This is a genomic window from Nostoc linckia z4, assembly GCF_002608075.1.
Taxonomy (GTDB): domain Bacteria; phylum Cyanobacteriota; class Cyanobacteriia; order Cyanobacteriales; family Nostocaceae; genus Nostoc; species Nostoc linckia.
In genome coordinates, this window is the sequence record NZ_LAHA01000041.1 from 57,672 (window position 1) to 115,342 (window position 57,671).

A 57,671-nucleotide genomic window follows, 5' to 3' on the forward strand; every position below is an offset into this window, starting at 1 on the left:
TGCTAGAGTTGCTATTTCTATGGGTTTTTCTCGACTTAGTAGCAACAAACTGCTTTGGTGGTGTTCCTGTCCCACTCGTTTGAGCAATTCACCATAAAGTTCATAGCCCTGACGATAATAACCAGCTATATCTGCATCTCGGAGAATTGTCTCCCAATCATCAAGTATCAGCAAACAGCGATGAGTTCGTAACGTTTGCAACAAGTGAGATAGTTGAGCATCTATTGTTGCTGGTATCTCTGTTTTTCGTTCACTCTCGATAAATTCATTGACATCAGTTAGTGCTGTTAATAGAGGTGGTGCATGGCGGAGACTGCGCCAAATCAAATATTCAAATTCACCTTGAATTTGCTCTGCCAGTTTAGCAGCAAGGCTTGTTTTACCAATACCTCCCATACCCAATAATGCCACTAATCGACAGCCATCTTGAACTATCCATTGGCTAAGGACATCTAGTTCATCAACACGACCAAAGAATACAGATACATCCATAAATTCAGACAAATTTGTATGCTTTGGGATTTGTAAATGGCTTGCTTTTGAATTAGTTTTGTTTGTGTGTTTTTCTGGAATTTTTACATTTTGTTTATAGCGTCGTAATACCGCTCTAAAATTACTTTTTGTCACTTTTTCACCAAAAGCATTTGTGAGCGATCGCCACAATTGAAATCCAACATATTTAATGTATTCCGGCTGATAATCTAAATCTTCTGCAATTTGTTCGTAAGTTCGTCCTTCCCATATTTTGGAAAACATATCTTGCTGAACATTACTTAAAGATTCTGGTTTCAGAGCAGCTTCTATAATTTCTATAGCTTCGTTAATTGTTAGAAATGCGTCTTCAGAATTCATGTTTATAAATACATCTTTAGTAGTAACTAACTTTTTATAACTTTGGAAATTTGATTACAAAAAATTATAACTTGAAACATTATAACTTTGTATAAATTTTTATCACCGACAATTCAAAAATACTTCCGTATCTTGAATACATAAGTTGAATTCAGGGAAATAACCCAATGAAAAAAATTACAGTTTCTACTTTGAGTGCATTGTTGATGACTTCTTCAGCCCTGTATTTCTCATTACCATCATTAGCTAACACCGCGTCAAGTCTTTCCGATTCTTTAAAAACACCAACAGTTAGCCAAAAACTAATCATTAGTGTTGCACCCAATTGGAAAGATAAGTTTCCAAAAGTAAAAAATGCCATGATTGCTGAGTTGGAAGGGCATCTCCAAAAATTAGCTCGTGGTAACCGAGGAAAAGCTTCTGTTGATGTCCTAGAAGTGCGTGGAGCCAAATTATATATAAAGGCAACAATCAGACATCATCATGTTTGGAAAAAGCCTTGGCCTGCGAGTGGATATGTAACTGTCTACAGTCTCACAAATACAATTGAAACCTCATTCGATCCACTCAATCCAACTGCAACTCTTGACAAAACCCGCCTTTGCTTTAATTTAGCTCCAAAAATTGGTGGTGGAAAAGTTTGTGTTTCCGCAGGTGACATTGTGAGGATTGTTGCATTGCTTTAATAGTAAAACTGTAGATTAAGTCCTCAAAAATTTAATCTACAGTAGCTAAATTCAAAAACTAGAAAGGAAACAGAAAAACCTTATCTTGCATAGTAGTCTGCCAACCCAAAAATGCGCTTGTGACGGCTGGGGAAAGGGGAAAGGGAAAAGGGTAAGGGATTTAAACTCTTTCCCCCTTCCTTCTTAACCTTTACCCCGCCAAGCGAACGAAGGCGAACTAATAGGTTCTTTTTTCTCAATCCAACATATTCAAGACTTTGTTGGGTTTTGCGATCGCTCAATCCAACATACTTTTCTACTCAGTTCAATTATTTCCAAAATTCAGGTATACCACATTTATGTCTAGATTCAGAAAAATAATTCCTGTATTCAGTTTAGTTACAATAGGTTTTCTCTCGGTACAGATTCCGGTTCAAGCTGAAGTACAAACATTAATCACTACAGACAAAAGCAGTTGTTCAGCTATCTCACATCAGAAAATTCAAAAAACTGGAAATAGCTTCACAAACAGTCTGTATTCAAGACAAATTCAGAGTAACGCTAATAATCCTGAACAGAAAACACAAGAAATCCGTTTTCCAATTAAACAAATTTGGTGGTGTGTTAAATGCCAATCAGGTATCAAAAGAAGCGTAAAAGCATACACAGAAGTAGATGCAGGATTTAAAGCATGTGGTGTTCAAAGTTTTAGTGTAAGGAGAGGTAAATGCCCAGAACAATAAAGCTGCAAGATATCAGGTCATCTAGAACACCGATTCATTAATAAGTAGGTCAACTTAATTAAACATAAAACAATGGTAGTGGACTGACACAGCTAAAATAGTGCATTAATAAACTCTTGTGGGGTGGGCATCTTGCCCGCCCGGACGGGTGAGGACACCCATCCCACAATAAAATCTATTGCAACATTTAAGGCTTGCCACGCCACTACAATCTGAATATTGAATCGGTGTTCTAGTTGCTATGTTGCTGGGAGATTGCGCGGCTTGATTAACTGTCCCATTGCTACTGTATCTACTCAAACTGAAAAAGTTTTATGCGATCGCCACAGCTATTCAACAAGCGTATTCCCAACTGAGAACAGCAAAAACATAAACTTCATCATCATAAATCTAAAAGCAGGCTCAGGAGCATCAATAACCACTTAGTTATCGAAGAAACTCTAGCTAAAATAAAATTACTTTGTATGAAAAATTACTTTTATAAAATTTCAATAGTCCTGCTAATCTGTAGTTGTGACAGTGTTATAATTTAAAATCAATAAAATATTGTACTAATTAATACTTTTGTTGTCTTGGCAAGTAGTCAATAATACCATTGAACATCAGCAGCATTTTTTAAAATTCATCCCTGAGATTCTTTGCTCCCCCCTTACCAGCTGCAACATACAGTCCTAAACTGAAAATGAGAGTTGAAAGGCAGCTGGGAGAAATTTTGTGAAAAAAGTTTTATCAATCATCCTTGGTGGTGGCGCGGGGACTCGGCTTTATCCCCTAACCAAACTCCGTGCTAAACCAGCAGTACCAGTGGCGGGGAAATACCGCTTAATCGATATCCCTGTCAGTAACTGCATAAATTCCGAAATATTCAAAATTTATGTTCTGACACAATTTAACTCAGCTTCCCTGAATCGTCACATTGCGCGTACCTACAACTTTACTGGCTTCAATGAAGGGTTTGTGGAAGTGCTAGCCGCACAACAAACACCAGAAAACCCTAATTGGTTCCAAGGTACAGCAGATGCGGTGCGTCAGTACCTATGGTTAATGGAAGAATGGGATGTAGACGAATATCTAATTCTCTCAGGCGATCACCTCTACCGTATGGATTATCGCCAGTTTATCCAACGCCATAGAGAAACAGGGGCTGATATTACTCTCTCAGTCATTCCCATTGATGAGCGTCGCGCCTCAGATTTTGGCTTGATGAAAATTGACAACTCTGGTAGAATAATAGACTTTAGTGAAAAACCGAAAGGTGAAGCGTTAATCAAAATGCGTGTTGATACAAGCGTTCTGGGATTAACAAAAGAACAAGCCCAAGAACAGCCTTATATCGCTTCGATGGGGATTTATGTCTTTAAAAAAGAAGTTTTGTTCAAGTTATTGAGAGAGAGTACTGAAAGAACTGATTTTGGCAAAGAAATTATTCCTGATGCCTCAAAAGATTACAACGTTCAAGCTTACCTTTTTGATGACTACTGGGAAGATATTGGAACAATCGAGGCATTTTATCACGCAAATTTAGCCCTGACTCAGCAGCCCCAGCCACCTTTTAGTTTTTACGACGAAGAAGCACCAATTTATACCCGCGCTCGTTACTTACCTCCGACCAAACTATTAGATTGCCAAATCACAGAATCAATTATTGGCGAAGGTTGCATTTTAAAAAATTGCCGCATTCAACATTCAGTTTTAGGAGTGCGATCGCGTATTGAATCTGGCTGCGTCATCGAAGAATCTTTGCTCATGGGTGCAGACTTCTACCAACCTTCTGTAGAACGCCAATGTAGTTTAGTCAAAGGTGAAATTCCCGTAGGTATTGGTACCGACACCATCATTCGTGGTGCCATCATCGATAAAAATGCCCGCATCGGTCATGATGTGAAAATTATCAACAAAGATAACGTCCAAGAAGCTGACCGCGAAAATCAAGGTTTCTATATCCGTAGTGGGATTGTAGTTGTGCTAAAAAATGCCGTAATTCCTGATGGAACTATCATTTAATAGTTAAAAGTTAGGAGTTAGAAGTTAGGAGTTAAAAGTTAGGAGTTATGAGTTATGAGTTAGGAATTATAAATCAAAATTCTGAATGCTCATCACTTTTAACTCTCAACTCCTCACTCCTCACTCCTCACTCTCAACTCCTCACTCCCCACTCTTCACTTTTATTGCTGATTGGTCTTCCAGGTAGTGGTAAATCAACTCTGGCAAAACAATTAGTGGCACAATGCCCCCAGGTGCAACTGATTTCTACAGATGCTATCCGGGGGCAATTATTTGGTTCCGAAGCTATTCAAGGATCGTGGCTATTAATTTGGCGAGAAGTGGAACGGCAATTTCAACAAGCTATTTCCACCGGTAATACAGCAATTTTTGACGCTACCAACGCCCAACGACGCAATCGCCGTGAGGTCATTACCTTAGCGCGTAACCTTGGCTTTGGTCACATTACAGGAATTTGGCTCAATGTGCCAGTTTGGCTGTGTTTAGCACGTAATAAAAAGCGATCGCGCCAAGTTCCCGAAGAAATTATCTTGCGGATGCACCGTCAACTCCGGGATGCGCCCCCAAGTCTAGAAGAAGGATTAGACAAGCTGATTCGCTTTCTTTGAAATTGGGGGCATTGGGCATTGGTAAGAGGGGGGAGACAAGGGAGAAATATTGCTACCTTGTCCCCCTTGTCCCCCTTGTCTCCACACCTCCCCACACTCCCCATCTCCCCACTCCCCACTTTTTCAAAGTACGGAAATTGCGATCGCCCGGTGAGCAAGAACCACACTTGATTTTGTATATTGTTTGTTAATTTAAAGTCAGATTCTTTTTGCTTGGCAATTATACCTGGCAAACTAAATATCTCTTATCTTAAAAAAATAACGGAAAGTTTTATAGGAGGCTGGTATGGCTGCAACGGACTTCAAAGACTATTACGCAATTTTGGGAGTTAGTAAGACTGCCAGTCAAGAGGAAATTAAACAAGCTTTTCGCAAACTAGCCCGCAAATATCATCCTGATGTTAATCCAGGCAACAAACAGGCAGAGGCACGCTTTAAAGAAATTAATGAAGCCTACGAAGTTGTCTCAGACCCAGATAAACGCAAAAAATACGACCAATTCGGTCAATATTGGAGACAAGCTGGTCAAGGTTTCCCGTCTGGCGGCGCTGGTGTCGATATGGGCGGTTTTGATTTTAGCCAATACGGCAATTTTGATGAGTTTATCAATGAGTTACTAGGACGCTTTGGTGGTGGTAGTCCTCGTGGTGGGCGACAAACCTATTCTTACCGCACTTCCACAGGTGCCCCAAGTGGTTTTGGTGGCTTTAATGATTTTGGATTTCAAGATGCAGGCGCTGGTACTAGCCAAGATAGTGAAGCTGCTATCACTTTAACTTTTGGTGAAGCATTTCATGGGGTGCAAAAGCGCTTTAGTTTGGGCAATGAAACAATTGATGTTCGCATCCCCGCTGGGGCTAAAACTGGTACTCGCCTACGCGTGCGGGGTAAAGGGCAAATCAACCCCATGACTCAACAACGGGGGGATTTATACTTAAAAGTCGAACTTCAGCCGCACTCGTTTTTCCAAATGGAAGGTGATAATTTGGTTTGCGAAGTGGCTATTACACCAGATGAAGCAACCTTGGGAGCATCAATTGATGTACCCACACCGGATGGTATGGTTAATGTCAAGTTACCAGCAGGTGTGCGTTCTGGTCAATCATTGCGGTTACGTGGCAAAGGCTGGCCTCTAGCCAAGGGTGGACGGGGCGATCAGTTGGTGAAGGTGGCGATCGCACCACCAAAAGACCTCAGCCAACAGGAACGGGAGTATTATGAAAAAATCCGCGCTATACGTACTTATAATCCCCGCAGTCATTTGTCTCAAGTCAAGCTGTAAGAAAGTTATTATCAAGCACCTATCTAAACAAAGCCTGCCTATAGGCGTAACATCAGCGCTATAGGCAGGTTTTTAACTAGCATTCTGCTGTGCCATTCTTGCTACCACAACAGACTTGAAGGCTTGAATTACCTCCGGAGTAGCCTCAGTAGCTTGCCATGCCGGACGTGCTATCAAGCGATCGCACCAAGCATTGAGTTTCGGATAGTCATTTAAGAAAATGCCTACTCTTGGTAACCAATTTACTACGGTTCCAGCCACAACTTCAGCTAAAGTTAGGTGTTCGCTGCCAAAATAAGGGCGATCGTCAAGTAAGCTTTCCAAAAACTTCAGCACTGTTGAAATTTTCTGCTTTGCTTGCTCAATTTTTTTTGGTTCCGCTTCAGGTAAGCCTAATATCTGAGGTAAAAATGTGGTGGTTGCTGGCAAAAGCTGATTCACAGTTATCAGTTGTACCATACGTGCGATGGCCAAATCCTTTGCATTTTGAGGCAGCATCACAGGTGTCGGATATTTTGCTTCTAAATAGTCCAGAATTGCCAAGGATTCTACGACCTTCAAATCGTCATCTACCAAAACTGGAATCTGATGAAAAGGATTAATCGCTAAAAATTCTGGTTTCAACTGCTCCCCATCCAGTTTTATTTCTACCAATTCAAACTGAATTTCTTTTTCTAGCAGAGTAATCCAAACGCGCCGCGAATTGGGAGAAATCGGCGAGTGATAAAGGGTCAGCATCAGAAAACCTCATACTTTATACTATTTTACTTCCAAGGTATCTGAATACCTAGTACTAAAAAGTTAACTTATACCAATTTGAAAAAATAATGCAACACATAGACAAGACCCCTCCCCAACCCTCCCCTTGGCAAGGGGAGGGTGCCGTCAGGCGGGTGGGGTATCTGTCGCAAACATTTTTTGAATCGGTATTATAGGGGTTCCCTATCAATTAAAGTATAGAAATTTGTAGGTAGTGGAAAGCTTTGCGCCCCTACGTTGTACCTCACTAGAACAGGAAACGCTATATTCAACAAGTGTGGTTGCAGATATAAAGTATGGTACTAGCTAATCAGAGGAAAAATCAGTGATAAATTCAGCGATATATCTGGAAATTCTGGAATATTGACAATTGTATTTGGTAAATATATTTGCTTATTTGCATAATTAAAATTACCTTGCAAATCCTGAAACGGTTGAGTGTAAACTTCTAAACAATTCGCTACTAAATTAAATATCCAATAATTAGCAATTTGAGATTCAGCGTAAAGGGTTAATTTTTCTTGTGTATCGTATTTCAGAGTACTATCAGATACTTCAGCTACTAATATAATATCTTCAACAGAAGGATGCTTTGACGAATAACGATCTGCACGATAACGTGCAATAACTACATCAGGCTCAGGTTCGCTATTTGGAGGTAATGAAATTGGTTCTTGTCCTCTAATTATCGCCTGATTGTAAAGTAAAACTACTAATTCATTGACTACAGAAGAAGTACAACTACTGTGTGGTGTTCCTTTAGCAGCCATTTGGATTAATTCTCCACGAATTAATTCGATCCTTTCGTTTTCTGTAAGGAAACCTAATTCAATTAAGCGGTGATATTCTTGAATATTGAATAGTTTACGGGTGACATTTGTTGAAGTAATCATCACTAGGGAGAATCAATCTCAGGTTTTATTTTTAATTATAAAAATAAACAATTCAGGAGCCAGCGATCGCATTGATTCTGATTCCTGAATTCACCAGATTTTTGCAAACAATCAAACAGGCAAATCAGCAGCAATACTGATGTTTTTGAGGATTAAATCAGGACTTGTACGTTTAATTAAGCCAGTTAGAACTTTACCAGGGCCAATTTCTATTACTTGCTCAATGCCGTTGGCTGGCAATTGCAGAGAAATTTCTCGCCAACGTACCGAACCTGTCATTTGTTCGTTGAGACGCTGTTTCAAAATTTCGGCATCAATAGAGGGAATTGGTTCTATATTCGATAAAACTGGGACAACAGCTGGCTGAAATTCCACAGATTGCAAAACGTCTTGAAATTCAGTCGCCGCCGCCGCAATTAAATGTGAATGAAATGCCCCAGAAACTTTTAAAGGAATAGCACGTTTGGCTTTTACTTGAGACATCACCGCTTGTACAGCATCGGCTGTGCCTGAAATTACTACTTGAGCAGGACTATTGTCATTTGCCAGTACGACATCAGGGGTTTCGGCAATGACTTTTGCCAACTGTTCGCGGTCAAAGTTCATCAAGGCTGCCATCATACCACCAGAGATACTATCCATGAGTTCTGCACGACGCTTCACCAGACATAAACCAGCCGACCACTCAAAGACACCGGCAACATAAAGGGCGACATATTCTCCTAAACTGTGTCCAGCAACTAAATCTGGTTGGTGTCCTCGTTCTCGAAGAAGGTCAGCAAGAATGCTTTCTACCACGTAAAGACTCGGCTGAGTGTATAGCGTCTGTGATAATTTTTCTTCTTGTGTTTGACATATTTCCGTCACAGACCAGCCTAAAATTGCCTCAGCTTGGGCAAATTTGTCTTTAGCGGCAGGTATATCTAATAAATCCATTCCCATTCCCAGTGCTTGGGAACCTTGTCCGGGAAACACCCATGCAGTTTTAGTCATTGGTCAAAAAATTGAGGAGTGAGAAGTTGGGAGTGAAAAGTGAGGAGTGAGGAGTGAGGAGTTGGGAGTGAGGAGTGAGAAGTGAGGAGTTGGGAGTGAGGAGTGAAGAGTTGGGAGTGAAGAGTTGGGAGTGAGGAGTGAGGAGTGAGGAGTTAATATTCATAACTCCTAACTCATACCTGCTAACTCATAACTCCTAACTCATAACTCATAACTCATACCTGCTAACTCATAACTCCTAACTCATAACTCCTAACTCATAACTCCTAACTATTTACCTTCCCCATTCAAAAATTGCTGCGCCCCATGTCAAACCGGCACCAAAGCCGGATGTAGCAACGATGTGATTTGGTTTAATTTTGCCTTGGCGCACTGCTTCATCTAAAGCTAGGGGAATGGAAGCAGCGGAGGTATTGCCATACTGAGCGAGATTACTGATAACTTTTTGTTCTGGGATATTCAGGCGTTGGGCAACGGCATCAATAATCCGCTGATTGGCTTGATGTAGAATTAGCCAATCTATGCGGTCAACAGTAAGGTTGGCTTGAAACAAGGCTTTGTCAATGATTTCTGGCACTTTTTGGACGGCGAAGCGGTAAACTTCTTTACCGTTCATCGTAATGGGTTGGTAAGCGCCTTTGGTAACTTTTATATCAGGGAGTAGCTCTTGGGATGAGCCTGTGCAACTAAGATTGAGGTAATGGTTTTGAGTACCATCACTTTTGAGGGCAAAACCTAGTAAGCGATCGCTTTTCGCTGCCTGCAATACCACTGCCCCTGCACCGTCCCCGAATAGTACACATGTACGTCGGTCTTGCCAATCTACCCAACGAGAGAGGATATCTGCTCCTATCAACAGTACATTTTTATAGACACCAGTTCTGATGTATTGGGCTGCTGTGACCAGTCCGAATACAAAGCCCGAACAGGCTGCTGTTAAGTCAAAGGCTACTGCTTTGGTCGCTCCTAATTGAGCTTGTACTTGACAAGCACTACCAAACAAATCGTCAGGGGTAGAAGTTGCCAGCAAAATCAGATCCAGGTCTTCTGGTTTAATTCCCGCAGCTGCGATCGCCTGATTGCTGGCCGCTGTAGCGAGTACACTCAATGACTCTGATGGTAGTGCTAATCGCCGTTGACTAATTCCAGTTCTTGTGGTAATCCATTCGTCGGATGTTTCAACCAATTCACTCAATCTTTGGTTGTGTAGGGAAGTTGCCGGTACTGCTGAGCCACTTCCTGTAATTGCTATGCCTAAGTTATGCACACCTAATCTCCCCAGCTATCAGCTTTTTGTCACTTGTTGTTGGTTATTTGTCTTGGTCATTTGTCTAATGTGACTTTGCCTTTTGTCATTTGCCATTTGTTCTGTGTTGCTCTTAACCAATGACTAATGACTAATGACCGATGACTAATGACTAATAACTAATGACTAACCGCTCTCCCGCTCTAGGGTATATTGGGACTGGATTCGTTGCAGTACCTGGTTGTCAACAGCTTCTTTTGCCATGCGAATTGCATTAAAAATTGAAGGTGCTTGTGAGCTACCGTGACCGATCAAACAAACTCCTGCCACGCCTAAGAGCAAAGCGCCGCCGTGTTCTGCGTGATCCATACGCTGCTTGATCCGCTTCAGGTTTGGTTTTAAGAGTGCTGAGCCGATTTGACCGTGTAATCCTTGGGGTAATTCTTCCCTTAGGATTTGCAGAATTACTTCTCCCACAGCTTCGGCAAATTTTAATAAGACATTGCCAACAAAGCCATCACAGACTATCACATCAAAACGACCGGAAAGCACGTCGCGCCCTTCAGCATTGCCAATAAAATTAATTTGGGAATTTTCCCGTAGCAATTGGTGGGCGCGCACAGCTGCATCATTGCCCTTGGAGTCTTCTTCACCGATATTCAACAAACCCACCTTAGGTTCAGCCGTACCTAAGACATATTGACTGTAAGCTGACCCCATGACAGCAAACTGCTCTAAAAACTTTGGACGGCAATCTACATTTGCGCCGACATCAAGTACTAGAACTGGCTTACCAGCCACAATGGTCGGGAAAACAGTCCCAATGGCCGGGCGGTCAACTCCTGGTAATCGTCCTAAGCGGAGCAAAGCCGATGCCATAGCTGCGCCAGAGTGACCTGCTGAAAATACTGCATCTGCCTGTTGCTGCTTGACCAAATCCATCGCCACATTGATAGAAGCGTTGCGTTTGCGTCTCACTGCGTTTAAAGGCTCTTCATCCATCGCGATCGCTTCCTGTGCGGTCACGATCTCCACCTGACCTAAACTTGTTTTTGGAGGTAAGGCAGCTTCAATTTGTTGGGGATCGCCGACCAACAATACATCTACACCCAATTCTTCCCTTGCTCGCAATGCGCCAGCAACAATTTCACCGGGTGCGTGATCCCCTCCCATTGCGTCAATTGCGATCCGTACACGAGTCGATCCCATTGCTTAGAGCTTCTAGAAACCTTACAAATTTTACCAGATGGCTTTGCCCAAAAAGCTTAACTTTCGAGATAGCCTAATACTTTTGTTAATATTGCAACATTTTTAGTGGCTAGCCCAAGATAGCACGAAATTGGGGGATGGGGCATGGGGAAAGGGAAGGGGGAAAGGGGAAGGGGGAAAGGGGAAGGGGGAAAGGGGAAAGGGGAAGGGGGAAAGGGGAAGGGGGAAAGATTAAATTTATTCCTTTTCCCTTTAACCTTTTCCCTTTAACCTTTTCCCTTTAACCTTTTCCCCTGCTCAATGCCCCATGCCCCATGCCCTATTCCCCAGCGTTCAATACCCAGTTAACCAGAGTCCGAACGCCGTAACCAGTTGCCCCGGAACCGTTGTAGCCGTTTTCTTTATCTGTCCATACTGGGCCGGCTATGTCTAAGTGCGCCCAAGGGGTTTCTTTGACGAATTCTTTGAGGAAAAGGGCGGCGGTAATGGCACCACCTGGACGGGGCCCTGTGTTTTTCATGTCGGCTATGCCAGATTTTAGCCCTTCAAAATATTTTTCTTCCATTGGCATCCGCCAAATTTTTTCTCCTGATGTTTGGGCGGCTTTTTCCAATTGGGAAGCGACTGCATCATCGGGAGTATATAAGCCAGCAATATCGTCACCCAAGGCGATGACGTTGGCACCTGTGAGGGTGGCTAAATCAACGATGGCATCTAATCCCAATTTATCGGCATACACTAGGGCATCTGCTAGGGTCAAACGTCCTTCAGCATCGGTGTTGTTGACTTCGATTGTTTTGCCGTTTGATGCTGTGAGAACGTCTCCTGGGTGCATGGCGCGCCCGCTAATCATGTTTTCGGTGGCTGCTGAGATAAAGTGTACTTCGGAATCTGGCTTGAGTTGAGCGATCGCTTTTGCTGCACCCAAGGTTGCAGCCGCACCACCCATGTCAATTTTCATGGTTTCGATGCCACTACCAGCACCTTTAATATTCAGTCCGCCGGAGTCGAAGGTTAATCCTTTGCCAATAATTGCCAGTTTCTTTTTGGGCGTACCTTCTGGCTTGTAAGTAAGGTGAATGAATTTTGGTGGCAAATCAGAAGCTTGGGCGACTCCCAAAAAAGCACCCATACCCAACTTTTCACAGTCTTCTCGTTCCAGAATTTGCAGTTGTAAACCGTGTTCGTTGGCGATGGTTTGGGCTGTTTCTGCTAAGGTAATCGGTGTTACCGCATTGGCTGGCGCTGCTACTAACTGCCGTGCCAAAATTACCCCGGAAACTATTTGATGGGCGCGGTTAATGGCTGCTTCTTGTCCAGCAAAACCGAGTAATTCTACGGTTTCTATTTGTGGCGCTTTATCTTCTGGTTCTGATTTGAAGCGGACATCTTGGTAGAGTGCTAATTCTACACCTTCAGCGATCGCTTGGGCACTTGCCTCTGGATCGTTATTCCATAAGGGAAAACTCAAACCCAGAATTTTGCTTTTTTGCTTTTTCGCTACCCTGGCCACCGCAGCCGCAGCACGTCGCAGTGTATCTATTTTCAATGCTTCTGGTTTTCCTAAACCCACCACAATCAATTTACGCAGCGGGGTATTGCCACTGACGCGGGTGAAAATGGTGCTGTTGGCTTTTCCTTTAAATTCTTCTTCAGCAATCAATTCTTTCAAGACTCCAGCAAACTTTTGATCTAAAGTTGCCAGTTCTCCAGTTAACTCTACTGCATCTTCAAATAATCCAATTGCCAGACTATCGCCTGTCCACTCTAGCAAAGGCCGATCGTTAGGTTGAATTGTCATTGTGGGATTTTATCTAAATATTCGTTCTTGTAACAGTATTGCTCAAAAATTGGGCATTGGGCATGGGGCATGGGGCATGGGGCATTGGGCATGGGGCATTGGGTATGGGGCATTGGGTATGGGGCATGGGGCATGGGGAAAAGGTTAAAGGTTAAAGGGAAAAGGAATAAATTTAATCTTTACCCCTTTGCCCTTTGCCCTTTGCCCTTTGCCCTTTACCCCTTTACCCTTTACCCTTTACCCTTTACCCTTTACCCTTTCCCCTTTCCCCCTTTCCCTTTCCCTTTCCCCTTTACCCTTTCCCCTTTCCCCTTTACCCCTTTCCCTTTCCCCTTCCCCTTCCTATACCCCATCCGCCATACCCAAATCAAATTTATTGGCGATCGCGTCTATTATTTCCTGTTCCACTGGTGTAGTCTGGTTGTCAAGCTGGGCAATTTTGCGACACTGAGCTAATAATGGTATGGCAAAATCACGGGTTAGTTGATTTAGCAGTGTATCTAGAGGCTTAGGTGATTTGATGTTTTCAGTAATGGCTTTTAGGGACGCAGGGCTTAAATTTATAGCTTGTAATTCTGGCAAAATTTCTGACCAAGTTTTTTCGGGATGGCTGGCGAGGATCATGTGAACTAAAATTTGATCCATGATGGCTTGCTGAGCGATGGCAGTTTGCAGATATTCTTCACTTTGTTGTTTTAATGCTGATAATGTCTCTGGAGAATTGAGGGAAGTCGATTCATCTAATTTAGCTTCATAAAATCGACAAGCAGCATAGCCCAATGAATAAATCATCGTCGCATTTGAACTAACGGCGATCGCTGCACCAGCAAAGGGCACATTTCGTAATAACCCTAATCCCGCTGCTTTCAAAAGACGGCCTCCACCCAAGGCCAAACCAAAGATTGCTAAAACTTCACCTCTGCGGGCAGGATCTTTTAAATCTAGCCCGTAGTCAGATGCTATTTCATAAACCATTTCTGACTGCAATTTTGTTGTGGCTGCTAAATCAATTGCCAAAAATGTCAGTGCAAATCCTGGTAAAATACTCGTTGCTAAACCAATCCCACCGGCTCTTGCTGCTTTGTCCATCATGATGCGGTGAGCTATTTGGCTTGGTGATTCGTTGGGATACTTTTCCTTGAGCTTTTTGACTGCCACTTCTGCTTTTTGTAAATCAACACTATCACTAGCACCAAATAACCAATTGAGATTTAATACTCCAGATAGTTTTCTAATTAGCCAATTTTCACTTAGGTAATTTACAACTGTACCGCTGGTTTGAGTTGTTTGTTCAATTAACTTGTGTGTTTGTTTAGTTGCTGCTTGTCCTACACCTACTGCTGTGTCTAAAACTGCTTTGCCGGTTTCAACAACAGTTTTAGCAAAAGATTCTAATAGAGACGGTTGATTTTCAACTGATGATTGGGGTTGAATATTTATTTTGTCTGTTTCTATCGATGGATTAACTAATTTTTTTGTTTCTATTTCTTGGGATTGATCTGTCATTGCTAAACACCATTCTCTAAAGCCTCTTTATTTAGTTTGTAGCGAATTTTCATCGGCTTGACATCCCTCCACAAGTACAAGTTATTGATTAACCATGCAAATTATTGTTGCACCTTATCTTTTAAGTACTTATAAACTGATTCAGTGTGCATTTCCCAATGGAATAGAAACACAAGACTATTTACCGTTATTGTTAAAGGAGAAAGGTAAAATACCAAACCTTTCCCCCTTTCCCTTTCCCCTTTTTCCGACTTCTTTTAGAAGTCTAATGTGCTAAAGCTGATGAGTAATTTGCACTCATAGAAATGCGATCGCTACTGAGTTTATCCTCTCAACTGTTGCTGTGTAACGCTATCAGCTTGATTTTGTAAAAAATCGTTGGCTTTGAGGATTTCATAGAGATTCATATTTTGCTCTAGCAAGCAAGCATGTCCGCAATGGGGCAGCACCACAATCTTGGTGTTTGGTATGATGTTTGCTATCCGCTTGACTTCACTCACAGAAGGCAAAAGGCGATCGCTACCACCAGCAATTAACAAAACTGGTTGCGTTAACTGGCGCAATTTCTGTTCATCAACATTAAACTCCCGCAGTAAAGACAACCGCCAATGAACTGTTTCTGGCGGCACAGAACGCATAGTTCTTAACAATTCATGGCGATCGCTGCGAGATATCCTTGGCAAAGATGCTAAAAAGGGCAATAATCCCAGTGCGCCGATATCATATAATCCTGATGGCACTAGGTCAGTAATTTGCGATGCCCAATTCAACCAAGGACGCAGTTGAAAGGCGGAAGCGGGATTAATTAAGATAATTCGTTTAAATAGCTGTGGTGCGTTGATTGCAACTTTCATCGCCAAGCAACCGCCAAAGGATTCACCACACAGATAAACTGGTCTGTGGGAACTTTTTTCTAATTCGGCGTGGATCAAGTCTAATACACTGTTAGTTAGCACATCCCAGCTGGTAAGGTCTTTTCGGGGAATTGCAAAACAGCGGACATCAAAGCCAACTTCTAATCCAGCGGTTTGCGATCGCAATAATTGACCTGTTCCATCCATTCCTGGTAAATACACAAACAGCGGATATTCTGGTTGTAATCGTTTCGGTGTCAGGAAACAAGGCTTGAGTTCAACTTCTGGGGTAGTCATTGGTCACTTTGTACTGAGGGGAGTCGAAGTATTAGTCATTGGTCACTAGTTAATGGTATAAAACTTTTTGATTTTAGATTGTTTGCTGCTTGTGACCAGACACAAAAACTCCCTCCCAGCAATCAACTCTAAACCTTGACATTCAGAGACTTCCCAATCAAAAAACACCAAACTTTTCTTGTGGGGTGGATATTTTATCTGCCCTCTGGACTGGGCGGGCGAGACGCCCACCCCACAAAATGAGAGAATTTATCTGTTGGTAATCCAAAATCTAAAATCTAAAATCCAAAATCGTCTCACCCTTGACGCAGTAAGTCGCTAATTTCGTTATGACAATATTCGGTTAGTTCAGCCACAACAGTTCTGGCTTGTTTGCCATGATATCTTTTTTGATGTTGAGGCGTAATCCAATAAGGGCGGCCAATTAACACGGCAACCCGACGATAAACAACTAAAGGATGCCAGCCTGACTGTTGAAATAAAGGTTCTGAAGGATCGAATAAACTCAACAGCTTGAGGGGAAAACCAGAAGTGTTCACTTCTTCAATTGAAGCGATGGCCACTGGCAAAATTGCTAAATCCTCCACATCAGCCCGCAATGCTAAATGAGCAAATCCCCGTTGAAATTCACCAACTGTGTTCGGCACGGTAAATTTTACCATTGGTTCTGCTCCTTCTGGAAATACTCCCACCATTTGCCGAGATTGCAATAGCGTCTGCGATTGCACAAAAAAGCTTTGTTGGCGATTTTGGGGTGATTCTAAAGGAAAACATCCCAATTGTCCGGTTACAATCTCTCGCATAATCGGCACTTGTCCCATGTAATGATGACAAGCAAAACGAATTGGATTTGATAGCGCCGCCATTAAAATCGGTGCATCCATAAAGCTGCGGTGATTGCTGACTACCAAGACGCTAGCATCTCGCGGAATCCGATCTTCGTAATAGCGAAACATTTGTGTTGAAAGCCCCGCTAACAAAGCTTGCGAAATCAGAGTCGGACTACTAAGACTCATATCTAATGTATATATTCCGGTAAATATGGCAGTTTATCTTAATTTAAGTTTTACATTTCTTTACCATTGCCATGACCGTCTTAAGATAGAAATGTCTGAACCTATAAAGGTAGTTAGATTTTTTCTGAGTATTTATGTATTCCTGAACACAATAATATTATGTAATCAAAAGGATTCCCGAAATTTCTTTAATAGTAAATTTCTGTATTTTAGGCAAAAATCACTTGAATTAATGCGTATTATAAAACAATTGCTCACCAAAGAAATTTGCTAATATTAAGGTGTTAATGGAAAAAATGGTAGTAATGTTATATAATTGCGTGGTTTTGCTAACAAAACAAAGGTGTAAAACGTTTTAATAAGTTGATTTTATTTTGCATGAATCTAGTGAATAAAACACAAAAGACATTTGCGCTGACAACACCCCTATATTATGTAAACGATGTCCCCCATATAGGCAGTGCTTATACAACGATCGCAGCTGATGTAGTGGCACGATTTCAGAAATTGCTGGGGCATGAAGTACTATTAATTACGGGTACAGATGAACATGGGCAAAAAATTCAGCGAACAGCGGAAAATTTAGGCAAAAATCCCCAAGATTTTTGTGATGAAATTGTGCCTAGTTTTGTGAGTTTATGGGAATTGCTCAACATTCAATACGATCGTTTTAGTCGGACTACAGCGCCTCGTCATGGAGCGATTGTTAAAGAATTCTTTGAACGAGTATGGAAATCTGGCGACATCTATCAAGGACAACAACAAGGCTGGTACTGCGTATCTTGTGAAGAATTTAAAGAAGAACGCGAACTTTTAGAAGGACGACGTTGCCCAATTCATACCAATAAAGAAGTCGAATGGCGAGACGAAAAAAACTATTTTTTCCGATTATCTAAATATCAAAATAAACTCACAGAATTTTATCAATTAAAACCCGATTTTATTCAACCAGAAACTAGACGAAACGAAGTCCTAAGCTTTGTCAATCAAGGTTTGCAAGACTTTTCGATTTCGCGAGTAAATTTAGATTGGGGCTTTCCAGTACCAACCGATCCCAACCACACTCTTTATGTTTGGTTTGATGCTCTACTTGGTTATGTCACTGCATTACTCGAACCGGATGCCGAACCAACTTTGGCAAATGCTCTGGAGAAATGGTGGCCAATTAATTTGCACTTAATTGGTAAAGATATTCTGCGCTTTCATGCAGTTTACTGGCCAGCAATGCTGTTATCAGCTGGTTTACCTTTGCCAAACCGGGTATTTGGACACGGATTTTTGACGAAAGATGGTCAAAAAATGGGTAAAAGTCTGGGTAATACCCTCGATCCTGTAGAGCTAGTTAAACGGTATGGTAGTGATGCCGTTCGTTATTACTTCCTTAAGGAAATCGAATTTGGCAAAGATGGCGACTTTAATGAAAATAGATTCATTAATGTTCTGAATGCAGATTTAGCGAATGACTTAGGTAACTTGCTCAATCGCACCCTGAACATGGTGAAGAAATACTGCGCTGAGAATAATGTACCACCAATCAGCAAAGAAGCAATCTCTGACGAAAATCCTTTAAAAACAATTGGTTTACGTCTGGGGGAACAGGTAAAACAAGCCTATGAACAGCTAGCTTTCAATCAAGCCTGTGAATCAATTTTGTTACTGGTACAAACTAGTAATAAGTTTATTGATGAGCAAGCTCCTTGGTCATTATATAAACAGGGACAGCAGCAGGAAGTCGAAAAAGTTCTGTACGCAGTTCTAGAATCAGTTAGACTAGCAGCTTATCTGCTATCTCCAATTATTCCGAACATCAGTAGCGATATTTATCAGCAGCTAGGTTTCGGAATAAACTTTAACGATCGAATACAAAGTTCTTTAAATGCTCCTTTTGCTACCCATGCAACATGGGGATTACTATCTGGTAACCAACAGTTGGGTAAAGCTCAACCAATTTTTAAGCGCATAGAACCACCAAAAAACGATTAGTCCATATCAAACTCTGATTTTGTTCAAATTCTAATTCTCTGGTAAAAATTTATCGGGGCTTAACTTAATTAGCCCCGGAACATTATCATAAACCGCTGTGACTAGAATGTAAAACTGGTTAATTTGTATCAAAAATAACAGGGATAAAAACTGAGGTATGACAACAATGTTGAATAATTTAGAAAATGACTCGATATTTACACCAGAACAAGTTTTGGAGAATCGGGGTAGGGTCGCCATATTTATTGATGGCTCAAATCTATTTTACGCTGCCTTACAATTAGGAATTGAAATCGATTACACAAAGTTACTATGTCGGTTAACAGGAGGTTCTCGGCTGCTGAGAGCTTTTTTCTACACTGGCGTAGACCGGACAAACGAGAAGCAACAGGGATTTTTGCTGTGGATGCGTCGCAATGGCTATAGAGTAATTGCGAAGGACTTGGTACAACTACCAGATGGTTCAAAGAAAGCCAACTTGGATGTAGAAATAGCAGTCGATATGATGGCTTTAGTCGATTCCTATGATACCGCAGTTTTAGTCAGCGGTGACGGCGATTTGGCCTATGCAGTCAATTCTGTAAGCTATCGTGGTGTCAGGGTAGAGGTGGTGAGTTTGCGTTCCATGACTAGTGACAGCTTAATTAATGTAAGCGATCGCTACATTGATTTAGAAGCCATTAAAGAGGATATTCAAAAAACCCCTCGTCAAAGCTATCCATATCGACCATTGTCGAGTATGGGATTTTTGGAAGACCCAAGAACGACCGATGGACACCTGGAAATCCAAGAATGAAGTATCAGTTTAGGTATGGGGCGTGGGGCATGGGAAGAGGACAAAGGGACAAGGGGACAAGGGGACAAGGGGAAAGACTTGTTGTAAGTTTTTCCCATCTCCCCATCTCCCCATCTCCCTCACTCACTCCCCGACTCTCCTCTTTCTTTATTTTGCTTATCACCATTTTTTTAGGAATTGGATTAGTTAGCTGCGGGGGTAAATCCCCGACAGTTTCTCAAACAAATACTCCTGATTCATCCGACCAAGATAGTAAATTGACATTCTTTGATGTCACCTTAGAACAAGCAGATGAAGTGGGAAGACCGATTTGGAAAGTCCAAGCAAAACGAGCAAAATACACCAAAGAAAAACAAATTGGTCAGGCAGAAAATCCTTATGGTGAACTGTACCAAGATGGCAAAATTGTTTATCAAGTAAAAGCAGATGTAGCAGACATCGAACAAAATGGTAAGCAGCTATTTCTCAAAGGTAAAATATTTGCCACAGACCCAAAAAATGGAATTGTCTTGCAAGGTAATGAATTAGAATGGCGTCCGCAAGAAGGGTTATTGATTGTCCGCAACCAGATTAATGGTACTCATAAAAAACTACAAGCAGTTGCAAAAGAAGCGCGAGTTAAAACTCGCGAACAGCTGATGGAATTTTCTGGAGGAGTGATAGCAAATTCCGTCGATCCCCAATTGCAAATGCGAACTGAGCATTTGAATTGGAATATTAAAGAAGAAAAAATAATTGCCAATGGGCCCGTAGAAATTGATCGTTATAAAAATAATAAAATTAGCGATCGCGGCAAAGGAAACGCCGCAGAAGTCAACTTAAAAACCAAAATAGCCAGCATACAAAAAAACGCTCAATTAGATTTACTAGACCCACCATTACAAATAGCTAGTAACTCTATGACCTGGAACATGAACGCAGAAACCATCACTACAAACTCCCCCACTCGTATGTTCCAGCGCGTGGAAAAAGTTACCGTCACAGCCAATCAAGGAGAAATGAAAATCCCGCAAAAAACGGTTTATTTAAAAGGTAACGTCAACGCCGTTGGTCAGCGTAGCCAGTCATTAAGATCTAATACATTAACTTGGTATTTAGACAATAAATTAGTTGAAGCTCAAGGAAACGTAGTTTATCGACAAATTGACCCACCATTAAATTTTACCGGTGAAACAGCAGTTGGTAATTTGCAAACAGAAAATATTGTTGTCAAAGGCGGTAATTCCGGCGGTAGAGTGATAACAGAGATTATTCCCCAAGAAAGGGCGAATCGTCAGTAGAGATTGGGCATTGGGCATTGGGCATTGGGCAAAGGGCATGGGGCATTGGGCATTTGGCATTGGGCAGAAGACGCTCCAGGTGCTCCAGGGACAGAGGAGCAGGAGGGAAAAACTCATCTCCCCATCTCCCCATCTCCCCTGCTCCCCTGCACCTGGAGCCTCCCTCGTCTCCCTCATCTCCCCAATTTTTGGCCAATTACTAGGCTAGGATCTTATTACTACAAGTCCTTTAATAACCCATGAATGGCTCAAAATCGCAGCAAGCAGAACACTCCCATAATCACGATGCAAACCACGAGCATCTAGATCCTATTGAGCATCGCCAAGAGTTAAGCCATCCTCATATCCATAGCGAAGAGTCATTACGACGAATTGTCAATCGACTATCGCGAATAGAAGGACATATTCGTGGGATTAAAACAATGGTGCAACAAAATAGCCCTTGTCCTGATGTTTTGTTACAAATTGCCGCAGTGCGGGGTGCATTAGATCGAGTAGCGCGAATTGTTCTAGATGAACATTTAAGCGAATGTATTGCTAGAGCCGCAAAAGAAGGCAATATGGAAGTTGAAATTGAACAATTAAAAGCTGCTTTAGATCGGTTTTTGCCTTAAATCAGAATTCAGGAGTCAGAATTCTGAATTCAGGAGTCAAAAAGGCTTTAGTCACTTCACTAAGTTGAAATACGCTGAAAACGTTATTTCTTATGCCTATTGCCTCTTGCCTCTTATTTTTTTGATAATTGATAATTAATAATGATAACGAGCTTGTAAAAAATCTAATATTTGGCGCAGCCTCATAAAGAAACGATATGAGTTATGACTCCTGAATTCTGAATTTTCACACTTTTACCACTTTGCCACTTCTTCCCGCACTTCTTCCATATCTAAATAATCATTAATAAAAGCCTTCCGTAAAAGTGGATGAGGAATAAATTCATCATACTTTTGAATTTCCGGCGCTTCTGAACTACTAACTAAATCTTCTGCACTAATCCTTTGCTCACATAATGAAGCAATCTCACGAGAAAGATATTCAAATTTCCCCTTACCTAATTTAATTGTTAAATAATAAGGATTCACCCCACCAATACTTTTAATTTCCAACGATTCCCGACACCAAGAATTAAGTAATCTTTCTAAGGTGCGATAACCAATAGTACCCATCCAAGGAAAAATACAGCATTTACCTTTCTCCAATTCCAAAATATTCTGCTTCCCTAACCCCACCCGCCGCACCAATTGACGAACCGTTTGTAATCTTTGCAAAGCATTCTTTTGCAAATAGCTATACTCTACATCTTCAAATAAAACTTGCCGCATCCGTTGTAAAACTCTTGTATGAATAGTCCCACCACCACCACGCCAATAAACACTAGCTTTACCCTCAGCTTGTTTGACAACAATAGCTCTTTTTTTAAAGTCAACTTCGACAACTTCCCAAGTTCTCCCAGCTAAACCAAATTGATTACCAACAGGAACCGATGCAGCAATACTGCCAATTTCCGTTGTACCATGCTTCACACTATATTCTTGTTGTTCAGCAAACACAGCATAAAACTGAAATCTTCTCACCACCTTTTCTGCTGCCAAACCCAAGATTAATTTACCTTGTTCGGTATGTTGAATATGACCGATATCAATTAAATAACGTAGCAATAGCCGAAAATCTTCTTGGGAAATAGCAGCGAAAGGTGGTAGACTAAAAATTTGTTTAGCTAAAGCATTAGGTAAAATTTCACCCGTTGCTGTTAAAATACTCATTGTTTGGTGATAAAGCAAACTCAAAGGATATTTAATCGGTTGAATTGGCTCAATCCACTTTTCTTCTATATAAAGTTGAATAATAGCGATACATTGTAAAAGTTGCCAGGGAATTTGCTCTGGTAGAGAAGCCTCTGATAATGGCTGTTCTTCAGTACAAATAAAACGCATATCAGCCGCTTCACCTCTTCTACCACTGCGTCCCAAACGTTGTAAAAAACTAGCAACAGACAAGGGTGAATCTAACTGAATGACTCGCTCTAAATACCCGATATCTATGCCTAATTCCAGAGTCAGAGTTGCAGCCGTCACAGCAGGTTTGTTGGCTTCCCGCATGGCATTTTCAGCAGCTTGTCGCAAACTAGCAGATATACTTCCATGATGTACGTGATAGATATCTGGTAATTTTTGTTCTGTGGCAATTTTTCGCAAAGATGCAATTATCGATTCTGTGCGCGTGCGATTATTTGCAAAGATTAGACATTTGCGAGAATTGCTGAGGTTGAAAATATATTGTTCGTAAGCTGTTGCCTCTGATTCATCTATTTCATCGTTAATATAAAAGTGTTCCACAGCTAATTTTATTTGGCGTTTTAACCCATCTATTTTAGGAGTAATTACTGGCTTATCGGTTCCAGAACGCAACCAATCTTCAGCTAGGGAATAATCGCCGAGAGTTGCAGATAAACCAATACGCCTTGGTTGTTTTTGTGTGGCTTTTGCTAAACGTTGTAATTGGCAAATAATTTGACAACCACGTTCTGAACCCATAAAAGCGTGAATTTCATCGATAATCACAAACCTTAAATCGCCAAATAAGCGAACTAAGTCGTTATGTTTGTTAATTAATAAACTTTCTAGAGATTCCGGCGTAATTTGTAATATGCCTTGGGGATTTTTTAAAAGTTTGTTTTTTCGAGTTTGAGAAACATCACCGTGCCAGTGCCAAACTGGAATATCTGCTTCTTTGAGTAAGTCGTTCAGGCGTTCAAATTGGTCATTAATTAATGCTTTGATAGGACTAATATACAACGCACCTATGGTATTTGCGGGGTAGTTGTGTAATAAAGTTAAAACTGGGAGGAAAGCTGCTTCTGTTTTCCCGGCGGCAGTTGCAGCAGCCACTAGCAAGTGAGCATCAGTGTCAAATATGACTTGACAAGCAGCAATTTGCACTGACCGTAATTCAGTCCATTGGTGATGATAAATGTATTCTTGGATGAAAGGTGCGAGTCGGTTAAAGGCGTTGGTCATGTTTATGGGGAGATGGGGAGATGGGGAGATGRGGAGATGGGGAGATGGGGAGATGAGGAGATGGGGAGATGGGGAGATGAGTCCCTCCTGCACCTGGAGCCTCTTGTGCCCAATGCCCAATGCCCTATGCTCAATGATATTTTCATCCTATGGACTCAAGGCAGATTCAGCATTTGTGGTTCAAACTGAGCTTATGGGGTAAGTATATAATGAGGCAAAACTGATGAATCAGCATAAGGAAAGGTTACGTGTCATCCTTGCCATAGCAATTATTGTGGTTGGAGTAACGCATTTTCTGATTCCAGCACCGTATGTCAAAATTATGCCACCGCAACTTCCTTATCCTTTGGAATTGGTTTATCTGAGTGGTTTTTATGAAATTTTGGGTGGTATTGGGTTATTAGTCCCGCCTGTAAGTCAAGCTGCGGCTTGGGGACTTATTGCTCTTTTTATTGCGGTTTTCCCTGCCAATATCAATATGGCTGTTAATCATATTAAGTTGGAATATATACCAGATTCACCTTGGGTACATGTGGTCAGACTTCCTTTTCAAGCGGTTTTAATTGCTTGGGCTTGGTGGTATACGAAACCTGCTGATTTGGAAAAACAAGCTTCCATACTTCCTAAGTCACTCATTCCGAAAGAATTAGAATTGAAATAAGGTGTTTTTTTACTGAATTAACACCTTTGTTTATTTAAGTAGTATATGTTTATATCTGACTATGCGTGTTGCAACTTTGTTTGGCGTAACACTTTCGTTAGCAATAGGTATTGCGGAAATTACTGTTCCAGCGACTCAAGCGGTGCAACTCAGAGATGGTACGGTGTATTTTGTTCAACCACCGAGGCTGGTTGAGGCGGTAACTATTTATAAAGATGTAAATTTTCCTGGCGGGACTTACTATTTTACTATTAATGTGCCGGAAAATGCTGGAGAACCTCTTGGGAAGGTAGCGATCGCTCAACGTGAAGGAGGAGAGTATATCCAGTACGATCTTGATGATACACGTGCATTTGTGGGAACGCGCGATCGCAAAGGCACGCCGTTAACACTGGGTTCGGTGACTAAAGAACGCAAAACACGCACAATTACTGTTAACTTTGACCCACCTGTAACTCCCGGACAAACAATTACAATTGGCCTGCGCCCCTATAGTAATCCTAGTTTTTCTGGTGTTTACTTACTAGGTGTCACAGCATTTCCAGTGGGGGAAAAATCCCACGGTCAATTCCTTGGTTTTGGACGGTTTCAATTCCAAAGTAGTGGGAGAGATTTGTGGTTTCCCTAAAAAGTTTAGTAGGGAATGAGGTTAAAAGCTGATTTGTGTCAGGGTCTACAATCTATAGGACTCCTATTTGATTGGGTGAAAATAAATCCGTACACTCATATTCTCTGAAACCCTTTTGCCTGTTACCTGACTACTCAAATAATGTCAGATATCAAACCTGATTCCCATAGCTGGCAGGTGCTATATTACCTCATTCAATTAAATGTAATATGAAAAGATTATTAATCACTGGAGCCAGTGGTTTTTTAGGATGGCATCTTTGCCAGCTTGCAAAACAAGAATGGGAAATTTATGGTACTTGTTTATCCCATTCGATAGAAATTCCTGGCGTTAAAATATTCAAAGTTAATTTAACAGACTTTCAAGAATTACAGCAGATATTTAAGACTATCAAACCAGCAGCAGTTATTCATACTGCGGCCCATTCACAACCAAACTTTTGTCAAATTCATCCCGAAGAATCACACACAATTAATGTAACAGCATCCTGCAATATTGCCGGACTTTGTGCAGATAATTCTATTCCTTGCGCTTTTACTTCCACTGATTTAGTTTTTGATGGTTTAAATCCTCCTTATCATGAAACAGATTCTATCTGTCCTGTAAACATTTATGGAGAACAAAAGGCCATCGCCGAAGCAGGCATGTTAGAGCGATATCCCATGACCGCAGTGTGTCGAATGCCCTTAATGTTTGGTGGAAAAACACCCACAGCAAAAAGCTTTATTCAGCCATTTATTGAAACTTTAAAAGATGGCAAAGAACTAAATTTATTTATCGATGAATTTCGTACACCAGTAAGTGGCAAAACTGCGGCAAAAGGACTTTTATTAGCCTTAGAAAAAGTCAACGGCATTATTCATCTGGGTGGTAAAGAACGACTATCTCGTTATGATTTTGGTCTGTTATTAGCAGAAGTATTTCAACTATCAATTAGTGGAATCAAAGCCTGCCGACAACAAGATGTAAAAATGGCAGCACCCAGACCAACAGATGTTTCTTTGGATAGTTCTCAAGCATTTGCTTTGGGATATCTGCCTTTATCTATTAAAGAAGAATTAGAATTATTAGCAAAGTCTTTGGAATAGGAAATAGGCAACAGGCAACACTCAGATAAGTAGGTTATCTGATCAATCTTATATTTTCAAGAGTCAATAGTTGAGAGTTTATCAACTATTGACTACTAAATATTGGCTAATCTTTTAATGAGATACAGCCACTTTTTCATCCACTATTTGAACATTTTCAGCAACAATTTTGCGGAATAAATCGCCTTCAATCGTCTCCTGTTCTGCTAACAAGTCTACTAAACGCTCCAGAACTACGCGGTTTTCTTCCAATAGTTCTTTGGCTTTGATGTAGGAATTGTTGACAATTTCGCGGACTTGGGAATCAATTTTGGCGGCAATTTCCTCAGAATAGTCTGATTTATTCATCCAGTCACGTCCTAGAAATACTTCTCCACTCTGGTTTTCTAGGGACAAGGGGCCTAATTCTGACATCCCAAACCGTGTAACCATTTGGCGTGCCATTCCTGTGACTTTTTGCAGGTCATCTCCTGCACCTGTGGTGACTTCTGGCTTGCCAAAAACAATTTCCTCGGCAGCCCGACCGCCCAAAGTGGCGGTGATACGTGCTTTGAGTTGGGAACGAGAAATCAATCCCTGTTCTTCGTTGGGAGTAAACCAAGTTAATCCCAGTGCTTGGCCGCGGGGAATGAGTGTGACTTTTTGCACGGGGTCGTGGTCTTTGAGCAATGTGCCTACTAAGGCATGTCCGACTTCATGGTAGGCAATTAAGCGTTTGCTCTTGCTGTCTACTAAGGCGGTGCCTTCCATACCCGCAACTACCCTGTCTACAGCATCATCGATTTCTAAGATGGTGACGGCTTCTTTTCGTCTCCTGGCTGTGAGAATGGCAGCTTCGTTGAGTAAATTGGCTAAATCTGCGCCGGTAAAACCAGGAGTGCGGCGGGCGATCGCTTCTAATGATACGCTAGGGTCAATCTTCTTGTTCCGGGCGTGGACTTGCAAAATTTCCAGTCGCCCTTTGAGATCTGGTGCATCCACCATCACTTGTCTGTCAAAACGTCCTGGTCTCAGCAGGGCTGCATCTAATACATCCGGACGGTTTGTGGCAGCAATAATAATGATGCCAGTGTTACCTTCAAAACCATCCATTTCGGTGAGCAGTTGGTTGAGGGTTTGCTCGCGCTCATCGTTTCCGCCACCAATACCAGCACCCCGTTGTCTACCCACGGCGTCGATTTCATCGATAAATATCAGGCAAGGTGCGTTGTCTTTGGCTTTTTTAAACAAGTCACGCACGCGGGATGCACCCACACCAACGAACATTTCCACGAATTCCGAACCGGAAATGCTAAAAAATGGTACGCCTGCTTCACCAGCGATCGCTTTTGCTAGTAAAGTCTTACCTGTACCAGGAGGGCCAATTAACAATACTCCTTTGGGAATACGTGCCCCCACAGCAGTAAATCTTTCCGGCTGTTTGAGGAAGGTTACAACTTCTTGTAATTCTTCTTTGGCTTCTTCTACCCCAGCAACATCATCAAATTTCACACCAGTTTTTGCTTCCATTTGGAAACGAGCTCTGGATTTACCGAAATTCATCGCTTGGCTAGAAGCATTAGTGGAACGACGTAGGAACAATAGCATTAATGCTATCAACGGCAAAATCCACATGAGATTAATCAACAAGCCAACAGCAGCCCTACTGTTCGCTGAAGAAATCTCACCAAACTCAACATTCTTATCTTTGAGAATGTTAATCAATTCTGTATTTTGCGCCAAAAGCCTCACCTGTTGCGGTGGTGTGTTCTCTTTTTGCCCCTTGAGATAAACCCTTGCTATTTGTTCGGCTTCATCAAGCTCAACTTTTTCAATTTCTCCCGCCTTCGCTTTCTTAATCAACTCACCATAATTTAAAGAGTTGCTCTCTGGTTTTTGTGCCAAAACAGGTGTACTTCCAAAAATTACTGGCAACATCATCAAACTAGCTGCTAGTCCGCCAATCCAAGCAACGCGCTTTGACGACCCCTGTTTTATCAACGCTTTTTTTCGCAAATTTGTCATAATAATTACCCTTTGTCTGCTGGCAGAAGTTGAGCTGTGGTTTTATGCCTATTCTTCTAGCAAAAATCCCTATAACTGGATATTACAGTTTTCTTATCTAGTCTAACTTCCAGACAAAAACATTCCCAAATGTCTCCCAACTATTGCATAAATTCAATGAACTAGTAGTTCGAAAGGGGAAAGGGGAAAGGGGAAAGGGGAAAGGGGAAAGGTTAAAGGGGAAAGGGGAAAGGGGAAAGGGGAAAGGTTTTAAATCCCTTATCCCCTTTATGGGCCCCACGTTCTCCTTTAAAGAGCCAAGGCAACTTGGCGCACTACTAGGTTAGGACATAAAGTTAACAGTCAACAGTCAACACTCTTTTATGGAACACCTCTTTACTTGGAAGTCCCGTACCTCCTACATCGTTGGCGAAGCATTCCCCTTGGTAGGGGAAAAAATTAATGATTTTTTGCAAAATTTTAATTTGACACATTCCGATACAAATCGCTAAAATAATAAACATAGTCATAACGACTTCATTTTAATAAATTTTGCGCTCGGCTATTACGCTTTGAAGTTGCACAATTATTCATGCTGTTGACCGCTAACGGTTAACTGTCAACACCATCAAGATGTGCTGTTCAAAGGGTAACAGCTTAGTAGGTAGTTAATAATTCGCGAGCTGATTATGGTGAAAATTGTTGGTATTGGCGGTAGTTTAAGACCTAATTCCTATACCCACCTGGCATTGCAGGTTGCAATGCAAAGAGTAGAAGCCTTGGGTGCAGAGGTAGAGATTCTCGATTTACGGCAATTGCAATTACCATTTTGTACTGGTGCAAAGGAATATCCAGAATACCCAGATGTGAAGCGGTTACAGGATACAGTTAGTGACGCTCATGGGTTAATTTTGGCGACACCTGAATATCATGGTGGCGTTAGTGGTGTCTTGAAAAATGCTTTGGATTTGATGAGCTTTGACCAACTATCTGATAAGGTAACAGGGCTGATTAGTGTATTGGGTGGTCAGTCTAATAGTAATGCTTTGAATGACCTGAGGCTAATTGTGAGGTGGGTACACGGTTGGGTAATTCCAGAGCAAATAGCCATCGGACAAGCTTGGAGTGCTTTTAGTCCTGAAGGTAAGCTATTAGATGAGAAGCTTTCCCAAAGATTTGACCAATTTGCTCAGAGTTTAGTTGATAACACTCGCAAGCTACGGGGTGTTAATTAGTTTAGGGAATTGAGGAAAGTCTGACCGCCAAAAATAGGCGATCGGAACTTTCCAACAGAGAATTTTGAATTGGTATAACCTTTGTGTGTAAGTCCTAAGATATCAGGATACTAGAAGCTAATAAAAATCTTAAAAGCTACTTAAACCAACGTTTAGTTGCCTCTGCAATGCGTTCTCCAAAGCGGAGTCTGGGAGAAAGTAAAGCAGCTATTTTCAAAGCTATGTTGTTCGGCTAATGCACGCTTTTATGCTTCACTGCAACTGTTAATATAGCAATCCCAAATAATTTTTGAAATACAGCGTATTTTAGGTAAATGAGGTACATGGTAGGGGCGAACGGCCGTTCGCCCTTACAATAGTCTGTACCTTATAAACTCCGAATCTGCTGTATTAAGAGATTATTTATAAATAGGACTTATACAAAAGTATGAATAAACGTAGACGCGGAGCGGCTTGCCGCAGGCTACCGCATTCGCGTAGCGTCTCGTTAGAGAAGGACGCAAAGGGCACGAAGTTATAAGAGTTTGAGAGAGTTCTTGCGTAAGTCCTAATAAAGTGAAATTAAAATTAATGTAGTAGCGTGGCAAGCCTTAAATATTGCAATAGATTTTATTGTGGGATGGGTGTCCTCACCCGTCCGGGCGGTCAGGATGCCCACCCCACAAGAGTTTACTAATGCACTATTTTAGCCTTGCCATGCTACTACTTAAGATTTACTTTATAAATGGTCTCTAAATGTTAAGGTTGTTGACAGTCAACAGTCAACACCGATATTTTTTACAACTGAATAGAATTAATATAATAGCGCCCACCTAATAATAGGTAAGCGCTATTCTTTCTATATAAATTCAGGGAGAAAATATAATCAAATGGATTCCCTGATTTTTACTATTAATTAATTTCAATTTAATTTAGGACTCACGCAAAAACTCTCGGAAACTCTGATTCCTTTGTGATAGCAGTCGCACCCCTTCAAGAAAGCAAGCTACATCGGAAAAATTGCCCATTGTGCGCTGTGCCTCTTTTGTGCGGACTTTGCGGTCAGTTTTTCATAACTTTGGGTAAGTCCGATGGTTTCTCATATCATGTCCGCCTAATCACTTATCAAAAAACTCTCCGCGTCCCCCCATCTTTGCGTCTCTGTGTCAGTCTTAATGATAAGTCTCCAACCGGACATCATACTAGATTGTGCTGCGGCGATTTAGCAAATTCCACAAGAAAATAGCGACAATTGCACCGAGAACTGCTACTGCAATACCAGGAATGCTGAGTGTGGGAGCCGCTAATGTCAAGCTTCCCGTACTGAATAATACACCCAAGCTACCACCCACAAAAGCACCGATAATTCCTAATAAGATTGTTCCTATAATTCCACCGCCTTGATGACCAGGGTAGATAGCTTTTGCAATCGCACCAGCAATTAGACCTAAAACAATCCAAGCAAGAAGATTCATTGTTGTTAACCTGATAAACGTTTTTTACTCACAAATACACAATACCAATCCAAACATTGAAATTTACTCTATCAACAGAACCAATTATTCATAATCTCCAGAAGGAATTACTGTTACTTCTAACGATTAACTGACCTAATTCTAATGGATAATCAATTAAGAAAAAGCCCCTAGCAGGTCTAAAACTAGGGGCTATTAATTCATTGCTTGTAATTGCAGTATATGGATTTTTGATTCCTTTTATCAATGTACTTGAAGAAGTATAGCGATTCCCTGTTAAGTGAGGTACAGATAATCATAAAAGCGTATGGCCATGAACTCCCCCCAGTACTCAAATTGTAGGATTCTGACGTTTAATGGGTTTGGGCTTAAGAATCGGTTTAGCGGTTGGGGTAGTATTTGTAGTCAGGGTTAAGTTTTCAACTGCTTGAGCAATAGCTTCCACTTGCATTGTTGTTAAACAATTAGGAGAACTATTTATCATCTGTAGCAGTGCAGGGATACCTTGTAAAACTGGGACTGAGCAATCATTTGCTCTTATCCATTTAGCGATTGGGAAGACTACTGGAGCCGTAACAAACCCATCAGGAAGGCTAGGTATTAAATAAGTAATCCACTGAGTAAACATTTTTTGATGATAAACACTTTGAGAAGTTGGACTATTGTCAACTGCTATCCAGTTGTTAGCCTCGCGTCGTTTCCATTTATCTTTGTAAGCGGTAAATGAACCTTTCCAGGTTTTAACTTCTACTAAAAAAACACCACAGTTACCAATAATCAAATGGTCTATTTCTGTCAGAGAGTTTGAATTAGTAGGGATTAAAGCATTATTAAATATCACCCATGTATCGGGGAAAGATTGCAAGATAAGTGATACTCCCCATTCCCCTACATTGCCTTTAAACTTATTTGTGGCTTGGTTAACTTCAAAGATGAATGAACCTAATCCACCCAAAAAGCCATCACCTAATTTTTCGTGAATTTCTTGGTGTTTGCTAGATTTTTTGCTGTCGATTTTTTGTTGGAATGCTGCCTTAAGGGAAGGTGATTGTTGAAGAGTTCTCATAACAATTATAACAATTTTGGTAGTATTTATCGGTACTCGCCATTTTTATAGTTCCCAAAATTGAAGGATGTAGGCTAGCAAATACCGCTATTCCATTGCTGCTTTTAATTCCTTTCTACCACAGGCGCTTGGGCGATCGCTCCGATTGCTTCCCTACACTTGCGATCGCAATGACAATATCGGCGTTGCGTAAGTCCTAAAATAATTTATTTTGCACGACTACTTATAAAAATTTAATAGTACAATAGTACTAAAAATGGAACTAGAACCATGACCTACGCCTACAGTATGGACGATGCAGTGAAGGTAGCCAATCAGGCGGCTACTGATATTGAGGCGTGGTTGTGGGGAAAGCCAGAAACCATCAGCGTCAACAACGTTGAAGATCGCCCCAACTACCAACGCAGAGATATTGACCTTATTTGGACAACACACACAAGTGAAATTTTGATTGAGATTAAGGGCGATAGATGGAATAAAACTCGTAACTTGTTCTTTGAAACCCATAGCAATTTAGAACGTGGAACGCCGGGATGCTTCATGTACACAGAGGCGGATTGGCTATTTTATTACTTTGTTAATACCCGTCAACTGTACAGGTTACCGATGCCAAAGACACGAGAGTGGTTTTTGATTACTATGGGGCGGTTTCGTGAGCGTGCCACAACAACACCAGTGGGCAATAGCTATTACACCACTGTGGGGCGGCTTGTGCCGATTACCACAGTGATGATGGAAGTTGCTGGTGTAAAGATGGAGCAGTTATAGAGGTGCGATGGAGCGAACCCAATTATTTCTCACCGTACCCGTACACCCAATTTTGTATCCCAGTGGAGGGGTTTATCTGCTTTTAGCAAGGGAGACTCTGGGATTTGACCTACTGAAACGCCGTATTTCCAGTTTGGCGGACAGATAGCAATGTAACGTGCATAACCTCCTAAACCACCTTTGAATTTCGGATACCCAATAGAAAGCAACGCGCCTGTTTCTGGTACCTGGTCTAGATTTGCAACACCCTCTGCTTGGGTATATCCATTTTTCAACAGCCAATCTTCTCCTTCCAGCGTTGGGGTGCTATCTGTATCAAGGGGTTCGTGTCCGTGGAAAAGAATTTGGCGCTCAAGGTGCAGAAACTTTAAAGCTTCTAGTTTCACCCCAGGAAACTTAGTTCTTGTGGCTAGTTCGGGGTTTGGCCAAGATGAAGACCAGTCAGAGCGAACAAACACAACTGAGCCTTGTGGAATCTTGCCATGTTTGCGCTCCCAATCTTGAATATCTTTGACACTCAGATGATAATTGGGGTCTTTGGCAACTTTATCTTGGATGGGAATTATTACTAGGGGACGAACAGTAAAGGTTGCTGGTAACTCATCGATAGCTGGATAGTCAGGGTTCCAGTGAGCAGGTGGATCTAATTGGGTTCCTAGTTGATCGGTAGATAAATCGTAATGAGTTGCTTCAAACCCATCCTTTTGATAAGTGTACGGTTCACCAGTTTTTGGGTTGATGGCAGGCGCAAACTTTGATGAACCAAAACCAGACCATACAGGAATTGCCGGAGTGATGGTATGAGTTAAGTCAACATATTTGGCTTTTTTGAGGGACTGCTCATAAACTTGCCACAGATGAGGCTCACGTCTGGGCTGTACCGCGTTTACAGACATCCAACCAACACCAAACAGAACTATTAAACAAACAATTCCCCAAAAAGTTTTTTGAAATGGTTGACACAAAAATCTATCTATTTTCTGCTTGAGATGTGTTTGGTAGAACTGCGGCAGTATTGTCATTTGTTATTGCTTTTGAAGGATGTAAAGGATCTAATTGTTTTACCACAATTTATTATTTCAAATCCTGTAGCTGTTGGTATTTTGTCTGGAAGCCAGGAAAACGCGCAGCCCTTTAAAGTAGACATCACATACAAAAAAGCCCAGTTATCTGATAACTGGGCTTTGACTATTTCAATCAACTATTGCAGGTAGAGTAGTTACATCACAACTAATTAGGCAGTGGGTTGTTCAAGATTAACCTTGACAACTTTGTTCTTTTCTTGTTCCAACTTGGGCAGCGTCAAATTCAAGATACCGTCTTTATAATCTGCGGTGACGTTGGTATTTTGAATCCGAGCAGATAGAGGAATTACACGTTGGAATTTACCATAGTAAAATTCGCTCTTGGTAGTGCCATTGTTTTCGGTTTTAGTTTCAGACTTGCGCTCACCGCTAATGCGAACAGCATCTTCAGTGACTTGAATATCTAGGTCTTTAGCGTCGATTCCTGGCAGTTCTAGCTTCAAGTGCAAAGCATCATCTGTTTCTTTTAGTTCAGCAGCCGGAACTTTGATAAAGCCTCTGTCAAACAATGTAGATGGTACTCTGGTATCTTCAAATAAGCTGTTGATTTGACGTTGTAGAGTGTCAATTTCTCTCCAAGGATTCCAACGAACTAGTGCCATAACTTTCACTCTCTTTAATTAGTTATTGTTTATTCGTTTTTGCACTGCGTTTTGTGCTTACATGTTCATATTATCTTTGACTAAAAGACCTGTAAATTCGGTTTTCATCACTTGAGATAATGATGATTACCGCACTAAATTAGAGATGTAAAAGATTACGGTTTACTAGAATTTTTGAGTTCGGTAAACCGAAATAATAACTGATTAGTGTCTAATTCTCTCTTCTATGACCCTGCTGCATATTTGTATCAATGTGAAAGTGACACTGTATTAGGGAACTCGAAAAAATAAATTGTTCCGATTCAGGTCGTTGACTGTTCACTGTTGACTGCTGAGTGTCAACGGTCAACAGTGAACAGTCTTCTGTGGAATATTTTTTTACTTGGAAGTCCCTTAGATATTTATACTTTGGGGAATTTGCGAAGGTAGCAAGAATTTGTAAGGCATGATTCTTGTACGATTCCTTTGAGTAATTTCTTGCTCAATTGCTTTGAGTTGGTTTTGAAAAGTTGCCAAGGCGGAACTAATTTGTGGCTTGGATTGAAAATATGAATTGGAGTATTGTCCTAGCTGTGTATAGTAAACTGAGCCAAGCAAATAAGTTATATTCAGTTGACTTTTAGCTTGCTCTAGGGGGGGTAACATACTCATAAAGTCGCCTATTTCATAGAAATTTGTAGGCGCTGGAGAGTAACTAGCTAGAGGAAAAGCAGGTGCATAGGTCATGAGTTCGCCTTGGGCAAAATTAACCGCCGCGTGTTGAGCGCTAGCTGTGAAAATAATGGTGGAAACAGCATCAATTAAATAATCAAGAGTTTTAATTGTGCCTGAAGCGTCTTCACCAAAATTTTGTAGGCGGCCTCCTTGTTGGGAAATTAATTCCTTTGCCCAATTTTGTAAAGCTTGGTCTGCTAGTAACTGTTGGCTATTGGTATAGTAACTGCTTAAATAGTCACGCACCCATCGATGAATTGCATTCCAAATCAGCAGTCCATCATCTCGATAAGGATATTCAGGAAGTTGAGAAATTCGGTCAACACCGCGACTTGTTAAAGTGTTGGGAAACATTACATCATTGAAATGATGCAAATAATCTTGGGCAGCTTGAATAGTAAGTTGCCGATCGCTCTCAATTGTACTAGCTAAAAGTGCATCTACCTGACGGCGATCGGCAATCAAAAGTTGATGTGCGCCGTAATTGATTAATATGGTTCCTTCAAAGTGAGGTTCCAGTAAAATTCTGAGATGATGGTTCGCTGGTAACCGCCGTTTAGTAGCAATTACAAAGGGTTCGATAAATAAGTGAGTCCGACCAAGATGGCTAACTAATTCATGGTAATTGCTATCTGCCATTTGCACAATGCTTTTGGCGATCGCCCAATTCTCACCATCCAGAGGTGTGAATACTGGGTGTTGAGACTGACACTGAATGGCTAGTGGTATTAAAGACCGAGATGGGTTACTAAATGGTGGTACTACAAATAACGCTAAAGGCGAATAAATATACTTCTGTTGATTTGGAAAACTGCCATTTTCCATATTTTTTAACTTAGAGTAATCAGCTTTATAAAGCCGACCTTCCCGCCTTGCAGCTTCCAAAGAATCATTACCAATACCAACAATTTCTTGATATTGTTGGTTGCTAATTTGTAGAATTTCTTCTTGTTGTAATACTTGTTGCAGCATCATTGGATTTGGGCCAGCAACTTGCATGTAAGCAAAAACTAAATCTTCTTTAAACCTAGAACTAATTTCTGGTAAAGGTATTTTCATAAATAATTTGTTGTAATCTTCGAGACTTCTATTACTTGGAGATTCATTGCTAGAAAAGCCCAAATCACTAGAAGATACTTCAATATTATTTAATTCTAACAATTTAATATCAGAATCAAGAATTTTTTTGAATGCTAAATTGAGTAAATCTGTAATTGAATCTTCTAAATTAAACGGTGCTAAAAATTCTATATTTCCAGGCTCTTTATGGAATTCATGCAGTTCAAATTCCTCATCAATACTTTTAATTTTATCTTGAAAGTCTGATATTGTAGGAGTATTATAGGAAACAATATTAGATGCATTATCTCCAACAATCGCTTGTGTAATTTCTTGAGTAACTGATGCTAAATTTAAAGCAACTTTTTCCAAATCTTGACAAGTTTTAGCAGCTTGAATTTTTTGCTGCAAATCTTCTAAAGCTTTTACTTTGTTGTCAATGACTGAGTTATTAGTTTTAGTATTATCATCGACTCCATAAGAAACATGAAAATCTGAAAAATTTGCTAGTTTTATTAAAGCATCATTTACTAAAATCAGTGTTATTTTTTGAGCTACAGAAAGTACCCATTTTAAATTTGGTAACTCTTGAATTGGAACCTGTATTTTTATCACTGGTAATGGCAGAGCGCCCGTCATAGCTAAAGGAGGGATATAATTATAGTTATAGTTATATTGCATGTAGTGTAAAGAAGATTTACTAAGCTTTACTAATTTATATAAAATGAGGAGAACATTCTGCACATCTGTTTTTGAGAGACTTAAAGAAGATATAACATGAGAAGCTAGAGACATATTTTTCCTATTTTTAGTAAATTTTCCCTATTGATTATGAAATAAATATATCTATGACATAGATATAAATCATCAAAAAAACAGAGTGCTGTGTGATAACAGCACCCTCAATTGTTTGCCTATTTTCTGGGCAGATATTTCGCTAACAAATCTTTTTAGATACTCAATCAGGTAGCGAAAATTATGCTTTTTTCCTAATCTCTTGATATTTGCGTTGGTTTACAGTTGCATCGCCATTACTGAGTTTTTGGCACATTTTGACACAAAACTGGTATGAGATAGTTAAGCCAAAATTTGCTGAGCGATCGCTCATATCGTATCTTGTTAAACACTTATCAATTATGATTGATGTGGTGGATGCTCTGACCCACAGCAATTTTAATCATAGGTGATTACCTGGATTTCGATATCAAGAGATTGTAATCTTTTATTACCTAGCCAATGTGATATTACTGGTTACAGAATAACTTTAACCGTTGCAGTTAACCTGAGTAACAATACTGAGTTTAAACGGAATTTTACAGATACTTCCAGGGTAGAAAACAGGGATTCATATTAGGGACTTCCAAGTAAAAAAATATTCCACAGAAGACTGTTGACTGTTAACGGTCAACGACCCCAAGCGGAATAATTTTAGGACTTACGCAAAATAATGAGAAAACGTAGACGCGGAGCGGCTTGCCGCAGGCTACCGCGTTCGCATAGCGTCTCGTTAAAGAAGGACACATAGACACGTTAGCGAAGCGGTAGCGACGTAGGAGCGTCAGTGGCTTCCCGTAGGGTAGGACACAAAGTAAAGAGGGTTTCAGAGAGTTTTTGCGTAAGTCCTAAATTTATTTTTTGGCGTTGCATAATTACGGGATGATTTGAGAATGTGCATCAAAACATAATCCCCGTGTCTCCGTGTCTCCGTGTCTCCGTGTCAGCCTAAATCATCCCATTATTCAGTAACGCCTATTTTTTGGAGTTCCCTTAATATCTGCGGAATGTGGGTTAATGATGATGATGATGATGGTGATGGTCAGCTAATTGCGGATTAACTGCCACAGTTTCCTCTGACAATAACTGTGCGATATAAGGTTCTGCCCATTGCGCTGCGATCGCTAAAAATTCCGGATGGTCATTGACGCAAGGCATTTGTACGTAATTTATACCAGAATGCTGTTTTTCCAAAGCATGGATGATGTGATGTACATCCAACAGAGTTTCGTGGTTTTCCGTAGCAAAACCTATTGGCATAAATATCACTATTTTTGCACCCAGTTGAATCAAGTTACTTGCAGCTTGTTGTGCATTTGGCTGCGTCCACTCAATCAAAGGCGTGTCGTGATTGAGCCAACCTACAGAAATTAAAGGATAGCGGTTAATCAATTTATCCCGTACTAAATCGTATAGCGCCTGACTTTCGGTAATTCCAGAAGTGAATCCTTTGGCTTTGTGGGGACAGCCGTGATTCATCAATACAATACCGATTTGAGAGGGTAGGTAAGCTGCTGCTAAATCAGCGTTAATTTTTTCCTCAACTAAATGAGCCATCAAATCGATGTAAGCTGGTTCGTTGAAGAAAGAAGGAATGTAGCGCTGTGCTTTAACCCAGTGTTCTTCACCATCAGTCAACTCAACGAGAGCATTATTAACTTGCTCGATCGCAATGCCACTAGTAAAAATAGAATCAACAACTAGCAGTGGATAAATTAGCAGCTTATCGAAGCCTTGGTTTTTAATTTCTGCTAAAACTTGGTTGGGCAGAAAAGGGGCGCAGAAGTTGAAAGCTTTGAAAACTTGAACCTTATCACCCCATTTTTCTTGTAAATTCTTCTCAATCCCAGCCCGTTGCTGTTCAAAGATGGCGTTGTGTGGGGAAATAAAATCGTGGTGTGTGTGTCCCCACTCGTGGCGGTCAAATAGCGCCAAAAGCTTTGCCAGAGGTGGATAAATCCAGGTTGGTACCGGTGCGAATTTTGCTGTCAGGAGATTTAAAGCCTGTTCGTTATAGTTGGCAAAATCTTCGTAGCTTTCGACTTCGCCGTAGCCCATCAGCAATACGGCTACGCGGTCTTTACTTGATAATTCTTCGTGAGTATGTTGTAGTTTTTCAGGCGTTGCAACCACAATAACTTCCTCAATATAATCCAGAGTGCAGAGAATTTAAAGTTAGGGAATACCTTAAATATTTCCCCTACTAGTAAAATAATATCCCATCCAGGGGGATAGGATAGGTGTAAAAATTCTAATAATGCATCAAAAGTAATACTTACGTAGGGCATTGGGTATAGAAAATTCAACCAATGCTCTATCTGCGATGTGACTCGAATAGCGATGAATATTAGCGTTAATAAATGCGATCGCACCTCAAGTTTTCGCAAAGTGCGATCGCTCTAAAATTGGGTTAAGTAATCGCCAAATTGTTGATGTTGCCGTTAAAACCAGTAATGTCAATCACAGCATCAGTGGCAGCCTGGAAACCTGCGATACCGTCGTTGAGCGCCACAAAGCGACTGCTACCAACGGTGAAGGTAGCCGCGCCATTGGCGGCAAAGTTGCTGGTGTTCAACAAAGCAGCCACATTTGTGGCACTGAGGCTGGCAGCTGACCCCAGTTTGCGGAGGTTGGCAGCACTAACGGCATTGGGGCCATCAAAAATATCAGTGCCAATTTGCAGGTCAAAAATGCGATCGATGTTGGGTAACAAGGAATCAGTGAGGGCAAAGCGGAAGGTATCAACACCCGACCCACCAGTCAGGCTGTCGGCTCCAGCACCACCCACAATGAGGTCATTGCCACTACCACCCAATAGCGTGTCATTGCCTGCATTGCCAAAGAGGGAGTCGTTACCACTGCCACCCAACAGCGTGTCATTGCCTGCATTGCCAGTGAGGGAGTCGTTACCACTGCCACTATCAAGAAAATCGGGGCCAGCATTGCCAGTGAGGGAGTTATTGCCACTGCCGCCAAGTTGACGAGAGCCAATGAGTAAATTCACAGTGCCTGTGGTAGTGCCACCCTTGCCGTCGCTCAGAGTGTACTGGAAGCTACCAGCGGCGCTGCTGGTGGGGTTAAAGGTGATGAAATCATCAGTGAAATTGCTGGGAGTACCGTTGGTGTTGAAAACTGCCGTGCCGCCTACTGCGTTGCTTACCCCGGTAATTCTCAACACATCTCCCGTATCGACATCAGTATCGTTGACGAGGAGGCTGGGGACTGTAATGGTGAGTGATGTGCCTTGGGTGGCAAGTAAGGAATCAGCCCCTGCTACTGGGTTATCATTCAGACCGTTAATTGTGACTGCGATCTCTTGAGCAGCCGTTCCGTCAAGCGATCGCACTGTAAAAGTATCGGTCTTAGTTTTCCCAGCACCGAGATATTGTACTGTACTGTTGGCAACTGTGTAGTTCCAACTTCCAGCATCAGTGATGCTGAGATTCCCCAGGTTACCTAACTTTGGCGTGACGGTGGTGTTGAATTTGTTTTCGCCTGTATCAACATCGCTGACGCCCAGAGAACCGCTAGCCGTGAGGTTGGAGTTACTGGCATCTTCCGTAACCAAGGCGGTAGCAGTTCCAGAGATCGTAGCCGCATCGTTGACACCATTAATTGTGACTGTGATATCTTGAGCAGCTGTGCCGTCAAGCGATCGCACTGTAAAAGTATCGGTCTTAGTTTTCCCAGCACCGAGATATTGTACTGTACTGTTGGCAACTGTGTAGTTCCAACTTCCAGCATCAGTGATGCTGAGATTCCCCAAGTTACCTAACTTTGGCGTGACGGTGGTGTTGAATTTGTTTTCGCCTGTATCGACATCGCTGATGCCCAAAGAACCGCTAGCCGTGAGGTTGGGGTTAGTGGCATCTTCAGTAACCGAGGCGGTGGCAGTCCCGGAGATAGTAGCGGCATCATTCACACCGTTAATGGTGATAGTCACATTGGCGGTATCAGTTCCACTATTGCCATCACTAATGGTATAAGTGAAGGTTTCAGTCTTGGAGGCTCCTTGTGTTAGGGTTTCATAACCGTTATTGGGATTAAAGCTCAAGCTGCCATTACTGTTGACGATTAAGAGTCCATTACCTAAGTTGATGCTTTTCCCAACATTGCCAGCTTGCCCATTTACTTCAGTAACCGTCAGGGTGTTATTGTCAGGGTCGCTGTCAGATGTGGTCGGATTAGCTGCCAGAACATTCCCATTCAGGAGAGTATTTTCATTGGTGCTAATAGCATCATCGACGGCAGTTGGCGGATTGTTAAGAGAGGCAATATTAATTGTGCCGTAAATATCATCATTATCGATCGCCGTTCCCGCATCGTTAGCAGCACTGTTAGCACTGTAGCTAGGAGAATTTTCTACATAATTCACTATAGGTAGAACGGTTGGCATTCCCTGGTTGTTGCCGTTGGTGTTAGTAGTGGATTGCATGATGAAAATTGCACCCCCTTTGCCCAGTCCTGGGTTAACTACCGTCCCCGGTTGAGCAACTGCCGCACCGCCTGTAGCTGTATTGCCAGTAAAGGTAGTATTTTTGAGGGTCAAAGCGCCACTGCGGATAAAAATGCCACCGCCAAAACCAGCTCCACCGTTGTAGACACCAAAACCACCGCCATCGCTGTTGAGACCACCACCACCAAAGCCGCCAGCGCCTTTTCCCGAAATACCTGAGCCACCGCCACCTCCATAGCCACCATCACCACCGTAGCCATAGGGAGTAGCACCTACCTGGTTGTTCAATCCCAGTCCACCACCACCACCAAAGCCGCCATTGCCGCCGTTAATACCAAAGCCACCGCCGCCGCCAAAGCCACCATTACCGCCGTCAGAGACGGCACCAACACCATACACCCCACCGAAGGCACCGCCCCCACCGAAGCCACCATTGCCACCGATAGGGGAGCCACCGAAACCGCCGTAGTTGCCAGTCCCCCCATAACCGCCATTGTAGCCGTAGTTGCCAGCAAATAGTCCGCCGGCACCGTGGTCTAGAGAATTACCAAACATTCCACCGCCAGCAGTGCCAGGACTATAATTTGACTGGCCGCTACCACCTTGTGCCACGTTGTTATTGAACGCTACATTATTGAGAGAAACGTTACCATCATAGATAAACAAGCCCCCTCCCATTCCTGCACCGCCGCCGCCCAACCAACTACCTCCGCCTTTTGCCCGTCCGTTAGTGATGGTCAGGTCAGAAATAGCGACATTTCCCGACAGGATGAATAGGGGGCGCAGGTCGCCATTGTCGTTAATGCCGTTATTATTGGCATCGCCACTGATGGTATGGTTGTTGCCCACAATGGTGATGTTGCTATTAACCAGGCTTTTCATCACCCCCGTGACGCGCACATTGGTATTAATGGTAATCGTGTCATCTCCTGGGAGTTGGTTAGCTTGTTTAATTGCCCAACTTAATGTCCCAACATTATTTCCTGTGCCATCATCGGTAGCTTTGTAAACCGTCAAATTGGTTAAGTCATTAGCAGCAATAGTAACAGTGGCTGAAGGAATGGTGGGTTGCAGAGGTCTTACCGGATCGATGAGGTAGCCAGTGCCAGTATTTCGGTTTAGTCCATCCACTAATTTGAGTGTCAGAGTTTCATCTGGCTCTGCTAAAACATCGTTGGTTGCAGTGACCTTAACATCGACAAAGCTTTGTCCGCGAGGAATAGTCACCGTCACCGCATTACCCGAAACCGTGACGTTTCCGCCACTGAGGGTGTAGTCGTCTGGAGTAGTGAAACCGTAGTCTTCTACAGCCGCCGCACCAGTGCGATCGATAGTCAGATTAACGGTTAAGTCCCCTATATCAACTGGGGTAGTAGTGCGACTGATACGGAAAACACCACTTGTTCCCTCTTCAGTCGCTGTTGGCGTTAGGGCAGTGATGCTGACAGTAGGCGTAACGGAAGTGATGATTACCGTACCGTAGATATTATTGGTTGATATATTTCCGGGACGATCGATAGTACTGTTATTGCTAAAAGTGGGAGTGAAGTCAGTAGTAACCGTGGGCAGAAAAGTTGGCATTCCCTGGTTGTTACCGTTGCTGTTAACCGTAGAGCGCATAGCAAAAATTGCGCCACCTAGTCCATCACCGCGTTCATTCCCCTGCAAGGTAGGGGCATTGCTAGGATTGCCCGAACCGCCTACAGCCCTATTATTGGTAAAAATTGTATTGCTGAGGCTCAAAGAGCCACTACGGATAAAGATAGCCCCTCCTAACCCAGCTCCACCACCACCACCACCAGAGCCGCCAACACCTCCTGCAAAGCCAGGTACAGACCTATAACCCAAGGGAAGAACGGCAAAACTGCCACCAGCACCGCCACCATAACCACCAAGAGCTCCTGGTCCGTAGCTGGAACCAAATACCGGACTAGTTCGGGTAAAGCCGCCGCCACCGCCAAAGCCGCCTTCGCCACCGGCACCGCCGGAGGCGAAGGCGTTTATGACGACACCAGAACCATTAGACCCGCCACCGCCGAAGCCTCCCGCACCTCCCTGAAAAACGTCAGTTTGAGCACCACCACCGCCAAAACCACCGCGCGCCATTGAGAATGGACTACCAGAGATACCACCGTAACCGCCGTAGTTACCATTGCCCCCATACCCCCCGTTGTTGTCAACAGCCGAACCAAACAGACCGCCACCACCATTTGCAGAATTGCCAAACATGCCACCACCACCGCGGCCTAAGCCAGCGGCACTGCCATTACCCCCTTGAGCTATATTATTGGTGAAACTGACATTGCTCAGGGAGACATTGCCATCATAGATAAATAAGCCTCCTCCCATCCCAGCGCCAGCGCCACCGCCACCACTATCGCCACCTTTAGCGCGTCCATTAGTAATGGTCAAATCAGAAATAGCGACGTTTCCCCCCACAATGAATAGGGGGCGCAGGTCGCCATTGTCGTTAATGCCGTTGTTATTGGCATCGCCACTGATACTGTGGTTGTTGCCCACAATGGTGATGTTGCTATTCACTAGGGTTTTCATCACCCCAGTAATCCGTACATCGGTATCAAAGCTAATTGTGTCATCTCCGGCTAATTGGTTTGCTTGGAGGATGGCATAACTGAGGGTTCCAGAGGTTAAACCAGTTCCATCATCGGTGGTAGAAGTTACGTTAAAAGTAGCCATGAGATTTTTCTCCTTTGTTTGATCGGGTTTAAGTAAGTTTTTTGATTGATTTATTGAGCTTCAGTCTCAAGCGGTTGGGCGACAATGACGTTAGCGCGACTATTGCTGGGATTTTTCCAGAAAGACAACCCATCATACTGAGCGAATAAATCGGGCGGTAAAATGGTCATCCGGGGTTGAAACTCTACTTGGCGGCGCACTTGATGTAATCCCTTGGTATTGAGGCGATCGTCAAATTCGTTCGCTTCGTACTGCACATTGGTAAAATCATGCCCGAAGGGTTTTTCTTGCAAAAATTGATAAATCAGCGATAGGGTTTTATCGGGGGCTTGGGTTAATAAGTCGTAGTCCACCAACAGTAAAGAGGCACTATCTTCGCTATAAAATGCTTCTTTAAGAGCGTTGTAAGCAAAACCGACTAACCTTCCTCCTTGACTCAAGGCTTCAGTACGCGTGTAAACTGTCGATCGCTCCCCAGGATTATTAAATAAGCGAGACACATCAAAAGCATTTTTCCGAATCAGTCGTTCGACGCTATCCATAATCCAAGCAACGTTTCGCACGCAGCAAATTACCTTTGAGTTAGGAAACAGCTCTTTAATTAAGGACAACTTGCTACACCAGAGGCGATTGGTATCAAAGATTGTGGCTTTATCTGCTTGGTCTTGGTAGTAAGTTGTAAAAATTGTTGAGATTAATGCTCTTTTTTGTTCAGGCGTGATAAATACCGAAAACTCGTTATCTTCACTCATTGCTTCGAGCATTCGGTTGACTAATCCCCCCACCGGACTTGTCATACTGGCGTGAAATCGAGGATTCTGCCGCAGCAAAGCTCCGAGTAAAGTGGAACCCGATCGCGGCAGCCCAGAAATAAAATGTAATTTAGGTTGTGTCATTTTCTGTTTAGGGTTGGGAAATGAATTGTTATCGGGTTCGGTTTTCCAGACAGACGTAAATCTTCTGGGGTCAAAAGAGGCAGGGGAGCAGGGAGCAGGGAGCAAGGGGGAAAACACCAGACAGAAGCTCAGACTCCGCCAAGCGAAAGAACGCATTAGTTGGGCGGGGCTTCGTACCCATACTCCGCAACGCTGGGCGCTCCAGGAGAAGGGCTTGTTCCCCCAGCTAAGAGTCCCCTTCCCCTCTGCCTCTTCGGTGAGTTTGGAAATAAACTCCGGTTGCCACAGCGGGGTGAAGCTGTAGCAATCAACTCCACAAGTTGCTCAAAAAACAGACATTACAAAGTGCTGCCGGGGAAAACCTGGCAGATATTAATAAGAAGTCAATCGTGATTTAAGAGATGAATTTATAACCGTAATTGCAGCAAATATCAGGCTTGAATAAATTCCTTTCAGACCTGCCAACGGATTATTCTATAAGGCTTACTCCCGGTAGATTCATTATGGCGATCGCTTCAGTTTCAAAGCTAGTTTCATAAAGAAAATACGAGATTTTATGGACATATTCAAGCATTGAAGTCTAATCTTTACATCAAATGTTATATATCTATATATAGAAATGCTCAGTGACCCATTTTCTTAGTTTCTGCATTCTGCGATGCCTGGGGCGAGCAACTCTACAAGACGCTTTGCGAACGCTAACGCAACTATCTATAGTGTCAAAATCAAGCTTCTTGATACAGCGATCGTTGCAGTTATGCTTGCAGTTCAACCATCACTTGAAAAATCACAGGTTTTATAGTCTTCAAGAAAAGCCGTGTCATCAACAAGTCGATTACATTTGAGAAGGCAATAATATTTTCCTAAACCATCACCATCAATATATAACATCTAAATGTTCTGCCAAATTTTTGACTGTATAATTAATCTGAATACTCAACAAGTATTGGCAATAGTTAAGTTTAGGAAATTCCCTAAAATATATGATTCATTTTATACATTATTAACTAATTCGCTCGTGATTTGAAACGGTGCGACTCCCGCACAAAGATGCAAAGAAAATCTGTAAAATCATCCTGACATTTATGCAACATCAAAGCTGCTATAAGACTCCTATTTGATTTTTGAAAAAACTCGGTACACCTTAATTTACTAAAATACTATTGCCTGTTGCCTGACTACATAAATAATTTCATGAATCAAACCAGATTCCCATCACAGGATATAAATCGATAACAGTGCAGGCGGAAAGATTTGTCTTACAATACCTCATGTTCCATGCCCGTTTGGCCAATGCCCCATGCCCACAATAATTATTTGCCCTGGAATCCACGATGCAGCTTTCACAGAATCCTTTATATCGGGATTATTCGATGGCTCAATCGACCAAAATCAAGGTAAAATACTGGTTTTTCCGGGTAAAGATTTTTCGAGTTTATCAGCTTGGCACATTTTGGAGTTTTTGCGCGTTAGCGTAGCTCACCGCAGGTATCGCTTAAAAAAACCTTTGGAATCGCCATTAATATTTATTAGCTTTAGTGCTGGCGTCGTTGGGGCCATTGGTGCGGCGCATTTGTGGCAACTTTTGGGTGGTCGTGTGAAAGCGTTTATTGCTATAGATGGATGGGGGGTGCTACTACAGGGAAATTTTCCAATTCATCGAATGAGTCATGATTATTTCACTCATTGGAGTTCTAGTTTGCTTGGTTGTGGGCAATATAACTTTTATGCAGAACCAGCAGTCGATCATATGTCAATTTGGCGATCGCCTGAAACTGTACAGGGTTGGGGGATAGATTCATCCATTGGAATTTTTCCCCCTAAAGGCTATCTGAGTGCAGCTGCATTTTTGCGTATGCTGTTAGAACACTATGAAGCAAATTAATCCGGACAATGGAGTAAGTAAACAGGAGTTAGGAATGAGGAGTTAGGAGTTAGGAGTTAAAAGTGCTGAGTGTGGAAGCCTGGGAAGATGAAGTTATGGGGTAATGGGCGTAGTTTCCCCCCACCTCCCCACCTCCCCACCTCCCTACCTCCCCTCCCTCTCTACCCCATGCCCTATATCCCATGCCCCATCTACCCAAAGTAACTGATGTTTCCAACAGAACCTGCCGCTGTTAATAATGGATTTGGCGCACTGCTAAAAAACCGTGGTTTTATGCTGCTGTGGATTGGGCAATTAGTGTCCCAGTTAGCAGATAAAGTTTTTTTTGTTTTGATGATTGCTCTCTTGGAGAACTACTCGCCGCTTCCAGGTTTAGCAGAAAACTCAATGTATTCAACTTTGATGCTGGCATTTACAATACCAGCGATTTTGTTTGGTTCTGCTGGCGGTATCTTTGTTGACCGCTTGCCAAAAAAGCTGATTATGGTCGGTTCAGATGTGGTGCGGGGACTATTAACTCTGTGTCTGCCTTTTTTGCCACGAGAATTCCTAATCCTGTTAATCTTGACTTTTGCCATTTCCTCTGTCACCCAATTTTTTGCACCAGCTGAGCAAGCCGCCATTCCCTTGTTGGTGAAGCGAGAGAATTTGTTAGCAGCCAACGCACTGTTTAGCAGCACCATGATGGGAGCTTTAATTGTTGGCTTTGCGGTGGGAGAGCCGATTTTGAGTTTGGCAAAAAGCTTTATGGGATCGGAATACGGTCAAGAGGTTGTGGTTGGAGGACTATACATATTGTCAGCTGCTATTATGCAGCCAATTCAATTTAAAGAACACAAACCACCAAGGGAACATCAAGGCGAAAATCACCCTTGGGCTGAATTTACCGCCAGTCTACGCTATCTCAAGAAAAACCGTTTGGTCTTGAATGCAATGCTGCAACTAACAACTTTATATTGTGTGTTTGCAGCCTTAACGGTGTTGACCATTCGTTTAGCTGAAGAGTTTGGCCTCAAAGAAAAACAATTTGGCTTTTTCTTAGCCGCAGCCGGTGTGGGTATGGTATCCGGTGCAGCGCTTTTAGGCCACTGGGGTGATAAATTGCACCACAAACCCTTACCTTTAATTGGCTTTTTGATGATAGCCCTAGTTTTAGGGGTGTTTACTTTTACGCACAATTTATTGTTGGCATTGGGACTGTGTGCAATTTTAGGTGTTGGTGCCGCCTTTATTGGTGTACCTATGCAAACTTTAATTCAACAGCAAACACCACCAACCATGCATGGTAAAGTGTTTGGCTTTCAAAATCACGCTGTCAACATTGCCTTATCTGTACCCTTAGCAATTACTGGGCCGTTAACTGATGCTTTGGGATTGAGAACAGTGCTTGTGGTTATGAGCATCGTTGTTGTACTTGTCGGCGTTTGGGCTTGGCAAAATACCCGCAGAGTCTTGCAAGACGTGATTTAACTAATGTAGGCTAGTAATCTGGCTTTATTTTTAATCTATAAATTAAATTAATCGGCATTTAATTGAAGTTTTCTATTAAAATGAAATCTTAACTACAGAAGTCAGCATTAACTTTAGCTATAGTCTGAGGTTTGACCGTGCGTTCACAAAGCGTCTCCGTGGGAGAATTGCCTTCCCAAATCAGTATTCCACAAGCCGAGAATCACCAACAGTCCCGCAAAAACCCGCCAGTAGTGCCCAAACGTGCATCTGGCGGTTTTGCTCTGCTTGACAGTCTTCATCGCCACGGCGTTGAGTATATTTTTGGTTATCCTGGTGGGGCGATTCTGCCGATTTATGACGACCTCTATAAGGTGGAAGCTACTGGTGCAATTAAGCACATTCTAGTGAGACACGAACAAGGCGCAGCCCACGCCGCTGACGGTTACGCACGTGCCACAGGGAAGGTAGGAGTATGTTTTGGTACTTCTGGCCCAGGAGCAACAAACTTGGTAACAGGCATCGCCACAGCCTACATGGATTCCATCCCGATGATTGTAGTCACGGGACAGGTTTCACGTCCAGCCATCGGTACAGATGCGTTTCAAGAAACTGATATTTATGGGATCACGCTACCAATTGTCAAGCATTCCTATGTAGTGCGCGATCCCAAAGATATGGCGCGGATTGTTGCCGAAGCCTTTCACGTTGCTAGCACCGGGCGTCCAGGGCCAGTTTTGATAGATGTGCCTAAGGATGTAGCTTTAGAAGAATTTGACTATGTACCTGTGAAACCAGGTTCAGTAAAGTTACGCGGTTATCGTCCCACAGTAAAGGGAAATCCCCGGCAAATTCAGGCAGCAATTGGGTTGATTACTGAAAGTCGCCGCCCCCTACTTTATGTAGGTGGTGGTGCGATCGCCGCTGGTGCCCATGAAGAAATCAAGCAATTAGCTGAGTTATTCAATATCCCCGTCACCACAACTTTAATGGGGATCGGTGCCTTTGACGAACATCATCCCCTAGCTTTGGGAATGTTGGGAATGCACGGCACCGCTTACGCTAACTTTGCTGTGAGTGATTGTGACTTGCTAATTTGCGTCGGTGCAAGATTTGACGATCGCGTCACTGGCAAATTAGACGAATTCGCCTCCCGCGCCAAAGTAATCCACATCGACATCGACCCCGCCGAAGTCGGCAAAAATCGCATTCCCGAAGTGCCCATCGTCGGCGATGTGCGTAACGTGTTGATTGACTTGTTGCGTCGCTGCAAAGAAACAGGCATCAAAGCAACACCAAATCAAAATCAAGAGTGGTTAACTAAAGTTAACCGTTGGCGGGAAGAGTATCCTCTGGTAGTACCCCACCATCCCGACAGCATTTCACCCCAAGAAGCAATCCAAGAAGTCAGCCGCCAAGCACCCAACGCCTTCTACACCACAGATGTGGGACAACATCAAATGTGGGCAGCGCAATTTCTGAAAAACGGCCCAAGACGCTGGATTTCTAGCGCAGGTTTAGGAACTATGGGTTTTGGCGTACCTGCGGCTATGGGCGCTAAAGTCGCCTTTCCCGATGAAGAAGTCATCTGTATTAGTGGTGATGCAAGTTTCCAAATGTGCTTACAAGAGCTTGGTACGTTAGCACAATACGGTATAAATGTCAAGACTCTAATTATTAACAATGGCTGGCAAGGGATGGTACGCCAATGGCAACAAGCCTTTTACGGCGAACGTTATTCATCCTCAAACATGGAAGTAGGGATGCCAGACATTGAGTTATTGGCAAAAGCCTATGGAATCAAGGGAATGGTAATCCGCGATCGCAGCGAATTAAAAGATGGCATCGCCGAAATGCTGGCACACAAAGGCCCGGTAATTGTGAATGTCCACGTTACCAGAGATGAAAATTGCTATCCAATGGTAGCTCCTGGTAAGAGCAACGCTCAAATGGTCGGCTTACCGAAGCAAGCGCCCAAAGCCCCAGCAGAGCCAGTTTATTGTAGTCACTGCAATGCTAAAAATGCTCCCACTCATAACTTTTGTTCTGAGTGTGGGACGAAGTTGTGAAAGAAAGTTAGGAGTTAGGAGTTGAGAGTTGAGAGTTAGAAATTTTTCCTCACCCCCTTCCTCTCCACTCCGAAATCATTAAATTTAGCCGTCTTAATACGCACAGAATACATTCCTGTGCGTATTTTTTAGCAATTACAAGAAATTAGGACTTACGCAAAAACTCTCTCTTGCTCTTATTCCTCCGTGTCCTCTGTCTTGAAAAGTTCAGATGCCTGCGGCAACCCCTTTGGTGTACGCCGGAAGCCGGCGCTCCGACTTTTCGCTGCGTCCTCTGTGGTTAGATTTTCCGTTGCCTGTGCGTAAGTCCTGGAAATAAAATATACAACTTTAGAAGTTGGGATGTCGAGGCAGCTGAAAGCCTCAGGAATTAGGGGAGCGTTGTGTTAATTTCAGAACCCGGATTCAAAAGGTTAATTTTTATTTATAAATTTGATTTCGATCTCGATTACAAGAAGAACAACTTCCTTCAGAATAGATTGGAATATTTTTCGCTTTAAACGATATCTTCTTCCAAGGAGATATCTGCGACGAGCTACGCCCTAACTCGACAATAAACTACGCCATCGCATTAAGCCGTCCAATTCTCAATTAACAATCCGGGTACTTTGCTGAAATCCCGATGATTGCGTGTTAACAGAACTAATTTACGAGATAGTGCGATCGCCGCAATCCGCGAATCCATTCTTGCAAGTTGAATGCGTTGAGTTTGTAATTGACTGAATGCAGTAGCAGCGTCAGCATCAAATGACACAAGCGGTAGAACCTTAAAATCATCTACAAGACGTACCATCATCTCATAACCTTTAACAACTTCACTATCGTTACGAGCGCGACTAATATACGTATGGCAACCAAGAAGTTGTTCGTGAAAGGTGACAATTGAAATTGCAAAATCCGATAGCGGATATTGAGCCATACGGGTCGAAAGATTCACGTAATCTTGCCCCGTCTGTCGCTGGATAATGCTTAAATGATCTGTATCCAACAAATATTTCATGGCTCATCCTGAATTTCGATTATTGGCTCGTCGCGTTGGCGAATCGCACGCCCATAAGCGAGTACCTCTTCAAACGCAGGCTCATCTTTGAAGGAAGCTGTAATTTTTTTGAGCCAATTGGTTGGTTGAGAAGCCGATACTTGTTTTTGTAACTCCGTCACCGCCGCTTCGACAGCTGCAAGACGTTCTTCCAGAGAAATATTAGTTGACATTTGAGGTGTATCCCTAACTGCATCACGTCTATCTGAAGAATAACGAGTTAGAGTAAGGGGTGGCAACTCTCTCGAACAGAATAAAGATGATTTAATTGCTTTTATGCGTGCTCGCCCTAACTCGACAATAAACTACGCCATCGCAGTAAAAAAGTAGACTATGATTGCGATCGCTCTCACTCGACAATAAACATCGCAGGGGGGAAGAAATCCCTTGTTGAACAATCGCCTTCATTCTTGTTGGGTTAATATTTTGTCTTGTCGGTTGCCACTGACCTGATATTTTATATTTATTGGAAGTCCCTTATGAAACAAATATTCATATTAATAACTAATAAATTTGTGTATTCACCCATTGTTTTGGGAATCCTGAATCCAGGAAGCTTGATAAACCGCAAGGTATTACTTCCTGAAATATCACCTAACTTTTAAAGGATAATTATGCCTCAACGCAGGTTGCCCAAAGGGCGTAGTGCTAGTTCAGTGGCTTTAGAGCCAGAAGTTGCGATCGCAATTATTGGACTTTTTTCCGCAGCTGCTGATGGTGAAGGTATTTCTTCAACGGAAGAATATGCTTTGAGTGAATTTCTCAGTCAGGTTGGCTTATTTGAAGATTACTCTGATGATGACTTTGAAGAATTGACTGATAAAGTCGTTAGCTTAATTGAAGAAGAAGAACCTGAAGATTTAGTAGCTCAAGCGATCGAATCCTTACCAAATAGAGCTTATCGAGAAGCTGCATATATAACCGCTATCTTATTAGTAGGTATTGATGAAGAAGTACAAGACAGCGAACAAGATTATATCTCTGAACTTCAAGAAGCTTTAAGAATTTCAGACGAACGAGCGCAAGAATTAATAGACGAAGTGTTTGGAGAAGAAGAAGAGTAATCTTTGTGAAATTGCAGCCTCAGTCATCTACCATCATTAATTTGAGGTTGCTAATTTCAAGCAGGACTTACGCAAAATAACGAAAAACGTAGATGCATTAGCGAAGCGGTAGCGACGTTCGCGCAGCGTCTCGCAGAGAAGGAGCGTCATAGGCTTGCCGCAGGCTACCGCATTCGCGTAGCGTCTCGTTAGAGAAGAACGCATAGACACGTTTAAAGAAGCCTCTTGTAGAGAAGTGGCTTAAGGCAGCGTAGGACACAAAAAATAAGAGTTTGAGAGAGTTTTTGCGTAAGTCCTATCAAATATCAATCCTACACATCAACCAATAGGATGATTACCAGGGTTGACTGCATGAATATATTCACTACCCGATCGCGGTCTTCCTCGTTTATAATAAGCTTCTTCTGGTTTGCCCCATCCCAACTGCAAAATTATTTCCAAAAAGCTAGAATTTTCCCACTTCCATAAACTTGCCCATTCTGTTCTTTGAGCAATTCTTTCAACATCAAGTCTAATAATTTGTTCGTGTTGTTTACTATTATTGAAACTTAAATATAAGTCCATCTCCCTAGTAACTTCATACCAAAATTCCAAAATCGAATTTTTAGCGGCTTTTAAAATCTCTAAATCACTAGTCAGCCCTATTAATTCGCTATCTACTTCGGGATAACGCAAAGTTTGACCTTTGACTGTGACTTCTCGCCAGATAATACCTGACACTTGATTTTCTCTTTGGTAATCGTGAATTGCCGCTTTGAAATCTTGATAGGCCGTGAACTTTTGCAGCCCATCAGTTCTGATAAACTGGTCAATTACCGGATTACCAGAAACTTTTACCTCTAATTTCAAGCGTTTTCCTTTGAGGCAAGCTTGGCGTTCGTCTGCCAAAATTTGGATTAGTTCTTGAGTGGTGTAAACCTTTGACATCAGAATAAACTTTAGTTAGTCATTGGTTATTGGGCATTTGACATAGGGCATTGGACATTTGTCATTAGTTATGAACTATAGACTATGAATTAACTTTCTAGCGTGTTGTACAGAATATTTCAATAAGTAGCCATCATCAACTGTGGAGACAAATCACAGATGGAAAAGAAAACAAGTAAAGAATTGAGTTTAGAACCTTCTGAAATCATGTCTCCTGCCTCTTGTCTTCTACTGATTATGCTTGGCTATGAAAAATAATGCAGTAACAGACAGCACTAAAAACTAGGGCAGGCCAATTGGTCTAGGGACTTCCAAGTAACAAAATATTCTATAGAAGACTGTTGACTGTTGAGTGTTCACAGTTAACAGCAGCCACTGATACGTAGGGGTTCCCTCAAATGGCACAAGTGGCGTTTAACAGTCAACAGTCAACTACTTCAAACCATCGTTTATTTTTTGGAGTCGCCTGAGTGAGTTACTTAGCTAACTCGCTGCTGAACTCATTGAAAGCCCGTCGCTTGAGCTTTGTTGTTTCGGTGCGCGGTAATAAATTAAATATTTTGCGAAATTCATCGTCTATCTCTTCAAAAGGTACTTGACCGGTTTTATTGAGAACTACTTCACCTGATTGATTAAACACCAAAACCTGAGGAACACTCCCTGAATAGTAATACCCTGGTTCTGTGGGGTCGTAGGTTTGTTTCGGCACGATACTATCTACACTAATAGGAATAATCTCTGCTACCCGACCATATAATTCCTGTACTCGTGAAATGGAAATGGCATATCTTTTGGAATCGCTGCTGTCATCGAGATAAAACGCCAAAAATACGGGTTTATGTTCTGCTAAAGCCTGTGCCAGTGTCTGCCTAGAGGGAACTAATGAACCGTTACCCGCATAAACTACAAACATGTTGCCATCATATCTATCATCATTGAGACCAGCATATACAGGTTGCATACTTATAATGAACAGACAAACAACCAAGAACAGGCATTTGGACACCAATTTTTGCCAGCCAGTAAATTTTTTATGTAAAAACCGAAACTTTGTGCTATTCATCAAAAGAAACCTTGCAAGCTACTACTTGTCGTGAGTTGTGCTGAAATCAGCGAACTGGGCTGGATATAAGCTGACGCGCCTGCATATTGCACAAACTCCGTGTAGACGGTCATTAGTCATTAGTCATTAGTCATTAGTCATTTGTGTTTACCAAGGACAAAGGACAATTGACTTAGGACAACCTCACCAGTTGATGTGCAATCTTATTTGCGTAACAGCTTATAATTACGTCCGCGCACATTTTTTAAGATAACTCGTATTGATGAATCGAAGGCAAGGCACTATTGCAAACACCGCAGAATCCGAAGATCTTGCAGTCAACTACACATATTTTGGCTCAATGGCTAATGTAGTCAAAATAGCTTGTATGAGTACTTCTGGTTCAATTGGCTTGGAAATATGGTGGTGAAATCCGGCGGCTAGTGCTTGTTGTCGATCGCTTTCTCCAGCATAAGCAGTGAGGGCGATAGCCGGGATTTCTCTGCGGCGATTGGGTAAGAGCTTTCTAATTTGCCGAATTAGTGTGTAGCCATCGATATCAGGCATACCAATATCGCTGATTAGCAAATCAAATTTTCCTTGTTCCAAACTGCTCAAAGCTTCACTAGCAGAGTCCGCTTGGGTCACTTGCACTCCGTATTGTTCTAGCACGAAGGCGATGAACTCCCGCGAATCTCTGTCATCGTCTACAAGTAGTGCTTGCAATCCATTGAAATTCAGGTCTGAGGAATTATCAGACGCAGTATCATTTTGATTCAGTTTTGCCGCAGCGATCAGTGGAAGCTTGACTGTAAACGTCGCTCCTTGTCCTTCTCCAGGACTCGCTGCTGCAACGGTTCCTCCGTGCAGTTCAACCAAATGACGCACGATCGCTAACCCCAACCCCAAGCCGCCAAATTTTCGGGTGGTTGTCCCATCAGCTTGACGGAAGTAATCAAAAACGTATGGTAAAAAGTGACTATTAATACCTTTGCCAGTATCGCTAACAGTGAGTTGAGCGTATTCTGAAAGGTTCCCTTCTCCTTCATCCTCGATGCTTTCTAACTGCACCTTTACTCGACCACCTTGTGGGGTAAATTTAATCGCGTTAGCAAGTAAATTCCAAATAACCTGTTGCAAACGAGCAGAATCGCCAAGTACTTGACCAATGTTCGGTTCAAATAATGTTTCAATCTGAATGGATTTAGCTTCAGCTGCGAGACGGACGGTTTCGAGGGCAGCTTTGATGGTAAAAGTTAGATTGACTGGAATTGTGTTCAAACTTAACTTGCCTTGGAGAATGCGCGACACATCCAGCAGATCTTCAATTAATTGTGCTTGCAATTTGGCATTGCGTTCGATGGTTTCTAGTGCGTACCGACTTCTGGCTGTGTCCGGGTGGGTTGTTTGCAGAATTTTTGCCCAACCCAAAATCGGATTCAGGGGCGATCGCAATTCATGAGACAAGACTGCGAGAAACTCATCTTTAATTCGGTTGGCTTGCTGTGCTTGTTCGGTTTTCTGCTGTAAAGAAACCATCAGCTCATTGAGGCGATGGTTCTGTTCTTGGAGCAAAGCTTCTGCTTGTTTGCGCTCGGTAATATCTGAGAGAATGAAAACGGCACCTGTGAGAGTCCCCTGCCGATTAAATGCCGGGTCGATGGTTTTGGCAAACCACCGTCCTTGAGACTGAAATTCTAGAACTTGCCGTTGGTGAGTTTCTTTAGCACGGCGAAAGCAAATGCCATCACCGACTCCCCATTGGGAGTTTATCACCTCATGGTAGAGACGACCCAAAATTTCGCTCTGATGCTTGTCAACCATCTCTATCATCGCTCGATTACAGCGCAGAATTCTACCTTGTTGGTCTACCAGACATACACCGTCGTTGATAGAATCAAAGGTGCTTTGCCACTCCCGCGCTGAGGACAAAGCACATTCTTCTGCCCGTCGAATTCGCAGTAGCGATCGCACTGTAGCAACCAATTCAATGGGTTCGACTGGTTGTGCTAAATAGGCATCGGCACCGCTGTCTAAGCCTTCTACTTTGTCCTGGCTTTGGATGAAACTTGCACTCAGGTGTAGCACCGGAATGAAAGTCGTTTCGGGGTTTGCCTTAATTTGGCGACAGACTTCAAAGCCGCTCAAATCCGGTAATTTGACATCCAAAATTATTAAAGCAGGCTGATACTCAACAGCTGCCTTTAATCCATCTGCTCCAGTTGCTGCTTCCAGCACGGTAAACCCTGCATCTTTCAAAATCCGGGTGACAACGTAACGATTGGCTGCGTTATCATCAACATGCAGGATCGTCACGTGTAGTTCAGACATTGCTTTCTCCCCAAGCATCCAGAATAATTCCGGCTTTAATGAGTGCATCTTCAAGTTGGGCGATAGCTGCCGTTTGAGAGCCTGTTTCTTTAGAAAGAATGGCGATACTTTGTTTTGCTAACAGCCTTTGCACTTCTACATCCAGTTGAGCAGATGAGTGGATAATTACAGGAATCGATTGAGTAACGGAATTATTTTTAAGCTGCTGGAGTACATCAAACCCGCCAATCTCTGGCATCTCTAAGTCAAGCACGATGGCACTTGGACGCTCGTGTTCTGCCAAATTTAATCCTTCTTGTCCATTCGCGGCTTCTAAAATACTCAATTGTGTATTTACCAACAGCTGTTTTACAAGATACCGATAGGCGGGGTCATCGTCAATTAATAAAATTTTTTGAAGACTATTCTTATTAATCAGAGTATTGAGTTTATTCAACAGCGGCAATCTGTCTGCGGGCTTAATTAGAAACCCGTCTGCTCCTAGTGCCAGTGCTTGTTTTTCATTATCAATGATAGTAATAACGAGTACAGGAATGCTACGAGTGGTTGCGTCTCCTTTGAGTTCTCGCAAGAACGTCCAGCCGTTTTGCCCTTCTAGCATAATATCTAACATAATCGCCGTCGGGCGAACTTGTTGTAACACAAGCCTTGCCTGAGCTAAGGTGCGGGTGGGAATCAATTGATAGGTTGACTCCTGGAGGTGCTTTTCGTAAATAAATAGCGTTTCGGGATGATCTTCAACTGCCAGAATCGGCAGGCGATTTGGCTCAAGTGGTGCGGGTTGGTCTAGGGTGGTAAATTCAGTTGTATGTGGGTAGACGATGGGAATCGATGCTGTAAAGGTGGAGCCTTGACCCAGTTCGCTTTTAATCGAAATGTTGCCACCGAGTAGTTC

The 57,671-nt window shown here is 42.4% G+C and carries 47 protein-coding genes (2 of these 47 cut by a window edge); 19 read left to right on the top strand and 28 right to left on the bottom strand.

Going from position 1 to position 57,671, the window contains the following annotated elements:
• Positions 1–852, bottom strand: partial view of a helix-turn-helix domain-containing protein gene (locus tag VF06_RS26130; protein WP_099068634.1) — the 5' portion only. Its footprint begins 777 nt before the window's first position; 852 of the gene's 1,629 nt are visible here — the first part of the coding sequence; it begins with the start codon at positions 850–852; the stop codon falls past the left edge of the window.
• Positions 853–1,019: 167 nt separating this feature from the next.
• Here VF06_RS26130 and VF06_RS39525 point away from each other — a divergent pair, with 167 nt between their 5' ends.
• From VF06_RS39525 to VF06_RS26160, 5 genes are all read left to right on the top strand, one after another.
• Positions 1,020–1,538, top strand: a complete 519-nt coding sequence (locus VF06_RS39525) for a hypothetical protein (protein ID WP_143861761.1) — start codon at positions 1,020–1,022, stop codon at positions 1,536–1,538.
• Between the two features lie 338 nt (positions 1,539–1,876).
• Positions 1,877–2,260 carry a hypothetical protein gene (locus VF06_RS26145; RefSeq protein WP_099068637.1) on the top strand — a complete coding sequence of 128 codons (384 nt, stop codon included), beginning with the start codon at positions 1,877–1,879 and terminating at the stop codon, positions 2,258–2,260.
• Between the two features lie 714 nt (positions 2,261–2,974).
• Positions 2,975–4,264, top strand: a complete 1,290-nt coding sequence (locus VF06_RS26150) for a glucose-1-phosphate adenylyltransferase (RefSeq protein ID WP_099068638.1) — start codon at positions 2,975–2,977, stop codon at positions 4,262–4,264.
• Between the two features lie 47 nt (positions 4,265–4,311).
• Positions 4,312–4,872, top strand: coding sequence for an AAA family ATPase (locus VF06_RS26155; protein WP_099068639.1), 561 nt, complete (start codon positions 4,312–4,314; stop codon positions 4,870–4,872).
• Between the two features lie 286 nt (positions 4,873–5,158).
• Positions 5,159–6,154 (top strand): DnaJ C-terminal domain-containing protein, encoded by a 996-nt coding sequence (locus tag VF06_RS26160; RefSeq protein ID WP_099068640.1) that lies wholly within the window; start codon positions 5,159–5,161, stop codon positions 6,152–6,154.
• A gap of 72 nt (positions 6,155–6,226) precedes the next feature.
• On the opposite strand, the gene VF06_RS26165 is transcribed toward VF06_RS26160, so the two are convergent.
• The 10 genes from VF06_RS26165 to VF06_RS26205 form a co-directional block, all read right to left on the bottom strand.
• Positions 6,227–6,892, bottom strand: coding sequence for a glutathione S-transferase family protein (locus tag VF06_RS26165; RefSeq protein ID WP_099068641.1), 666 nt, complete (start codon positions 6,890–6,892; stop codon positions 6,227–6,229).
• Between the two features lie 323 nt (positions 6,893–7,215).
• Positions 7,216–7,806, bottom strand: coding sequence for a Uma2 family endonuclease (locus VF06_RS26170; RefSeq protein ID WP_099068642.1), 591 nt, complete (start codon positions 7,804–7,806; stop codon positions 7,216–7,218).
• A gap of 111 nt (positions 7,807–7,917) precedes the next feature.
• A complete protein-coding gene (gene fabD / locus VF06_RS26175) occupies positions 7,918–8,799 on the bottom strand; it encodes an ACP S-malonyltransferase (protein WP_099068643.1) in 882 nt (293 codons plus the stop codon).
• Positions 8,800–9,073: 274 nt separating this feature from the next.
• Positions 9,074–10,066 carry a beta-ketoacyl-ACP synthase III gene (locus tag VF06_RS26180; RefSeq protein ID WP_099068644.1) on the bottom strand — a complete coding sequence of 331 codons (993 nt, stop codon included), beginning with the start codon at positions 10,064–10,066 and terminating at the stop codon, positions 9,074–9,076.
• Between the two features lie 165 nt (positions 10,067–10,231).
• Positions 10,232–11,254 (bottom strand): phosphate acyltransferase PlsX, encoded by a 1,023-nt coding sequence (plsX, locus tag VF06_RS26185; RefSeq protein WP_099068645.1) that lies wholly within the window; start codon positions 11,252–11,254, stop codon positions 10,232–10,234.
• 319 nt (positions 11,255–11,573) lie between these two features.
• Positions 11,574–13,055, bottom strand: a complete 1,482-nt coding sequence (locus tag VF06_RS26190; protein WP_099072992.1) for a leucyl aminopeptidase — start codon at positions 13,053–13,055, stop codon at positions 11,574–11,576.
• The gene (locus VF06_RS42180; RefSeq protein ID WP_180267674.1) at positions 13,052–13,189 is read right to left on the bottom strand and encodes a hypothetical protein; all 138 of its coding nucleotides are present in this window, start codon (positions 13,187–13,189) and stop codon (positions 13,052–13,054) included. Before VF06_RS42180 ends, VF06_RS26190 begins: the two co-directional genes overlap by 4 nt.
• Positions 13,190–13,397: 208 nt before the next feature.
• Positions 13,398–14,561: an EcsC family protein gene (locus tag VF06_RS26195; RefSeq protein WP_099072281.1), complete on the bottom strand. Its 1,164-nt coding sequence runs from the start codon at positions 14,559–14,561 to the stop codon at positions 13,398–13,400.
• Positions 14,562–14,884: 323 nt separating this feature from the next.
• Entirely contained in the window at positions 14,885–15,712 is an 828-nt protein-coding gene (locus VF06_RS26200; protein WP_099072282.1) for an alpha/beta fold hydrolase, read from the bottom strand.
• 296 nt (positions 15,713–16,008) lie between these two features.
• The gene (locus VF06_RS26205) at positions 16,009–16,728 is read right to left on the bottom strand and encodes a lysophospholipid acyltransferase family protein (protein ID WP_099072283.1); all 720 of its coding nucleotides are present in this window, start codon (positions 16,726–16,728) and stop codon (positions 16,009–16,011) included.
• Between the two features lie 378 nt (positions 16,729–17,106).
• Here VF06_RS26205 and metG point away from each other — a divergent pair, with 378 nt between their 5' ends.
• The 3 genes from metG (at position 17,107) to lptC (ending at position 20,787) form a co-directional block, all read left to right on the top strand.
• A complete protein-coding gene (gene metG, locus VF06_RS26210; RefSeq protein WP_099072284.1) occupies positions 17,107–18,711 on the top strand; it encodes a methionine--tRNA ligase in 1,605 nt (534 codons plus the stop codon).
• Positions 18,712–18,877: 166 nt separating this feature from the next.
• Complete coding sequence (locus VF06_RS26215; protein WP_096541968.1) at positions 18,878–19,507, top strand: LabA-like NYN domain-containing protein; 630 nt, start codon at positions 18,878–18,880, stop codon at positions 19,505–19,507.
• A 152-nt stretch (positions 19,508–19,659) separates the two neighbouring features.
• On the top strand, positions 19,660–20,787 hold the full coding sequence (gene lptC / locus VF06_RS26220) for an LPS export ABC transporter periplasmic protein LptC (RefSeq protein WP_244918034.1): 1,128 nt from the start codon (positions 19,660–19,662) through the stop codon (positions 20,785–20,787).
• Here lptC and VF06_RS41260 read toward each other — a convergent pair.
• The gene (locus tag VF06_RS41260; RefSeq protein ID WP_180267623.1) at positions 20,756–20,920 is read right to left on the bottom strand and encodes a hypothetical protein; all 165 of its coding nucleotides are present in this window, start codon (positions 20,918–20,920) and stop codon (positions 20,756–20,758) included. The genes lptC and VF06_RS41260 overlap by 32 nt on opposite strands.
• A 106-nt stretch (positions 20,921–21,026) precedes the next feature.
• On the opposite strand from VF06_RS41260, the gene VF06_RS26230 reads away from it, so the two are divergent.
• Positions 21,027–21,401 carry a metal-sensing transcriptional repressor gene (locus VF06_RS26230; RefSeq protein WP_099072286.1) on the top strand — a complete coding sequence of 125 codons (375 nt, stop codon included), beginning with the start codon at positions 21,027–21,029 and terminating at the stop codon, positions 21,399–21,401.
• 234 nt (positions 21,402–21,635) lie between these two features.
• Here the strand turns inward: VF06_RS26230 and VF06_RS26235 are convergent, their stop codons facing one another.
• A complete protein-coding gene (locus VF06_RS26235; RefSeq protein WP_099072287.1) occupies positions 21,636–23,804 on the bottom strand; it encodes a DEAD/DEAH box helicase in 2,169 nt (722 codons plus the stop codon).
• Between the two features lie 12 nt (positions 23,805–23,816).
• Between VF06_RS26235 and VF06_RS26240 the strand changes: the two genes are divergently transcribed.
• The 4 genes from VF06_RS26240 (at position 23,817) to VF06_RS26255 (ending at position 26,181) form a co-directional block, all read left to right on the top strand.
• Positions 23,817–23,993 (top strand): hypothetical protein, encoded by a 177-nt coding sequence (locus VF06_RS26240; protein ID WP_180267938.1) that lies wholly within the window; start codon positions 23,817–23,819, stop codon positions 23,991–23,993.
• Positions 23,994–24,027: 34 nt separating this feature from the next.
• Complete coding sequence (locus tag VF06_RS26245; protein WP_099072288.1) at positions 24,028–24,465, top strand: DoxX family protein; 438 nt, start codon at positions 24,028–24,030, stop codon at positions 24,463–24,465.
• 61 nt (positions 24,466–24,526) lie between these two features.
• Entirely contained in the window at positions 24,527–25,093 is a 567-nt protein-coding gene (locus VF06_RS26250) for a DUF2808 domain-containing protein (protein ID WP_099072289.1), read from the top strand.
• Positions 25,094–25,302: 209 nt separating this feature from the next.
• Positions 25,303–26,181, top strand: coding sequence for an SDR family oxidoreductase (locus VF06_RS26255; RefSeq protein WP_099072290.1), 879 nt, complete (start codon positions 25,303–25,305; stop codon positions 26,179–26,181).
• 114 nt (positions 26,182–26,295) lie between these two features.
• On the opposite strand, the gene ftsH is transcribed toward VF06_RS26255, so the two are convergent.
• Positions 26,296–28,185, bottom strand: a complete 1,890-nt coding sequence (gene ftsH / locus VF06_RS26260) for an ATP-dependent zinc metalloprotease FtsH (protein ID WP_099072291.1) — start codon at positions 28,183–28,185, stop codon at positions 26,296–26,298.
• Positions 28,186–28,853: 668 nt separating this feature from the next.
• Here ftsH and VF06_RS26270 point away from each other — a divergent pair.
• The gene (locus VF06_RS26270) at positions 28,854–29,399 is read left to right on the top strand and encodes an NADPH-dependent FMN reductase (RefSeq protein ID WP_099072108.1); all 546 of its coding nucleotides are present in this window, start codon (positions 28,854–28,856) and stop codon (positions 29,397–29,399) included.
• 1,181 nt (positions 29,400–30,580) lie between these two features.
• Here the strand turns inward: VF06_RS26270 and VF06_RS26275 are convergent.
• Positions 30,581–30,853, bottom strand: coding sequence for a GlsB/YeaQ/YmgE family stress response membrane protein (locus VF06_RS26275; RefSeq protein ID WP_099072107.1), 273 nt, complete (start codon positions 30,851–30,853; stop codon positions 30,581–30,583).
• Positions 30,854–31,184: 331 nt separating this feature from the next.
• On the bottom strand, positions 31,185–31,919 hold the full coding sequence (locus tag VF06_RS26280; RefSeq protein ID WP_099072106.1) for a nuclease-related domain-containing protein: 735 nt from the start codon (positions 31,917–31,919) through the stop codon (positions 31,185–31,187).
• Positions 31,920–32,189: 270 nt separating this feature from the next.
• On the opposite strand from VF06_RS26280, the gene VF06_RS26285 reads away from it, so the two are divergent.
• A complete protein-coding gene (locus VF06_RS26285; protein ID WP_099072105.1) occupies positions 32,190–32,687 on the top strand; it encodes a hypothetical protein in 498 nt (165 codons plus the stop codon).
• A gap of 29 nt (positions 32,688–32,716) precedes the next feature.
• Here VF06_RS26285 and VF06_RS26290 read toward each other — a convergent pair whose 3' ends face one another.
• From VF06_RS26290 to VF06_RS26335, 6 genes are all read right to left on the bottom strand, one after another.
• Positions 32,717–33,709, bottom strand: a complete 993-nt coding sequence (locus tag VF06_RS26290; RefSeq protein WP_180267622.1) for a cyclase family protein — start codon at positions 33,707–33,709, stop codon at positions 32,717–32,719.
• Between the two features lie 212 nt (positions 33,710–33,921).
• Complete coding sequence (locus VF06_RS26300) at positions 33,922–34,374, bottom strand: Hsp20/alpha crystallin family protein (protein WP_099072103.1); 453 nt, start codon at positions 34,372–34,374, stop codon at positions 33,922–33,924.
• 393 nt (positions 34,375–34,767) lie between these two features.
• Positions 34,768–36,942 carry a lipoxygenase family protein gene (locus tag VF06_RS26305; RefSeq protein ID WP_099072102.1) on the bottom strand — a complete coding sequence of 725 codons (2,175 nt, stop codon included), beginning with the start codon at positions 36,940–36,942 and terminating at the stop codon, positions 34,768–34,770.
• 993 nt (positions 36,943–37,935) lie between these two features.
• Entirely contained in the window at positions 37,936–39,054 is a 1,119-nt protein-coding gene (locus VF06_RS26310) for a ferrochelatase (protein WP_099072101.1), read from the bottom strand.
• Positions 39,055–39,331: 277 nt separating this feature from the next.
• On the bottom strand, positions 39,332–44,074 hold the full coding sequence (locus VF06_RS41265; protein ID WP_180267621.1) for a beta strand repeat-containing protein: 4,743 nt from the start codon (positions 44,072–44,074) through the stop codon (positions 39,332–39,334).
• Between the two features lie 50 nt (positions 44,075–44,124).
• Positions 44,125–44,970 carry a sulfotransferase family protein gene (locus VF06_RS26335; protein WP_099072100.1) on the bottom strand — a complete coding sequence of 282 codons (846 nt, stop codon included), beginning with the start codon at positions 44,968–44,970 and terminating at the stop codon, positions 44,125–44,127.
• Positions 44,971–46,270: 1,300 nt separating this feature from the next.
• Here VF06_RS26335 and VF06_RS26345 point away from each other — a divergent pair.
• The 3 genes from VF06_RS26345 (at position 46,271) to ilvB (ending at position 50,373) form a co-directional block, all read left to right on the top strand.
• Positions 46,271–46,855 carry a hypothetical protein gene (locus VF06_RS26345; RefSeq protein ID WP_099073173.1) on the top strand — a complete coding sequence of 195 codons (585 nt, stop codon included), beginning with the start codon at positions 46,271–46,273 and terminating at the stop codon, positions 46,853–46,855.
• Positions 46,856–47,062: 207 nt separating this feature from the next.
• On the top strand, positions 47,063–48,325 hold the full coding sequence (locus tag VF06_RS26350) for an MFS transporter (RefSeq protein ID WP_099072355.1): 1,263 nt from the start codon (positions 47,063–47,065) through the stop codon (positions 48,323–48,325).
• A gap of 137 nt (positions 48,326–48,462) precedes the next feature.
• Positions 48,463–50,373 carry a biosynthetic-type acetolactate synthase large subunit gene (gene ilvB, locus VF06_RS26355; protein ID WP_099072354.1) on the top strand — a complete coding sequence of 637 codons (1,911 nt, stop codon included), beginning with the start codon at positions 48,463–48,465 and terminating at the stop codon, positions 50,371–50,373.
• Positions 50,374–50,944: 571 nt separating this feature from the next.
• Here ilvB and VF06_RS26360 read toward each other — a convergent pair.
• Positions 50,945–51,373: a type II toxin-antitoxin system VapC family toxin gene (locus VF06_RS26360; RefSeq protein WP_099072353.1), complete on the bottom strand. Its 429-nt coding sequence runs from the start codon at positions 51,371–51,373 to the stop codon at positions 50,945–50,947.
• Positions 51,370–51,585 carry a hypothetical protein gene (locus VF06_RS26365; protein WP_099072352.1) on the bottom strand — a complete coding sequence of 72 codons (216 nt, stop codon included), beginning with the start codon at positions 51,583–51,585 and terminating at the stop codon, positions 51,370–51,372. Before VF06_RS26365 ends, VF06_RS26360 begins: the two co-directional genes overlap by 4 nt.
• A 441-nt stretch (positions 51,586–52,026) precedes the next feature.
• Here VF06_RS26365 and VF06_RS26370 point away from each other — a divergent pair, with 441 nt between their 5' ends.
• Positions 52,027–52,476 (top strand): tellurite resistance TerB family protein, encoded by a 450-nt coding sequence (locus tag VF06_RS26370; protein WP_099072351.1) that lies wholly within the window; start codon positions 52,027–52,029, stop codon positions 52,474–52,476.
• A 318-nt stretch (positions 52,477–52,794) separates the two neighbouring features.
• Here the strand turns inward: VF06_RS26370 and VF06_RS26375 are convergent, their stop codons facing one another.
• The 4 genes from VF06_RS26375 to VF06_RS26390 form a co-directional block, all read right to left on the bottom strand.
• Positions 52,795–53,403 (bottom strand): hypothetical protein, encoded by a 609-nt coding sequence (locus VF06_RS26375; protein WP_099072350.1) that lies wholly within the window; start codon positions 53,401–53,403, stop codon positions 52,795–52,797.
• A 475-nt stretch (positions 53,404–53,878) separates the two neighbouring features.
• Positions 53,879–54,466 carry a thylakoid membrane photosystem I accumulation factor gene (locus VF06_RS26380; protein WP_099072349.1) on the bottom strand — a complete coding sequence of 196 codons (588 nt, stop codon included), beginning with the start codon at positions 54,464–54,466 and terminating at the stop codon, positions 53,879–53,881.
• A gap of 321 nt (positions 54,467–54,787) precedes the next feature.
• Positions 54,788–56,776: a hybrid sensor histidine kinase/response regulator gene (locus tag VF06_RS26385; RefSeq protein WP_099072348.1), complete on the bottom strand. Its 1,989-nt coding sequence runs from the start codon at positions 56,774–56,776 to the stop codon at positions 54,788–54,790.
• Positions 56,769–57,671, bottom strand: partial view of an ATP-binding protein gene (locus VF06_RS26390; RefSeq protein ID WP_099072347.1) — the 3' end only. The gene runs 1,245 nt beyond the window's last position; 903 of the gene's 2,148 nt are visible here — the last part of the coding sequence; its start codon lies off the right edge, out of view — the gene reads right to left on this strand; its stop codon occupies positions 56,769–56,771. Before VF06_RS26390 ends, VF06_RS26385 begins: the two co-directional genes overlap by 8 nt.

What these genes read in the sequence shown, in the direction of transcription:
- VF06_RS41260 (WP_180267623.1), bottom strand. Translation starts at nt 20,920, where the DNA reads ATGGGGAGATGGGGAGATGAGTTTTTCCCTCCTGCTCCTCTGTCCCTG.
- VF06_RS26335 (WP_099072100.1), bottom strand. Translation starts at nt 44,970, where the DNA reads ATGACACAACCTAAATTACATTTTATTTCTGGGCTGCCGCGATCGGGT.
- VF06_RS26365 (WP_099072352.1), bottom strand. Translation starts at nt 51,585, where the DNA reads ATGTCAACTAATATTTCTCTGGAAGAACGTCTTGCAGCTGTCGAAGCG.
- VF06_RS26270 (WP_099072108.1), top strand. Translation starts at nt 28,854, where the DNA reads ATGGTGAAAATTGTTGGTATTGGCGGTAGTTTAAGACCTAATTCCTAT.
- VF06_RS26345 (WP_099073173.1), top strand. Translation starts at nt 46,271, where the DNA reads ATGCCCACAATAATTATTTGCCCTGGAATCCACGATGCAGCTTTCACA.
- VF06_RS26350 (WP_099072355.1), top strand. Translation starts at nt 47,063, where the DNA reads ATGTTTCCAACAGAACCTGCCGCTGTTAATAATGGATTTGGCGCACTG.
- VF06_RS39525 (WP_143861761.1), top strand. Translation starts at nt 1,020, where the DNA reads ATGAAAAAAATTACAGTTTCTACTTTGAGTGCATTGTTGATGACTTCT.
- VF06_RS26155 (WP_099068639.1), top strand. Translation starts at nt 4,312, where the DNA reads ATGAGTTATGAGTTAGGAATTATAAATCAAAATTCTGAATGCTCATCA.
- VF06_RS26275 (WP_099072107.1), bottom strand. Translation starts at nt 30,853, where the DNA reads ATGAATCTTCTTGCTTGGATTGTTTTAGGTCTAATTGCTGGTGCGATT.
- VF06_RS26375 (WP_099072350.1), bottom strand. Translation starts at nt 53,403, where the DNA reads ATGTCAAAGGTTTACACCACTCAAGAACTAATCCAAATTTTGGCAGAC.
- VF06_RS26195 (WP_099072281.1), bottom strand. Translation starts at nt 14,561, where the DNA reads ATGACAGATCAATCCCAAGAAATAGAAACAAAAAAATTAGTTAATCCA.
- metG (WP_099072284.1), top strand. Translation starts at nt 17,107, where the DNA reads ATGAATCTAGTGAATAAAACACAAAAGACATTTGCGCTGACAACACCC.
- fabD (WP_099068643.1), bottom strand. Translation starts at nt 8,799, where the DNA reads ATGACTAAAACTGCATGGGTGTTTCCCGGACAAGGTTCCCAAGCACTG.
- plsX (WP_099068645.1), bottom strand. Translation starts at nt 11,254, where the DNA reads ATGGGATCGACTCGTGTACGGATCGCAATTGACGCAATGGGAGGGGAT.
- VF06_RS26160 (WP_099068640.1), top strand. Translation starts at nt 5,159, where the DNA reads ATGGCTGCAACGGACTTCAAAGACTATTACGCAATTTTGGGAGTTAGT.
- VF06_RS26385 (WP_099072348.1), bottom strand. Translation starts at nt 56,776, where the DNA reads ATGTCTGAACTACACGTGACGATCCTGCATGTTGATGATAACGCAGCC.
- VF06_RS26190 (WP_099072992.1), bottom strand. Translation starts at nt 13,055, where the DNA reads ATGACAATTCAACCTAACGATCGGCCTTTGCTAGAGTGGACAGGCGAT.
- VF06_RS26230 (WP_099072286.1), top strand. Translation starts at nt 21,027, where the DNA reads ATGAATGGCTCAAAATCGCAGCAAGCAGAACACTCCCATAATCACGAT.
- VF06_RS26280 (WP_099072106.1), bottom strand. Translation starts at nt 31,919, where the DNA reads ATGAGAACTCTTCAACAATCACCTTCCCTTAAGGCAGCATTCCAACAA.
- VF06_RS26170 (WP_099068642.1), bottom strand. Translation starts at nt 7,806, where the DNA reads ATGATTACTTCAACAAATGTCACCCGTAAACTATTCAATATTCAAGAA.
- VF06_RS42180 (WP_180267674.1), bottom strand. Translation starts at nt 13,189, where the DNA reads ATGCCCCATGCCCCATACCCAATGCCCCATACCCAATGCCCCATGCCC.
- VF06_RS26145 (WP_099068637.1), top strand. Translation starts at nt 1,877, where the DNA reads ATGTCTAGATTCAGAAAAATAATTCCTGTATTCAGTTTAGTTACAATA.
- VF06_RS26300 (WP_099072103.1), bottom strand. Translation starts at nt 34,374, where the DNA reads ATGGCACTAGTTCGTTGGAATCCTTGGAGAGAAATTGACACTCTACAA.
- VF06_RS41265 (WP_180267621.1), bottom strand. Translation starts at nt 44,074, where the DNA reads ATGGCTACTTTTAACGTAACTTCTACCACCGATGATGGAACTGGTTTA.
- VF06_RS26215 (WP_096541968.1), top strand. Translation starts at nt 18,878, where the DNA reads ATGTTGAATAATTTAGAAAATGACTCGATATTTACACCAGAACAAGTT.
- VF06_RS26245 (WP_099072288.1), top strand. Translation starts at nt 24,028, where the DNA reads ATGAATCAGCATAAGGAAAGGTTACGTGTCATCCTTGCCATAGCAATT.
- VF06_RS26380 (WP_099072349.1), bottom strand. Translation starts at nt 54,466, where the DNA reads ATGAATAGCACAAAGTTTCGGTTTTTACATAAAAAATTTACTGGCTGG.
- VF06_RS26205 (WP_099072283.1), bottom strand. Translation starts at nt 16,728, where the DNA reads ATGAGTCTTAGTAGTCCGACTCTGATTTCGCAAGCTTTGTTAGCGGGG.
- VF06_RS26250 (WP_099072289.1), top strand. Translation starts at nt 24,527, where the DNA reads ATGCGTGTTGCAACTTTGTTTGGCGTAACACTTTCGTTAGCAATAGGT.
- VF06_RS26235 (WP_099072287.1), bottom strand. Translation starts at nt 23,804, where the DNA reads ATGACCAACGCCTTTAACCGACTCGCACCTTTCATCCAAGAATACATT.
- VF06_RS26165 (WP_099068641.1), bottom strand. Translation starts at nt 6,892, where the DNA reads ATGCTGACCCTTTATCACTCGCCGATTTCTCCCAATTCGCGGCGCGTT.
- VF06_RS26200 (WP_099072282.1), bottom strand. Translation starts at nt 15,712, where the DNA reads ATGACTACCCCAGAAGTTGAACTCAAGCCTTGTTTCCTGACACCGAAA.
- VF06_RS26290 (WP_180267622.1), bottom strand. Translation starts at nt 33,709, where the DNA reads ATGACAATACTGCCGCAGTTCTACCAAACACATCTCAAGCAGAAAATA.
- VF06_RS26305 (WP_099072102.1), bottom strand. Translation starts at nt 36,942, where the DNA reads ATGTCTCTAGCTTCTCATGTTATATCTTCTTTAAGTCTCTCAAAAACA.
- VF06_RS26370 (WP_099072351.1), top strand. Translation starts at nt 52,027, where the DNA reads ATGCCTCAACGCAGGTTGCCCAAAGGGCGTAGTGCTAGTTCAGTGGCT.
- ftsH (WP_099072291.1), bottom strand. Translation starts at nt 28,185, where the DNA reads ATGACAAATTTGCGAAAAAAAGCGTTGATAAAACAGGGGTCGTCAAAG.
- VF06_RS26360 (WP_099072353.1), bottom strand. Translation starts at nt 51,373, where the DNA reads ATGAAATATTTGTTGGATACAGATCATTTAAGCATTATCCAGCGACAG.
- VF06_RS26285 (WP_099072105.1), top strand. Translation starts at nt 32,190, where the DNA reads ATGACCTACGCCTACAGTATGGACGATGCAGTGAAGGTAGCCAATCAG.
- VF06_RS26255 (WP_099072290.1), top strand. Translation starts at nt 25,303, where the DNA reads ATGAAAAGATTATTAATCACTGGAGCCAGTGGTTTTTTAGGATGGCAT.